Origin of the sequence: Bradyrhizobium sp. NP1, from assembly GCF_030378205.1 — a bacterium.
Classification (GTDB): Bacteria; Pseudomonadota; Alphaproteobacteria; order Rhizobiales; family Xanthobacteraceae; genus Bradyrhizobium.
Genome location: NZ_CP127385.1, coordinates 1 through 57,671 on the forward strand (window position 1 = coordinate 1; position 57,671 = coordinate 57,671).

The following is a 57,671-nucleotide window of genomic DNA, read 5'->3' on the forward strand; positions in this document are numbered from 1 at the left end:
ATGACGAATATCGAACAGGAACGCTGGTCACGCGTCAAAGGCCGGCTGCGATCGAGTGTCGGCGAAGACGTCTACACCAGCTGGTTTGCGCGCATGGACCTGGAATGCGTGCAGGACGAGAGCGTACGCCTCTCGGTGCCGACGCGCTTCCTCAAGAGCTGGATTCAGGCTCATTATGCCGAGCGCGTGCTGACGTGCTGGCAGGCCGAGATGCCGGAAGTACATCGGGTCGATCTCACCGTGCGCTCGGCGATCCGCGCGACCGCGCCGATCAAGGAAGCGCCGCCTGCGACCGATACGCGCCGCCTTGAGCGCGCCGACGGCCGTGCGATGCCGGAGCTGCGCTCGACCGCGACTGCGCCGGTATCGGCCAATCATGACGCGCTCGGCGGCTCGCCGCTCGACCCGCGCCTGACCTTTGCGAGCTTCGTGGTCGGCCGCTCCAACACGCTGGCGCAGGCGGCCGCGCGCCAGGTCGCGGAGGGACGGCGCGGCGATCCGGTGATGTTCAATCCGCTCTACATCCATGCCGGCGTTGGCCTCGGCAAGACGCATCTGTTGCAGGCCGTCACCTGGGCGGGCAATTCCGGCAGCGAGCGCAAGGTGCTCTACCTCACCGCGGAAAAATTCATGTACGGCTTCGTCGCTGCGCTGAAGACGCAGACCGCGCTCGCCTTCAAGGAAGCGCTGCGCGGCATCGACGTGCTGGTGATCGACGATCTGCAGTTCCTGCAGGGCAAATCGACGCAGGCCGAGTTCTGCCACACGCTGAACGCGCTGATCGATGCCGGCCGCCAGGTGGTGATCGCCGCCGACCGACCGCCGTCGGACCTCGAAAGCCTCGATGATCGCGTCCGTTCGCGACTCGCCGGCGGCCTCGTGGTCGAGATGGGCTCGCTTGGCGAGGAATTGAGACTTGGAATTCTCAGGCACCGCGTCGCAGCGGCGCGCGCCCATCATGCGAGCTTCGACGTGCCGGACGAGGTGCTCGACTATCTCGCACGCACCATCACCCATAACGGCCGCGACCTCGAAGGCGCGATCAACCGGCTTCTGGCGCATTCGAAGCTCAACAACCAGCCGGTGACGCTCGAGATGGCCGAGCGCGAGGTCCGCGACCTGATCCGGCCGCAGGAGCCCAAGCGCATCAAGATCGAGGACATCCAGCGCGTGGTGGCGCGGCAGTACAATGTCAGCCGCTCCGACCTCTTGTCGTCGCGCCGCACCGCCAATGTGGTGCGCCCGCGCCAGGTCGCGATGTATCTGGCGAAGACGCTGACCTTGCGCTCGCTGCCCGAGATCGGCCGGCGCTTCGGCGGGCGCGACCACACCACGGTGCTGCACGCCGTGCGCAAGATCGAGGCGCTGGTCGCCAAGGACACCGCGCTCTCCGAAGAGGTGGAATCGCTGAAGCGACAGCTCCAGGAGTGATCCGCCCGTGATCAGCCAGTGATCCGGCATCCTCCCCGGACCAACGCCGGGGAGAGCCTCTCCTGAAGCAGGCGCCAGCGCCGCGGGCCCGCCTTTCCGCAAGGGGAGGCGGGCCCGTGCCGTCCCGGCCCGGCGTTTTCGGGCCTCAAAACCCGGGAAACCGACCCTGCCTCACTTGAAAGTGGGGCCCAACCGCGCCACCTTGCGGTCCCCCCGCGGGTTTGATCAAATCCACCGATTGATCCGGCTTTCGGGTTCTGGTGTCCCGGTTCTGACATTCGCATCATTTTGTGGAGCCACGCTTGCGAATGTCAGAACCGGGACACTGGCAAATAGAAGATTCTAGTGTGGCTTTGGCTCTGACGTTCCTTTGAAGAGGTTCCGGCAAAACTGAAAGGAACGTCAGAGCCGCCACACTAGTGGCCGCGGCGCCCGTTCGGGCTGCCCGGCTTTTCCATCTCAGGGCATGGTCCCGACAAGGGGACACCGGGTTTCGGAAACCATGCTCCACCAACAATTCGGAGGGCGGGGACGGCTCCTGAAGGGACGTCCTCACGCTCCAGGGATCGGGCGGGTATGCAATGAAGGTTACCGTCGAGCGCGCGCAGCTCCTGAAGTCGCTGGGCCACGTCCACCGCGTGGTGGAGCGGCGCAACACCATTCCGATCCTCGGCAACGTGCTGGTCCGCGCCGAAAGCGCCAAACTATCGCTGAAGGCGACCGACCTCGACCTCGAGGTCACGGAAACGCTGGCCGCGGAGGCCGCGACCGGCGGCTCCACCACCGTGCCGGCGCACATGTTCTACGACATCGTCCGCAAGCTGCCCGACGGCGCGCAGATCATGCTGGAGGGCGACGGCGACCGCTCGGTGCTCGCGATCCGCGCCGGCCGCTCGCGCTTCACGCTGCAGACGCTGCCGGAGAACGATTTTCCGGATCTCGCCGCCGGCGAGATGACGCATTCCTTCACGCTTGCCGCCTCCGACATGAAGCGGCTGCTCGACCGCACCCAGTTTGCGATCTCGACGGAGGAGACCCGCTACTACCTCAACGGCATCTATCTGCATTCCGCCGGCAGCGCCAAGGCGCAGACCCTGCGCGCGGTCGCAACCGACGGCCACAGGCTTGCGCAGGTTGAGCTGCCGCTGCCCAAGGGCGCCGCCGGCATGCCCGGCGTGATCGTGCCGCGCAAGACCGTCGGCGAGGTGCAGCGGCTGATCGAGGACAACGAGGCCGAGATCGGGATCGAGCTGTCGGCCGGCAAGATCCGCTTCACCATCGGCAATGTGGTCCTGACCTCGAAGCTGATCGACGGCACCTTCCCCGACTATGGCCGCGTGATCCCGCAGAACAACGACAAGGAGCTGATCGTCGACAAGAAGGATTTCGAGGCCGCCGTCGACCGCGTCTCGACGATTTCGAGCGAGCGTGGCCGCGCCGTAAAACTTTCGCTGTCCGCCGGCAAGCTGGTGCTGTCGGTGACCAACCCGGATTCCGGCAGCGCGACCGAGGAGCTCGAGGTCGAATACGCCGCCGACCCGCTCGATATCGGCTTCAACTCGCGCTATCTGCTCGACATCGCGGCCCAGATCGAAGGCGAGGTCGCCGTGCTGCGCCTCGCCGATCCCGGCTCGCCGACCCTGGTCGAGGACCGCGACAACAAGAACGCGCTCTACGTCCTGATGCCGATGCGGGTGTGACCGATGCGGGGCTTGACCCTGTAGTTGACCTTCCCCTCTCCCCTCGTCATTGCCGGGCTTGACCCGGCAATCCATCAAACCAGATGACCTACTGGGTGTACATTCTCGCGAGCAAGCCCGGTGGAACGCTCTATGTCGGCGTCACAAACGATCTGGTGCGGCGAGTTCACGAGCACCGGGAAGGCTTGGCCGAGGGTTTCACCTGGCGATATGGCGTCAAAAAGCTCGTTTACTTTGAGCCGCATGATGCCATAGCGACCGCGCTCCAGCGCGAGAAGAACATCAAACATTGGCCACGCGAGTGGAAGATCGACCTGATCATCGCGAACAACCCTGACTGGCAAGATCTGTATCATGAAATTGTCCGCTGACGCGGACGATGGATTGCCGGGTCAAGCCCGGCAATGACAGTGAGACATGACCCCATCCCGCATCCACCGCCTGGCGCTGACGCATTTCCGCAATTACCGCGCGGCCAGCCTCGAGACGCGCAGCGACATGGTGGCGCTGGTCGGGCCCAATGGCGCCGGCAAGACCAATTGCCTGGAGGCGATCTCGTTCCTGTCGCCGGGGCGTGGCCTGCGCCGCGCCACGCTGGAGGACGTCGCCGACAACCAGGGCGATGGTTCCTGGGCGGTCTCCGCCGAGGTCGAGGGCGCGCTCGGGCTTGCCACGCTGGGCACCGGCATCGACCCGCCGCGCGCCGACACCTCGACCGCGCGGCGCTGCCGGATCGACCGCGAACCGGTCGGCTCGGCATCCGCCTTCGGCGATCACCTGCGCATGGTGTGGCTGACGCCTTCGATGGACGGGCTGTTCATGGGCGCAGCGTCCGAGCGGCGGCGCTTCTTCGATCGCCTGGTGCTCGCCATCGACAGCGAGCATTCAAGCCGCATCTCGGCGCTGGAGCGCTCCCTGCGCTCGCGCAACCGTCTGCTCGAGGCGCGCAATTACGACGACCATTGGTGCGACGCGATCGAGCGCGAGACCGCCGAGCTCGCGGTCGCGGTCGCGGCCACCCGCGGCCAGACCGCGGTCAGGCTGGCTGCGATGCTGCGCGCGCGCGGCGCGGCTTCGGCGTTTCCGTCGGCCGAGATCAGCCTCGACGGCTGGATGGAGAACGCGCTGCTCGGCGAGCCCGCAACCGCGGTGGAGGACCGCTACCGGCAGATCCTGCGCGACGGCCGGCCGCGTGACGCGCTGGCCGGCCGCACCCTCGATGGTCCGCATCTGACCGATCTCCAGGTGATCTACGCGCCGAAAAACATGCCGGCGCGCGATGCCTCGACCGGCGAGCAGAAGGCGCTCCTGATCGGGCTCGTGCTGGCGCATGCGACGCTGGTGGCGGAGATGACCGGCATCACGCCGTTGCTGCTGCTCGACGAGGTGGTCGCCCATCTCGATCCCGCAAGGCGCACGGCGCTGTTCGATGAACTGGCCAGGCTCGGCGCGCAGGTTTGGCTGAGCGGCGCGGACCCGGTCGCCTTTGCCGAGCTCGGCGGCGACATCTTCGACGTCGAGGCGGGGCGGATCACCCGGCGCGGCTAAAGCGCGATGGGATTAGGTTGAATCACCATCGCGCTTTAGGTTTTTGATTGCGCATGATCTCCGCGCAAACGCGTTCCGCGTTTTGTCGCGAGGGAAAACCGCTGCACACTTTTCCGGATCATGCTCTAGCGCAAGCCGAAGACCTATTGCGAGGCGCGGATCGCGGGCGCGGCCGCTCCGCCGAGAATCCGGTCGATCACCGCTTGCACCAGGAATTCCGATCCCTTCTCGGTCAGGTGTACCTGATCGCTGGCGGAGAGATCGCTGGCTCTGTCGCCAAGCCGCGTCAGGCAGCCCTGCGCGTTGCAGAACACGTCCCAGGCCGAAATGAACGTCGCGCCCAGCGGCGCCGCGGCCGCGCGCAATTGCGCCACCGGCAGATCACGCTCGGCGAGATCGGAGCGCGCCGGCATCAGCTGATGATGCAGCATGAAATGGCGCAGCACCTCGTTCGGCAGGCCGCGCTTCCACCACGGCACCGCGCCCAGCACCACGACGCGCGCGCCGCTCCCCTGCAGCGCGGCAAGCGTGTCCGCGACATGGTCGACGTGCTGGCTCCAGGCGCTGTGCAGGAGCACGATATCGGGCTTCATCTGCCCAACCAGCGCCAGCACCTTGTCGTTCATGGCGCGGCAATTCGGATTGCCCTGGATATCGACGTTGAGCAGCGGCGGACAGGCGCTGAGCGTGAACTGCGCGATCCCGAAGGTCCGCGTCGCCTGCGCCTTGCGCAGGCCCGGCATCAGCGCGCCCGCCGTCGAATCGCCCCACACGAAGACCAGCGGGCGGCGGTCGCGGTCGACGCAGTCATCCGCGAACGCGGTCTGGCCGCCGCTGAGCAGGCACTGGCCGACCCGCCATTGCGCCGACTGCTCCTTGACCTCGGCGACGCCGCGGATTTCCGCCGGCAGGCGAAAGTCGAATCCGTCGTTCTGCCTGACGATGAAGCCCACGAGCGCGACCAGCGCCATCACGCGGGCGAGCGCCACAGCCTTGACCCGGCCGGATGAACCGAAGCGGAGCGGGATTTCGACAAAGCGGTAGGTGCCCCAGGCCAGCGCGACACTGAGCGCGACGGCCAGCGCGCGCTCGGCGAGCGTCAGCGGCGCGAACTTGATGATGGCGCCGAACACCAGCAGCGGCCAGTGCCAGAGATAGAGCGGGTAGCTGATCAGGCCGATCCAGATCATCGCGGGATGGGCGAGCAGGCGGCGCGCGCCGGAGGCTTGCGGCGCCGACAGGACCAGCGCGCTGCCGGCGACCGGCAGCACCGCCCACCAGCCCGGGAACGCACTTGTCGTATCGAGCACGGCGGCTGCAACCGCGATCAGCAGGATGCCGATGCCGGCGCGGAGATTGCTCGCAGCCACGGTGTGGCTGAACTGCGCAAAGCCGCAGGCGAGCGCCGCGCCTGCCAGCAGTTCCCAGGCGCGGGTGAAGGGCAGATAGAAGGTCGCGACCGGATTGCTGCCGATCAGCGCCACATTGAGCGCAAAGGACAGAAGCCCGATCACGCAGGCAACCGTCATCAGCCGGACGCGCAGGCGGTGCGCCAGCATCAGAAGCAGCGGCCAGAACAGGTAGAACTGCTCCTCGATGCCGAGCGACCACAGGTGCAGCAGCGGCTTTTTGGCTGATTCGACGTCGAAATAGCCCGATTGCAGCAACAGCGCGATATTGGCCGCGAACGCGGCGCTGGCGAACACGTCGGTGCTCAGCGCCGCATAGGCCGCCGGCAGCATCCAGAACCAGCCGAGCACGAGAACCACGAGCAGGATCACGATCAGCGCCGGAAAGATCCGCCTGATCCGCCTGCCGTAGAAGCCGCCGAGGCTGAACCGCCCGCCCTCGAGCTCGCGGGCGATAATCCCCGTGATCAGGAAGCCCGAGATCACGAAGAAGATGTCGACGCCGATGAAGCCGCCGCGCAAGGCATCCGGGAACGCGTGGAACAGCACCACCAGCGTCACGGCGACGGCGCGCAAACCGTCAATATCGGGCCGATATCGATCTGAGGAAGGAGCCAACACCGACCGGTCCGAAAGGGGCGACAAACTGCTTGCGCCTGTCTAGTGGTCCGATTCTAACATTCGCATCCCGTTTCGGCAGGCTCTTTTGCGAATGTTAGAATCCTAAGGACCACTAGCAACATTATTTGTTCTAGGGGAGCTTTGGCTTTGACGTTCGCATCAAGCAATCGCTGCGGGGGGGTAGCGAACGTCAAATCCGCTCCACTAGTGGTCCGATTCTAACATTCGCATCCCGTTTCGGCAGGCTCTTTTGCGAATGTTAGAATCCAAGGACCACTAGCAACATTATTTGTTCTAGGGGAGCTTTGGATTTGACGTTCGCATCAAGGAATCGCGGCGGAATGGGTAGCGAACGTCAAATCCGCTCCACTAGCAGGTCTCGCGCAATCCGCGACGACCGCGCGGCAGAGAGCGGTGTTCCCGAGGCCGGATTCGCGCTCGAATCAGGCTTTTTCGACAGCCAGGAATCGGCCTCGAACGGCCTTGCAAAACAGTCGAAAATCCCCATTTATTCAATAGCTTGCTGCGAGCGACTTTGCGCTAGGCGCAATACGCCTTTCGTGGCACAAATGGCGCGATCAGCGCCCCACCCCGCGCCGCTGATTCGGGACATCCTGAAGGCCTCACATGACAGAACCTGCCCGGCAAACCATCGCCGAGACCGAGCATTCCATTCCGGCTGAGTACGGCGCGGAATCCATCCGCGTGCTGAAGGGCCTCGATGCCGTGCGCAAGCGGCCGGGCATGTATATCGGCGACACCGACGACGGCTCCGGCCTGCATCACATGGTCTACGAGGTCGTCGACAACGCCATCGACGAGGCGCTGGCCGGCCATGCCACCCGTGTCGAGGTCGTCCTCAACCCCGACAATTCCGTCACCGTGCGCGACGACGGCCGCGGCATCCCGGTCGACATCCACAAGGGCGAGGGCATCTCGGCGGCCGAGGTCATCATGACCCAGCTCCACGCCGGCGGAAAGTTCGACCAGAACTCCTACAAGGTGTCGGGCGGCCTGCACGGCGTCGGCGTCTCCGTGGTCAACGCGCTGTCCAGCAAGCTGCAACTGAGGGTCTGGCGCGACGGCAAGGAGCATTTCGTCGAGTTCGCCCATGGCGATGCGGTGGCGCCGCTGAAGGTGGTCGGGGAAGCCAAGGGCAAGCGCGGCACCGAGGTGAGCTTCCTCGCCTCCAGCGAGACCTTCAAGAACATCGAATATGATTTCGCCACGCTCGAGCATCGCCTGCGCGAGCTCGCCTTCCTCAACTCCGGCGTCAACATCTTGCTCTCGGACATGCGCCACGCGGTCGAGAAGCGCGAGGAGATGCATTACTCCGGCGGCGTCGAGGAGTTCGTCAAATATCTCGACCGCAACAAGAAGGCGATCGTGCCCGCGCCGATCATGGTGCGCTCGGAGGCGAACGGCATCGGCGTCGAGGCGGCGCTGTGGTGGAACGACAGCTACCACGAGAACGTGCTCTGCTTCACCAACAACATCCCGCAGCGCGACGGCGGCACGCATCTGGCCGGCTTCCGCGGCGCGCTGACGCGACAGGTCAACGGCTACGCCGACGCCAATGCGAAAAAGGAAAAGATCGCGCTCACCGGCGACGATTGCCGCGAGGGGCTGACCGCGGTGCTGTCGGTCAAGGTGCCCGACCCGAAGTTTTCGTCGCAGACCAAGGACAAGCTGGTCTCCTCCGAAGTGCGGCCCGTGGTCGAGAACGTGATCAACGAGGCGCTCGCCGCCTGGTTCGAGGAGCATCCGAGCGAGGCCAAGGTGATCGTCGGCAAGGTGATCCAGGCCGCCGCCGCGCGCGAAGCCGCGCGCAAGGCGCGCGAATTGACCCGCAAGAATCCGCTCAGCGTCTCTTCCCTCCCCGGCAAGCTCGCCGACTGCCAGGAGAAGGACCCGGCGAAGTCCGAGCTCTTCATCGTCGAGGGCGATTCCGCAGGCGGCAGCGCCAAGCAGGGCCGCAACCGCGAGTTCCAGGCGGTGCTCCCGCTGCGCGGCAAGATCCTCAATGTCGAGCGCGTGCGCACCGACAAGATGCTGTCAAGCGAGCAGATCGGCACGCTGATCACCGCGCTCGGCACCGGGATCAGCGACGATTTCTCGATCGACAAGCTGCGCTATCACAAGATCATCCTGATGACCGACGCCGACGTCGACGGCGCCCATATCCGCACGCTGCTGCTCACCTTCTTCTACCGGCAGATGCGCGAGATCATCGACTCTGGCTACCTCTATATCGCCCAGCCGCCGCTCTACAAGGTGACGCGCGGCAAGTCCGAGCAGTACCTGAAGGACGAGCGTGCGCTGGAAGACTATCTGATCGCGACCGGGCTCGACGATTGCGTGTTCAAGCCGGCGAGCGGCGGCGACCGCTCCGGGCGCGACCTGCTCTCGCTGGTCGAGGATGCGCGGGTGATCCGCAGCGTGCTGCGCAATCTGCACAGCCGCTACAATCGCAAGGTGGTCGAGCAGGCCGCGATCGCGGGCGTGCTGCGCCACGAGATCGTCGGCGACCCGGAAAAGGCCACCGCCGCCGCAGGCTACATCGCCAAGCGCCTCGATGCGCTGGCCGACGAGGTCGAGCGCGGCTGGACCGGCCGCTTCGTCGAGGGCGAAGGCTTCTTCTTCGAGCGCACGGTGCGCGGCGTCAAGGACGTCGCGATCCTCGATGAGGCGCTGCTGGGCTCGGCCGACGCGCGCAAGCTCGACGATTACGCACCGCGGCTGCAGGAGGCGTATGCCAGGACCGGCCTGCTCCGCCGCAAGGATGTCGAGACGCCGATCCACGGTCCGGTCGACCTGTTCGAGGCGGTGACCGATGCGGGGCGCAAGGGCGTCAGCCTGCAGCGCTACAAAGGTCTCGGCGAGATGAACCCGGAGCAGCTCTGGGAGACCACGCTCAACATCGATGTGCGGTCGCTGCTGCAGGTGAAGGTCAAGGAGGTCGACGAGGCCGACGACATCTTCACCAAGCTGATGGGCGATGTGGTCGAGCCGCGCCGCGAGTTCATCCAGGACAACTCGCTGTCCGCCAACGTCGACGTGTAACGAAAAGCCTGCGCGACGCTGCGCCGCAGCCTGCGGCGCACCCCGGAAAAGCCGGGCTCGTCGCGCATCGGGCATTTGTGCAGCGTTTCAGCTCGGGGGCATGATGCCGGCCGCAACGGAGGCGGGACAGCGGGACGAACGAGGCGGTTCGCCGCTCGAGGTCCTGCTCGTCTTTCTGAAGCTCGGGCTCAGCTCGTTCGGCGGCCCGATCGCGCATCTCGGCTATTTCCGCAATGAGTTCGTGGTTCGTCGCAAATGGCTCGACGAGCAGGCCTATGCCGACCTCGTCGCGCTGTGCCAGTTCCTGCCGGGGCCTGCCAGCAGCCAGGTCGGATTTTCGCTCGGCCTGATGCGCGCCGGCTATCCCGGCGGGCTTGCGGCATGGACCGGCTTCACGCTGCCTTCCGCCATTGCGCTGGTGCTGTTTGCCTATGGCGCCAGCGCGCTGACGGGGCCTGCGGGCGCGGGACTGCTGCACGGGCTGAAGCTCGTGGCCGTCGCGATCGTCGCGCAGGCGGTCTGGGGCATGGCGCGCAGCCTGTGCCCGGACCGCGAGCGCGCCTCGATCGCCGCGGTGGCGGCACTCATCATCCTGTTCAGCGGCTCGTCCATCGCACAACTCGGCGCCATCGCGCTCGGCGCGGCCGCCGGCTTCTTGCTGTGCCGCCAGGCGCCGGCCGCCTCATCGAGCCATGTCGCGATGCCGGTGTCGCGCACGGCGGGATTCGTTGCGCTGGCCGCGTTCTTCGTGCTGCTCCTGGGCCTGCCTTTGCTCCAGGGTGTGACGGCCTCCCCTCCGCTGACCGTGTTCGACGCCTTCTACCGCTCCGGCGCGCTCGTCTTCGGCGGCGGCCACGTGGTCCTGCCGCTGCTGCGCGAGGCCTTCGTGACGCCGGGCTGGGTGAGCGACGATGCGTTCCTCGCCGGCTACGGCGCGGCGCAGGCGGTGCCGGGCCCGCTCTTCACCTTCGCCGCCTATCTCGGCACCGTCGCAAGCGCGGCGCCGCATGGGATCGCCGGCGCCGCACTCGGTCTTGTCGGCATTTTCCTGCCCGGCATCCTCATCCTGCTCGGAACGCTGCCGTTCTGGGACAGCTTTCGCCAGCGGGCCAGCGCGCAGGCGACGATGCGCGGCGTCAATGCCGCCGTGGTCGGGCTGCTGGGTGCGGCGCTCTACAATCCGGTCTGGACCAGCTCTGTGCAGTCGCCGCAGGATTTCGCCATCGCGCTGGTCGGCTTCGTCCTGCTGACGGCGTGGCGCGCCCCGCCACTTGTCGTCGTCATCGTCAGCGCCCTCGGCGGGATGGCGCTCGCGATGGTGAAATGAGCGTCGTCATGCGTGCATGTGCGTTATGTGATACGGTGCCGCGATCAGGCATGGATCGCGTTGCGGGACTTCGAGAAAATGACTGAACAAAAGGCTTCCCGCGCGCTGCGCGCCCCCATTCAGTACATCGTCGAGGGCGGTCACCGGCTCGGCGGCGCGATCGAGCCCTCCGGCAACAAGAATTCGGCGCTGCCGATCATCGCCGCGGCGCTTCTGACCGACCAGCCGGTGACGCTCGAGAACGTGCCGCGGATCCGCGACACCGAGACGCTGGTCGAGCTGGCGCGCTCGGTGGGTGCCGCGGCCGAATGGCGCGGCCGCAACACGCTCCATATCCACGCGAAGGAAATCCGCGCCGCCGACCTCGATCCCGATCTGTGCGCGCGCATCCGCGCCTCGATCCTGCTCGCCGGTCCCCTGCTCGCCCGCTGCGGCGAGGTGGCGCTGCCGCCGCCCGGCGGCGACGTGATCGGCCGGCGCCGGCTCGACACCCATTTCCTCGCCTTCGAGCAATTGGGCGCCACCGTCACCGCGACCGACCGGCTTGAATTCCGCTGCACGAAGCTGACGGGCGTCGACGTCTTCCTCGACGAGCCGAGCGTGACTGCAACCGAGAATGCGCTGATCGCGGCGGTCGCGGCCAGCGGCACGACCTATTTGCGCAATGCCGCTTCCGAGCCGCATGTGCAGGACCTGGCGCATTTCCTCTGCAAGCTCGGCGCCACCATCGAGGGCATCGGCACCAACACCATGATCGTGCAGGGCGGCGCGTCGCTTGGCGGCACGACCTACGCGATCCAGCCCGACCATATCGAGGTGGGCTCGCTGATCGGACTTGCCGCGGTGACGCGCTCGCCGTTGCGCATCATGCGCGCCGGCGTCGAGCATCTGCGCTCGATCCGCATGGGCTTCGAGCGGCTCGGCATCGTCTGCGAGGTCAAGGGCGACGATCTGATCGTGCCGTCCGACCAGACCATGAAGATCAAGGACGATTTCGGCGGCCATGTGCCGAAGCTGGAGGACCAGCCCTGGCCGGCTTTCCCGGCCGACCTGATGTCGATCGCGATCGTCACCGCCACGCAATGCGATGGCGTGATCCTGATGTTCGAGAAGATGTTCGAATCGCGGATGTTCTTCGTCGACAAGCTGATCGCGATGGGCGGCCGCATCGTGCTGTGCGACCCGCATCGCGCGATTGTCGCAGGCCCCAGCCGCCTGCGCGGCGCGCCGATGACCTCGCCCGACATCCGCGCCGGCATGGCGATGCTGCTCGCAGCCGTGTGCGCCGAGGGCACCTCGACCATCAACAATGCCGACCAGATCGAACGCGGCTATGAGCGCATCGAGGAACGGCTCAACGCGCTCGGCGCCAGGATCACGCGCGTGCCGGAGCGGGGACGGTAGTCACTGGGCACACTCAAGCACGCATGCCGATCGCAGGCCGGATCGGCTTGGTTCGACCTGAGGCAGCGGAACCCGTTGACCTCTCCCACGCGCCAAACTTGGACAGCCTGTATGGTGCGAAATATTCAAGACGATGACGGATATCGACATGCAGCACGTGCCTCATCGCGGTTCCATGCCCGCTCCGATCCCGGGCTCCCTGAAGTTTGCTGGCGAGTGCTATCGATTGAGCAATGTTCCGCTGCAATATCATTAGTCCCGAACGACTGATGTGTTAGTTTCTGACAAATAAGTCAGTTTTGGTGCTGGCGCATCGTGGTAGCTTTCGCCGAGCGTGGCGTACCTAAGATCGCTGGACGAGGCCGGCAAAGAAAGCGGACAGCCCAGGAATATTCCATACCTTCCGGTGTTTCGTTGGCAGCGATCGGGCCCCACCGCCTGGACGGCGATGGGCAATGCGCGCGTTAGAGCGTTGGCCAATACGCTCTACGGAGTATCTCCAAACAACTATGTCCAATGCAACATAGCCTTGAAGGGGAGTGCAGCGATGAAGCACATGTTAGCCTCTCTCTCAATCGGCGCCTGCCTGCTGCTTTCGTCAGCGGGCATAGTGTTGGGCGCCGGTCCGCCTTCCAAACCTGCCCAAAATCCCACAACAGGACAGCACGGCTCCAATCACGGCTTTAGCTGCACCAATACGGGTGCAGGTATCAACACGCCGGGGGCTGCTGTTACAGCGGCCGGGTCGCCGTTCAATCCAAGTGGGCAGGCAGGCAACGTCTACGCCGGAAATCCGGGCACAGCATCGGCAGCGAACGCAAATTCGACGGCCGCGGTTTCCCAGTACGACGTCGCTTGCTCGCACATGCCGTAGCCTTGGAGAGCGCGGGGCTTGATTACGCCCACCGAGAGTGACGCCACGCTACAAAGCGTAGTCAATGCTCCGTGCAGGGGTACGAGAGGGGGTGACACCCCATGCGATTCGCTGCGACGGCCATTCTGCTGAGCACGCTGGCCGCGGTTCTTGGCTACACATACAGCCAGGGAAGTTCTCCCGGGGCCTTCCTCACCGCCCCGGTCGAACGCGGCAGCATCTCGACTTCGGTGAAGGCCAGCGGCACCGTCGAGGCGGTCGTAAGCGTCGATGTCAGTTCACAACTGTCAGGGCGAATCGCGGAAGTGTTCGTTAATTTCAACGAAACCGTAGCGGCTGGGCAGCCGATTGCGCAAATCGACCAGGAGATCTTTGCTGCCCGCGTCAAGGAAGCGAGAGCGGCCCTGAGAGTGGCGAGAGCGACTGCCCAGGTGCAAAAGGCAGCGCTGGAGCGGGCGAAGGTCGCGGTCGCGAATGCGCAGACGGCCAAAAAACTGGCGGAGGAGCAATCGGCTGCGAACAAGGCCCGGCAGGATGAGGTCGAGAGGGATTTCCTGCGAAAGGTGGCATTGGCGCGTACCGGAGCCGGAACCGAGCGCGACGTAACCCAGATGCGAGCCCTGCGCGATGCGGGAGCTGCCGACCTGCGCGCCTCTCTGGACCAGATCCAGATGAAGACCGAGGCCATTGCGATCGCGGAAGCAGAACGGCTAATGGCCGAGGCCAATCTCGAGAATGCACAAGCTGTTGTCGAGCAGAGGCAGGCGGCTCTCGATCAGGCGGAGGTTGACCTCGATCGTACTGTGCTCCGCGCGCCAATCGACGGGATCATCATCAAACGGGATGTCAATCCAGGGCAAACGGTTGCCGTGAGCCTCGAAGCCAAGACATTGTTCAAGATCGCGAATGATCTGCGTGAAATGGAGGTCCATGGCAAGATTGACGAGGCCGATGTCGGGCAGTTGAAAGTGGGCCAGATGGCCAGGTTCACAGTGGACGCTTATCCTGACCGAATCTTCAGTGGACGGGTTCTACAGATCCGCAAGTCTCCCGAGGTCGTGCAGAACGTCGTCACCTATACGACAATCGTTTCCGCACCAAATCCGGACCTCCTGCTGCTGCCGGGAATGACTGCCCAGCTTCGGATTCTGGTGAGTGATACTGGCGGAATCCTCAAAATTCCGACCCAGGCGCTGCGCTTCCGGCCAGGCGATTCCGGTCCTGCGGCTGGTAACCAGAGTGCGAGCCAAGCGGACTCCTCCAAGCCATCCACGACAGTATGGCTCGTCGGCGACGGCGGGCGCCCGAGATCGGTTGCAGTGAGACTCGGTGTCAGCGACGACAACAGCACAGAGCTGCTGGAGGGCGCGCTTGCGGAGGGCGAGCCACTGATCGTCGGGATTGCCAACTCCCAAGAGCAAAGGGGTTATTTTGGCGTTCGCCTTGGATTTTGAGATTGGATTCCAAGATGCAGCCGCTGCTCTGTACTGCCGGAATTTCCAAACACTATCCCTCCGGGGGAACGATCGTTCGTGCGGTATCAAACGTTTCACTCTCGATCGAGCGCGGCGAGTTTGTTGCAATTCGTGGCCGCTCGGGTTCGGGAAAGTCAACCTTGATGAACCTTTTGGGCCTCTTGGATCGGCCGGATTCCGGCGAGTATGCGCTAGAGGGTCGAGAAGTTGCAAAGCTGAGCGAGGACAGGCGCGCGGCCATCAGGAGCCACGACATCGGCTTTATATTCCAACTGCCGGCCCTGCTGCCGCGGGCGACCGCGCTGGAAAACGTCGAGCTTCCGCTTGTTTACGCTGGCGTTCCTCCCTCCAAACGACGTCGTGCAGCCAAGGACGCGCTTGACCGCGTGGGCCTGACCGACCGCGGTCATCATTGGCCAAATCAACTCTCGGGAGGAGAGCAGCAGCGGGTTGTGATCGCGCGCGCGACGGTGAACGATCCTGCTCTGATTCTCGCCGACGAACCGACCGGGTCACTGGATAGTACCACCGGCGACGAGATTCTGTCGCTGTTTACGACTCTTCATCGCGATGGTCACACGGTCATCGTGGTCACGCATGCCACCGAGGTCGCGGATCGTGCGCGGCGACAGATCACCCTGCACGACGGACGAATCGTCAGTGACTCGGTGGCATCGCGCAACAACCTGCTTCTGAACCCCCTCGCCCCGGATTCCTCCTCATGAGTCCTCTGGAGAGCTTGCGAATCGCCACGCGGGCGCTCCGCGTCAACAAATTGCGAAGCGCCTTGACCGTGCTTGGGATCGTCGTTGGCGTAGGGGCTGTAGTCTGCATGGTATCGGTGGGAGCCGGCGCACAAGCGGAAGTTTCCGAGAAGATCCGCACGCTTGGAGCCAACCTCCTGCTCGTCATGCCCGGCGCCAGAAATTCCGGCGGAGCAAGACTTGAATCAGGAACACAGCCCACGCTGACGGAAGAGGACGCCGCTTCAATTCGCCGCGAACTGGTGGACGTGCAGGTCGCAGCTCCGCTGTTGTCGCGTTCCATTCCGCTCGTGGCCGCCAACAAGAACTGGGTGACGGTAGTGGCCGGAATCAATGCCGATTATCTGGTGGCTCGCGAATGGCAGGTTGCCAGTGGCCGATCCTTTACGAGCGACGAGATCGCATCCGGAGCCAAAGTTGCCATCGTCGGATCGGTGATCGTCGAGGAGCTTTTCAATGGGCACGCGGGACCGGGAGAGACGTTTCGGATTGGCAACGTCCCCTTCACCGTGATTGGCGTGCTGGACAAAAAGGGGTTGGGCGCAGTTGGCCGCAGCCAGGACGACGTCGTGTTCATCCCGCTGTCAGCTGCGAAAAGCCGGGTGCTGGGCGCTGTGCGCGGCACAACGCGCGAAGCATTGGATTTCATATCGATCAAAGTATCGGACGCAACTGCGATGCCGGAGATCGAACGGCTGATTGAGGCGCTGCTTCGGCAGCGGCACCGCATTCGCGCCGAGGCCCCCAGTGATTTCAGGATCGAGAATCCAGCGGATATACTGTTTGCACGAGGCGCCGCCGTGCGGCTCCTCGGCAGTCTGTTGATCGCGGTGGCAGCGGTTTCGCTGGTCGTTGGCGGCATTAGCATCATGAACATCATGCTGGTTTCGGTGACCGAGCGTACCCGCGAAATCGGTTTGCGTATGGCGGTCGGGGCCAGCCGCCGCGATATCCGATGGCAATTCCTGATCGAAGCCTTGATCTTGGCGCTGATGGGAGGGCTTGTAGGTGCGGTGTCGGGAGCCGCCGCTGCAGTCGCAATCGCGTGGAAAGCTGGTTGGCCTATCCTGATCAGTCCCTGGGCAATCGTCCTGGCTTGCGGATTTGCGGGGTTCATCGGAATTTCGTTTGGCCTCTATCCTGCCCATCGCGCCGCGCGGCTTGATCCAATTGTGGCGCTGCGCTTCGAATAGGCGATGAGCTGAAATTGGATTTTAGCTTCCCTGCGCAATGGAATTTCGCGGCGATGAAATGCCTGTGGCCGTGAGCCTGTATGCTAAACCTCCATTATTCCAGCGCTGGACTGACGCGGTCTACCTGAACCGAAGGCAAAGGCACGCGGACTATTGCGTCTTGTATTGCCGGTTTTGACCCGAAGCGGACATGACATGCCGGCCGCCTGACCTCTGGCTCGGCGCGATTGCCTGTGCTGTGATGCTGGCGTTGAACAGGCGGCGAGGCGGCAGGGCTGATGACGCGACGGACATTCTTGCAGGCAAGCCGGCGGCACGGGCGCCGCGCTTCTGCAAGGCTACATCAATGGTTCCATGCTGCCGAGGGGGTGAGCATGCCACCTCCCGGCGCGGACGGACTCGAATAATAGCGATACCCACCGTGGAAGTAGAAGTGGCCGTGTCTGTGGTGCCGCGCAGATGCGGGTGTGCTCGCAAGCATAGCCGCGGACGCGAGTACTAGAAGAGTAAGTTTCCATGTCATGACTGAGGTTCCTCTGCGCTGACATCGGAGGACATAATCGATCAGAGCGCTGCGTGTTCCAAACGACGCAGCCGCAGAATGCTGGATGCGCCAGGCGTGGCTTGGTCCCTATCCGGCCCGCGTGCCCGGCGGTCCGGCCAACCCGCTGGGCGTGCGGGAGCCGATGCCGAAAAAAATGTCCAGGGCGCAAAGCCCGGCGATCTGCCGCGCTGGCGCGCGGCAGATTCGCCGAAGCGATGGTGTGCGCTGCGCTCAAATTGGCTCAGAATCACCTGCGCGGAAAATCGAAATTCGTGAGGCGATTCAGGCTGATTTGGGTCGTCCAGTCGTGCCGCGAAAAATATTCCGCTTGTTGCGTCGGGCAAATCAGTGGCTCCAATCGGCGCGTCCCGCCTCCATCAAGAGGGGCGTATCGCGATCGTCACGGACGTAGGAAGCGGGATGCGATGGACGCGAGCGGCGCAACAGACGAATGACGCTGCGCGCGGACGGCGAAGTCGTGTGGTCCTGGCATCCCGACGCTGATGCCAAGCCTCGCGGAGGATGATCCGCAAGGCGACGGAGGCAAGAAAGCCCGGTCTCCGGGGAGAGCACGAAGGAAACCGTTAAAACCATCGCGCAGGGAATGCCGGTGATTGCGGCGATACCTGTGGTGACTAACTCGTGTGCTTTTTTCTTTTGCACGCGAGGCTGCGGGTGCGCCAAAGCATCCGGCATTCCCTGCGCCCTCTCTATCTGGAGGACGTGACGCAGCAAGACTCGGGCGCGGTGGGCGCCGCGGGCAGGTGGAAACGTGTCTGTGACGATCAGTCGCTAGGCCGATGCATACCTGGCTTGATCTCCTTGCGACCGCGGCATTGCTGCCACCATCTTTTGGGCTCGCGCCCGTGATATTGCTGACAAATGACGTCACTCGACAAGGCAGAGCGCGGACAGGCCGCGCGCGAAATCAGCGGCCGCCTCGCATCCGAGCTCACCGAGACCGCAAGGCTCGCGGCACCGATCGCGCTGACTCAACTCGGGCAGATCGCGATGATGACGACCGATCTCGCCTTCATCGGCCGCTTCGGCGACGAGGCGGTGGCCGCCGCCGCGCTGGCCGGCACGGTCTACTTCGTCAGCTTCACCGTCGGCATGGGCCTGATGTCCGCCGTCGCGCCGCTCGCAGCCCAAGCGTTCGGCGCGCGCGACCCGCGGCAGGTCAGGCGGGCGCTGCGCACCGGCTTCTGGGCCGCGCTGCTGGTCACGCTGCCGATCATGATGTTCCCGCTGCGCGGCGAAGCAATCCTGCTGGCGCTGGGACAGGCGCCGGGCCCTGCGCATCTGGCGCAAACCTATCTGTTCGGGCTTGCCTGGGGCATCCTGCCGGCACTCTGGTTCATCGCCATCCGCGGCTTCATGAGCGCGATCAACCGGCCCGAGCCGGTTCTCTGGATCACGCTCGCCGCGATCCCCGCCAACGCAGGCCTCGTCTATCTCCTGATGTATGGCAAGCTCGGCCTGCCGCGGCTCGAAATGTTCGGCGTCGGGCTTGCCACCACGCTTGTCAATTTCGGCACGTTCGTCGCCGGCCTGTGCTTCGTCACGCTGCGCCGGCCGTTCCGCAAATACCAGGTGCTCGGGCGCGTCTGGCGCGTCGACTGGGCCCTGCTCGGCAAGCTCGTCGTGATCGGCGCGCCGATCGCGATGTCGTTCCTGATGGAGTACGGGCTGTTTTCGGCCGCGGCGCTCCTGATGGGCCGGATCAGCACGGCGGCGCTCGCGGCCCATCAGGTGGCCCTTCAGGTCACGGCGATCCTGTTCATGGTGCCGTTCGGCATCAGCCTTGCCGCCACGGTGCGGGTCGGACAGGCGGTCGGCCGCCACGATGCCGACGGCGTGTGGCACGCCGGCATGGCGGCGCTGTGGCTCGGCATCGCGCTTGCCGTGGCGCTGACGCTGGCCGTGATGCTCGGCCGTTTCGCGATCGCGACGCTGTTCTTCGGCGAGGCCGCGGACGGCGCCGTCGCGCTCACCGCGACGCTGTTGCTGGTCGGCGCCACCTTCTTCGTCACCGACGGCATCCAGACCATCGTGGTCGGCGCGCTCCGCGGCATGAACGACACCCGCGTGCCGCTGCTGTTTGCCGCGGTCGGCTATTGGGTGATCGGCTTTTCGCTTGCCTATTATCTCGGTCTTTGGACCTCGCTCGGCGCGATCGGGGTCTGGATCGGGCTGTCCTGCGGCACCGCGGTCTACGCCGTGCTGCTGATCCTGCGCTTCCGGCGCCTCTCCGGGCGGCTGCCATGACGGTGCGCGAGGCGACGCCCCCGGCCGACACCGCCGCGCTGCTGGCAGGCGCGCAGTTCGCCGATGCGTTCAGCCTCGACATCGGCGGGCCGGCGCTGTCCGCTCGCCAGGCCGCCGAGCGGATATTGGCGCGCCCGCCGCGCTGGACCCGGACGCTGCTGGCGTTGCGCAACCTCCTGGTCACGCCGTTCGGCCTGAAGACCTCGGGCGCGCGGCAAGGCGCGCAACATGACATGATCGGCGTATTTCCTGTCGTCGCCGAAAGCGCCGATCGGCTGGTCGCCGGCTTCAACGACCGGCATCTTGATTTCCGCGTGGTCGTCGACGTTGCGCGGTCGCCCGATGCCCAGAAGGTGACCGCGACGACGCTGGTGCTGACCCATAACCGGCTCGGTCGATCCTATCTTGCGGTCGTCCGGCCGTTCCATCGCAGAATCGTGCCGGCCATGCTCCGGCAGGTCACGGCCCCTCAATGAAGCCGGACAATCCGTGGACGCTGCGCTCCGTCCGTGATTTGCTGGCCATGCCTTGCTTGCGTCCAGCTGTTTTCGCCGCGCGGGATTAGTCCGATGACGCTGTCGGTCGACCTCTACTTCTCCTTCCGCAGCCCCTATTCCTATCTGGCGCTGCCGAAAACCATGAACATGGTCGCGACATATGATGTCGCCGTGAACCTCAAGCCGGTCTATCCGCTGGCGGTGCGCGTGCCCGATTTCTTCAAGAAGACCAATCCGCAATTCGCCCGCTATGTCGTGCTCGATTCCAGCCGCGTCGCCAGGTTCGAGGACATCCCGTTCCGCTTTCCGCGCCCCGACCCGATCGTGCAGGACATGACGACGCTCGAGGTCGCGAAGCATCAGCCCTACATCCACCGCCTGACCCGCCTCGGCGCGCTGGCGCAGACCCAAGGCCGATCGCTCGCCTTCGTCGGCGCAATCGCACCCGTCTTGTGGGACGGCAGCGTGTCAGGCTGGAACGAGGGCGATCATCTGGCGCGCGCTGCGGAAAAAGCCGGCTTCGATCTCGCCACGATGGATGCCGCGATCAGCGCCGAGCCCGACCGTTACGAGGCTGTGATCGCCGAGAACGAAAAGGCCCACGCAGCGTCAGGCCATTGGGGCGTGCCGACCTTCGTGTTCGAGAAGGAGCCCTTCTTCGGCCAGGACCGCATCGAGCTTCTGATCTGGCGCATGAAAAGCAAGGGGCTGGCCAGCCGCTAGTGCGCGATGTCGAGAGAAGACCAATATCCTCCCCGCCATCCAGGCGCGCGGCAGGCTTTTTCCGGATCAGGCGCGGGCGTCGTCTTTTGCCGGAAGCGGCACTGCGCACCATTCGGTGAGGCAACGCTTCAGGTCGTTCAGATTTTGTCGCATCTGCTCCAGCGCGAAACCCAGCGCGAAAAATCGCTCGGCCGCATCGCCGGGCAGGTCACGGGTCAGGCCCTCGCTGCGCAGCGCAGCGACTTCGGCAGCATAGGCCTGCAGCGCGAGGTCTACCGGCTCGGTCGCCGGAGAGCCGACACCGGCCCGCAACACCGCGGCGACCGCGCGCAGATGGGTGACGATCGCCTCGCTGATCTCGGCCAGCGGCGCCGCCAGCCGCGCCTGCAAATGGGGCGGCAACGGGAGCGCGCTGGCGCGCCCGATCATGACGACATCGTGGCGCAGCCGCAAAATCGTCCGCAGCAGCGGACCGGTATCCGGGCCGGACGACAGATGCGCCGCGCGCTCGCGCTCCGCTTCCGCGCCGGTCGCGTTGAGGTCGACCAGCGCCGAACCGATGCCGTCCTGCAGCCGATGCAGGGCGTCATTGTCGCGCCCGCGCGTCAGGCCCGCCAGCAATTCGGCGAAAGCCGCGGCGATCAGCCCGAGCGCGCGCGCCGCATTGATCCGGAGCTGGCCGTGCGCGCGCGACGGCAGCACGAAGAAGGACACCAGGAGCCCGGTAAGCGCGCCGACCATGACCTCGAAGACGCGATCGATCGCGGAAGCGAGCGGATCGACGTGGCTCATCGTCGGAACCAGCAGCACGATCACGGCGGTCACGGTGGCTGCGCTCAGGCTGGGATTTTTGGCAGCGATGAACGCCAGCGGCGCAACCGCCAGCACCAGCAATCCAAGCAGCGCGGCCTCGCTGGAATGCGGAATCAGCACCGCGATGGCGCCGCCATAGATCGCCCCGCCCACCGTCCCGAACATGTAGTCGCGGGTTGCCTTCAGCGAGCGGCCGACGCTCATCTGGGTCACGATGAGCGATGTCAGCACCGCCCACAGCGGCAACCGCAGATGCAATGCGGTGGCGACCGCGAACGCGATCGCGGCGGCCACGGTGACCCGGGCCGCCAGGGCCAGCTGCGCCTTGTGAGGCCTCAGGTAGCGGAACAGGCGTTTCACGAAGACGATCATGCGCAGCGCTTCTTGGGATTGATGCCGACGGCCCTTTATAGACGACATTGGACATGGCTGCTGCCCGGTGTCGGCAGCCGGCTTGAAAGCCTAAATCAGGCCCCATACCCTGTGCCGTAACGCGAGGAAATCCCGATGGCCCGTGAAACCGAAACGCTCGCCGGCTACGTCGCCGATCTCCGCTGTGACGACATCCCGCCGGAGGTGCTGGAACGCGCGAAAGCCCTGACGCTCGATTTCCTCGGCAGCGCGATCCGGGCCCGGCGCGATGCGGAATCGACGCCGTCGCTGCTCAAGATGCTGGAGCAGCTCGCGCTCGACACCAAAGGCCAATCCACCGTGTTCGGCGACGACAGGACCTGGACGCCCGCGGTCGCGGCGCTACTCAATGGCGCATTCGGCCATTCGCTCGATTTCGACGACACCCATGCCGATTCCTCGCTGCATCCGAGCGCGCCGGTGGTGCCGGCCGCCTTTGCGGTCGGCGAGATGGTCGGCGCTTCCGGGCGCGACGTGCTGACCGCGATTGTTGCGGGCTACGAGGTGTGCTGCCGGCTCGGCAACGCGCTCGATCCGACCTCGCACTACGCCCGCGGTTTCCACCCGACCGCGACCGCCGGCACCTATGGCGCGGCAGCCGCGGCCGGCAAGCTGCTCGGCCTCTCGGAAGCGCAGCTCGTGTCTGCGTTCGGCGTCTCCGGCAGCCAGGCGGCGGGTTCGCTGCAATTCCTGGTCAACGGCGCCTGGAACAAGCGCTACCAGGTCGGCGCCGCCGCCATGAACGGCGTAATCGCGGCCACGCTCGCGCGCAACGATTTCGTCGGCTCGACCGAGGCGGTCGAAGGCAAGCATGGGCTGCTGGTCGGCTATACCGACAACGCCCATCCGGACAAGGCGGTCTCGGGCCTCGGCTCGACCTATGAGACCATGAAGATCGGGATAAAACCCTATCCGAGCTGCCGCTACACCCATGCGGCGCTCGATGCGATCATCGCGATGCGCCGGGAGCACAACCTCACGCCGGACCAGATCACGCGCGTCGAGATCGGCCTGCACCGCAACGGCATCACCCTGACCGGCGATGCCGCCACCAAGCGGCATCCGACGTCGGTTGTCGGCGGCCAGTTCTCGATGTTCTTCACCGGCGCGGTGGCGCTCGACCAGGGCCGCTTCGGCTGGGACGATTATGGCCGGCTCGGCGACGCCGCGATCGACAAGCTCGCCGACAGGTTCGACGTGGTGCAGGACGACCGGCTCGAGGTCGGCCGCAGTCACCCGTTCGGCGCACGCGTGTCGATCACGACTGCCGACGGCGTGCATGAACGGATCTATGCCGACCCTTCCGGCGAGCCGAATTCGTTCCCGGATGCGCAGGCGATGCAGCAGAAATTTTTGACGCTGGCCCGCCCGGTGCTGAATGGCCGGGCCGAGCAGCTTGCGGACGCGATCCTCTCGCTGGAGCGGTTCGACCGCGTCGAGCAGGCGACCCGGCTCGGGCGGCAATAGCAGGAGGATCCGCTTAATTTCCGGCTGCCAGTTCTGCCTTGTCATGGGTGGCCGCGACGACATCCCGGACGAGATCGGAGACGCCGTCGGCGTCGAGCGGCCAGTTCACCGTCCTGCCGAACCGGACGATCACCAGCCGTTCCGACGGGATGACGATGACGTACTGCCCGATCGATCCCTTGGCGAAGAACGCATCGCGCGGCCAGCCGTGTTCTATCCTGTAATGGGCGCCCCGACTGTCGCCGCGATTGATCCAGAAGCCCGCGCCGTAACCAACGAAGGCGTCCGGCGTGGGCGACGCGGCGTAGTTCGCCCAGCCTGCCGGGAGAATGCGCTTGTCGCCGGCGACGCCGTCGTTGAGATAGAGCAGGCCGAGGCGCGCCCAGTCGCGCGCGGAGGCCAGCATCTCGCCCGATCCCTCCGGCGTGCCGGCGCCGTCGAACTGGACCGTGACATGGCGCATGCCGAGCGGACCAAACAATTCCGCCTGCGCGAAGCGGAGGAAGTCGGCCGGCCTGCCGCCGACGGCGTTCTCGATCAGGCGCGAGAGGATCAGATAGTTGCCGTCGTGATAGTTCCATGCACTGCCGGGCGCAGTTTCAAGCTCCGCGGCTTCGGCGAAAGCCGCCATGTCGGTTTCCAGGAATTTCATCCGGTTGACCGGCTCGAAGGCCGCGCCAAGCGAAGCCTGCAGCGAGCTGCCGAGCGCAAGCCCCGCGGTGTGGCGCAGCAATTGATCGACCGTGATGGCGTGGCGCGGATCATCAGGGCTCTTCCAGGCGGCGACCGGCGCCGGCTGGTCCGGCGCAAGCTTGCCCTCACGCACCATAATGCCTGCGAGCGTCGCGATCACCGATTTCGTGACGGAGAAGCCGAGCAGCGGCGTGTCGATGCCAAGACCCTCCGCATAGCGCTCCGCGACAACGCGGCCGTCCTTCACCACGACAATCGCGCGGGTGCGCTTGAACGGCGGATGCGCGGGCTCGGCAAAGGCGCGATCGAGCGCCGCCGCAAGTCCTGGGTTCTGCGGCGCGACGACCGAGGGTCCTGCGATCTCCGGCAACAGCGCTTGCGCGGCGTCGCTCACCGACGGCGCCGCCACGTCGGCCATTCCCCTGCCGTGATCGAGAGCGCAGCCGAGCTCGCCGCGATAGACGGCATGGCTGCGACCAAAGCCCGCGAGCGTCACCGTGACGTCCTTGCGCGAGCGATCGAGCTTGTAATCGAGTGCCCAGCCGACGAGGCCCGCGCCTGGCACCGCGGCCGTAGTCTCGGCGAAGGTCTTGTCGGGATCGATGCCGGAAACGAAGGTCTCCGAGCAGAGCACGTCGGCGACAAAGCCGGTCACGACTTTCGGCGCATCGCCGCCACGGGCGGCCGACAAGGCGAGCACAGCAAGCACAGCGGTCGCAGCAAGGATCAGAATCGGCCGTCGTTGGATCATGGTTTGCTCCGGCAGTGCGCGTCAGTGCGCACCGGCCAGCAAGCACAGCCCTGCCGCAATCGCTCGCCGAAACCGAAAAAGGCGCGCGCCGATTCCCGATCGCGCCTCGCCGATTCCGAAAATGCCAAGCGATTACAATATGCTGGGCGTCAGGCCGCGGGGACCTTGAGCCTGCGATATTCGCTCGGCGTCACCCCTGTGGTCGCCTTGAAGGCGCGATTGAAGGGACCGAGCGACTGGAAGCCGGCGTCCATCGCGATGGTGATCACGGGCACCTCGGCCTGGGCGGGATCGGCGAGCGCGGCCTTGACCTCCTCGATCCGGTGGTTGTTGAGGAAGACATTGAAGTTGCGATATCCGAGCCGCTGGTTGATCAGCCGCCGCAGTTTGTATTCGGGAATTTTCAGCTTCGCCGCCAGGACGCCGATGGTGAGGTTGTCGTGACGATAGATGCGCTCATCCGCCATCAGGCGCATCAAGGCCTCGATCAGCTTGTGGTCCGCGGCCGAATCCTGCGCGGCCGGGCCTTGAGCGACTGGCCCGGCTGGCGAGGGCGTGAACAGCTCCGCGCCGTCGACATGGATCATCGCGCAGGCAATCGCCGCGACGACGGCGGCGAGCACCGCCGCATTCGCGACATCGGCGATCGCGGCAGCGCCGCTGCCGGACACCCAGATCTGCAGCATCGCATTCATGCCGCCATAGAGCGCGGCCGCCGTCACGATGAAAAGACGCAGGCGACGGCGGCCTTCCACGAGATCCACCGACCAGGACGCAACGGTCTGCCCGACGGCGAGCACGAGAAAACCGAGCGCGAGCAGGTTGATCGCGATGACGGCGATCCGCGCATTGCCCGCCGCCGCCAGCCAGAGGCAATTGACGAAGCTGAATGCGACGACCCCAAGCCAGACCAGCCCATGCCAGGGGCGCAGGACGAACCCATCGTCGAACAGCGCGCGGCAAAACAGCCAGAACACCACGGCATTGCCGGTCGAGGCCGCGATCAGCGGCGCATGCCAGATCGATACGGGCGATGGCGCGCCGATATGCGACGTGAGCGCATGCGCCACGGAGCCGAGCGCAAAAGCGACCGCGAGCCGGCCGCTCAGCGTGCCGCGGAAATCGCGCAGCAGCGACACCGCAAGCGCCAGCAGCAGGGCCACGGTGGCGCTCCGCAGGGCGATATCGAGGGCAACAAGCGACATCGATCAGCTCGGTCCGACGGAAGGAGACCTACGCGAACATCGTCCGCCGCTTCGCATTTTTCAAGCGCCAACCTGCCAGCGCTCGCGCCGCGTCACCCGGAGATCGACGGCATCTCCGGTCAGCTCGATCTCACCGTCGATCGCGACGCCGGGCGTCGCCCGACGCCCCGCCGGGAAACTCCTCAGGCAGGACCCTCGATAATGATGAAATCGGCGTCGGAATATTTTTGGCGGATCCGCTTCGCCGCCTGGTATTCCGGGCTGTCGTAGCAGGCGTTTGCCGTCGCGAGGTCGGCGAACTCGATCACCACGTTGCGGTCGCGCGCCTCGCCTTCCTTCGACTCAAAAGGGCCGCCGCGGACGATGAAACGGGCGCCGAACTTTTCGAAGGACGGCCGCGCCGCGGCGAGATATTCCGGATAGCGCGCCTCGTCGCGCACCGAGACGCGGACGATCCAATAGCCCTTGGGCATGTCGTTCTCCTGTCATTGAGTCATCGGCCGCGGCCGATCCGCCGCCTGCGGTTCGCGATTGCCCGCGCACCCGGCAGGCGTTTTCATCACAGGGAACGCGCCGTGCCAAATAACGGATTGCTGAAGTCAGCCGATCCATTTGTCGCGATCGGTCACCCAGAGGTCGGCGACATGACCGAACAGATCGATCTCGCGGTCGATGCGGGCGCCGAGCCGACGCGCCACGCCCTGCGAGGCGACGTTTTCGCGATCGATGCAGTGGGCGATACGATCGATGTCGAAGGTAGAGAACGACCAGTCGATCGCCGCCCGGGCCGCCTCGACGGCGTAGCCCTTGCCGCGAAAATCCGGCGCAATCCCCCAACCGACTTCAAAGTCCGGCCAGCCCGGCGGCCGCCATGGGCCCACGCGCCCGACAAACGCGCCGGTGCGCTTTTCCTCCACGACGAACATGCCGATCCCGTACAGTGCCCAGTGTCCGGCCATGATCGCCGCGTTGCGCCAGCCGGCAAACGCGTCGGTAATCGGCTTGTTGTCGGCGGTGATGAAGCGGCCGGCCACCGGATCACCGAGCATTGCCGTATTGGCCGCGATGTCGTCGCTGCGCCAGGGCCGCAGGATCAGCCGCTCCGTCTCGGCGACGGGACCGGTGATTTGCGCCAGCGTGGCGCCTGGCTTGAGCGGTGCGATCATGGCGGTTCCTCGGCAACGGGCTTGTTGCGGCAGGAGGTATTGTGGAGCGATGATCCTAACGTGAATGACAACGCTCGCCACAGGCAATTTCCGGCTGCTATCATCCCCGCCCAACCAAGGAGGACATCATGAGCTGGCTTCCCTCCAATGATCCCGTGCTGGGCGATCCCAGGACCTGCGACGCGCTCGACCTCATCATCGTGCCGCGCACCCGCGACCTCGGCGATGGCTTTGCCGTCCGCCGCGCGCTGCCGCATGGCAAGCGCCAGATGGTCGGCCCCTTCATCTTCTTCGACCATTTCGGCCCGGTGCAGTTCGTCGCCGGCAAGGGCATGGACGTGCGCCCGCATCCGCATATCGGGCTTGCCACCGTCACCTATCTGTTCGAGGGCGCGATCATGCACCGCGACAGCGAGGGCAACATCCAGGAAATTGCGCCTGGCGCCATGAATCTGATGACCGCAGGAAAAGGCATCGCCCATTCCGAGCGCACGCCGGACCTGCAGCGAAAGGCCGGCCAGAAGATGCTGGGGCTGCAGAGCTGGATCGCGCTGCCGGCGGGATCGGAGGAGGTCGCGCCCTCGTTCCAGCATTATGCGGCCGGCGAACTGCCGATGATCTCGGAGGCCAACTTCACCGCCCGCGTGATCGCAGGGTCCTCGTTCGGCATCACCTCGCCGGTCTCGATGGTTTCGCCCTGGTTCTACACCGAAGTGACCGCAGCCGCGGGCGCCAGCGTTCCGCTCGACCCCGACCACGAGGAGCGCGCGATCTATCTGGTCGACGGCGAGGTCGAGATTGCGAACGAGCGCTATGAGGGCCCGAAGCTCCTGATCTTCCGTCCCGGCGATCGCATCACCGTGAAGGCGGTGAAACCGACGCGGATGATGTTTCTCGGCGGCGATGCGCTGGAGGGCCCGCGCCATATCTGGTGGAACTTCGTCTCCTCCAGCAAGGAGCGGATCGAGCAGGCGAAACAAGACTGGAAAACCGGCCGTTTCACCCCCGTGCCGCAGGAGCACGAGTTCATTCCGCTGCCGGAATGAGCTAGGCCATTTGAACCCGGTGCGCATGCGGCCACCGGCTTGATGAAAGAGGTGAGTGCGGCGATGGGTCATGAAATCACGACGATGGGCGCGAGCAATCTGCCGCTGCCGAGGCTCGGCCGCGGCAAGGTGCGCGACATCTATGAAGCGGGCGAGGATCGCGTGCTGCTGCTCACCACCGACCGCATCTCGGCGTTCGACGTCGTGATGGGCGAGACGATCCCGATGAAGGGCGCCGTGCTGACGCAGATCTCCGCCTTCTGGTTCAGGAAGCTCGAAGGCGCGGTGCCGCACCACATGATCTCGGCCGATGCCGACGAGATCATCCGTCAGGTGCCGGAGCTGAAGGCCCACCGCGCCGACATTCTCGGTCGCGCAATGCTGTGCCGGCGCACCACCGTATTCCCGATCGAATGCGTGATTCGCGGCTACATTTCCGGCTCGGCCTGGAAGGAATATGCCGCGAGCGGCACACTGGCGGGCGAGAAACTGGCTGCGGGCCTCACCGAAAGCGCCAGGCTCGAGCCCGCGATCTTCAGCCCCGCGACCAAGGCCGAGACCGGGCACGACGAGAACATCACGACCAAGCGGATGCGCGAGATCGTCGGCGGCGATGTGACGGATACGCTGGAGCGGATGACGCGCACGGTCTATGCGCTCGGCGAGGCGGAAAGCCGCGCGCGCGGCATCATCATTGCCGACACCAAGTTCGAATTCGGCCGCGACAGGAACGGCCGCATCATCCTGATCGACGAGGTGATGACCCCGGACAGTTCGCGGTTCTGGGCCGCCGACGTCTATAGGCCCGGACAGCCGCAGCCGAGCTTCGACAAGCAGCCGCTGCGCGACTATCTCGACGCCGAGCGGAAAGCCGGCCGCTGGAACGGCGAGGCACCTCCGCCGCCCTTGCCGGCGAGCGTGGTGGACGCGACCAGCAGGCGCTACCTCGAGGCCTACAGACGCGTGACGGGTTCGGAGCTCAAGATTTGAACGCATGCGAGGAGCGCAGGCTCCGAAGCGATCCAGTCGTCAGACCACCCTTCCTCGCGTTCGCAACGAAAGAAAATTCAGGGAGCGAAAACCATGGCCGAGGCGGACAGCATCCTGGTCGAGCGCGACGGTCCCGTCACCATCGTCTCCATCAACCGGCCGCAGCGCCGCAACGCGGTCAATGGCGCGACCGCACGAAGACTGTTCGATGCGTTCCGCGCCTTCGACGCCGACACTGACGCCTCAGTCGCGGTCTTCACCGGAACCGGCGGGCATTTCTGCGCCGGCGCCGACTTGAAGGCGGTCGCCGAGGGCGACATCGAAAAGAGGCGCGAGGTCGGCGGCCACGACACGATCGCGCCGATGGGACCGAGCCGGCTGCGACTGTCGAAGCCCGTCATCGCCGCAGTCGAAGGCTACGCGGTGGCGGGCGGCATGGAGCTCGCGCTATGGGCCGACATGCGCGTCGTTGCCGACAACGCGACCTTCGGCATCTTCTGCCGCCGCTTCGGCGTGCCCTTGATCGATCTCGGCACCATCCGTCTGCCGCGGCTGATCGGTCACTCGCAAGCCATGGACCTGATCCTGACCGGGCGCCCGGTCGGCGCCGATGAAGCGCTGCGCATGGGCCTTGCCAACCGGCTCGTGCCGTCAGGCGCGGCGCGCGCGGAGGCGATCACGATCGCGAAGCAGATCGCACAGTTCCCGCAGGCCTGCCTGCGCGCCGACCGGCTGTCGGCGCTGCGGCAATGGGATCTCGAGGAAGAGGACGCGATCGCCAACGAGATGCGCGGCGGGCTCGCCGTGATCGCCTCGGGCGAGACGCTGGCCGGCGCGACGCGCTTTGCCTCCGGCGCCGGGCGCCATGGCAGCTTCGGCAAGGGCTGAGTTCCAGGAAAATTGGCCCATCTGCATGCGGCTTCCACCGTGTCACAAGAATATTGTTGTCCGCCCGCAGCGCCGTCACTACGACTGAAGGGGGCATCTGGGGGCAGCTTCGCGTGGTCGATCTCACCATAAGTTCCGCTCCGCGGCTGAAAACCGCGGTCAATGATATTCTCGGCGGCACCGCCGCCAGCGTTCTCACCGTGACTTTTGGACTGTCCTACGCGCTCCTGATCTTCTCAGGTCCGCTGGCCGCCAATCTCTCCTACGGCATCGCCGCCACCTTCATCGCGTCGGCCGCCCTCGGCGCGGTCATCGCGCTTGGCAGTTCGCTGCCGTTTGCGATCGCCGCACCCGAGAGCTCCACCGCGGCGATGACCGCCATCCTGGCGTCGTCCCTGATCGAGCGCATGGCGGCGACCGATCCGGCGGCGCCGGTGCTCGGACCTGTCATCGTCACCTTCGCGCTCGCCAGCATCGTGACCGGCATCGTGCTGTGCGCCTTCGGCGTGACGCGGATGGGCCGCACCATCCGCTATGTGCCTTATCCCGTGGTCGGCGGGTTTCTCGGCGCGACCGGCTGCCTGATCCTGCTCGGCGCCGTCAGGGTCATCACCGGCCACCGGCTTCAGCTCGGCGGCCTCGACCAGTTCGCCAATGCGATGACCTTGTACGAGCTTGCGGCAGCCTGTGCGATGGCGCTTGTGCTCTATCTGACCTGGCATCGCTCGCGCACGCCATTCGGCCTGCCGCTCATCCTGATTGCCGGCACGATCGCGGCGCATATCGTGTTCTGGCTGATCGGCATCTCGTCCACGGAGGCGCAGGCCGCGGGCTGGACCTTTCAACCGCCGCCGCCGGCTTCCTTCCTGTTTCCCTGGAATCCAAAGGAGCTCGGTCACTATCCCTGGTATGCGCTGCCGGACCTCGCCGGCAACCTGATTGCCGTCATCTTCGTGACGGCATCGAGCACGCTGTTCAACGCCACCGGCCTCGAAGTCGCTGCGCATCGCGAAGCCGACCTCGAGCGCGAGCTGAACGTCACCGGGATCGCCAACATATTGAGCGGCGCCGTGGGCGGCTACACCGGCTGCATCTCGGTCAGCCGCTCGATGCTCAACCTGAACGGCGGCGCAACCGGCCGCCTGTCGGGCCTGACTGCCGCCGCGATCTCCGTCCTGATGCTGGAGCTTGCCCCAAAACTGCTCGGCTATATGCCGAAATTCGTGCTCGGCGGCCTTCTGATCTATCTCGGCGCCGACACGGTGCACAAATGGATCGCGCAATCGCGGCGCCGGCTGTCGCGGCTTGAATACCTGTCGCTGCTTGCGATCATCGCGATCATCCTGCAATGGGGTTTTGTCGCCGGCATCCTGATCGGCGTGGTGATCGGCTGCGCAACCTTTGCGCTGAGCGCCTCGCGCATCGATTCCATCAAGTTCGCCTTCGACGGCTCGGAATATCGCAGCTCGCTCGACCGCTCGCGCGACGATCAGGCGGTGCTGTCAGCACATGGCGGCAAGATCCGCGGCCTCAACCTGCAGAGCTATCTGTTCTTCGGCTCGGCCAACCGGCTCTATCAGCACGTCAAGGCGCTGCTCGCGCGCCATCCGGAGTGCCGCTACCTCGTGTTCGATTTCAAGCTGGTCACCGGCATCGACTCCTCGGCCGCCTACAGCTTCGCCCAGATCAAGCGGGCGGCGCAGGAGCGCGGCATCAGGCTCGTGCTGGTGCATCTGCCCGCGGCAGCGGAAAAAGCGCTGCGCTCCAGCGAATTCGTTTCCAGGGATGTCAGCGTGATCAGCGAGCTCGATCATGCGCTCGAATGGTGCGAGAACGAGATCATCGCGCAGCATCAGGGCCGCGCCGAGGAAGAAGCCAATCTGCGCGACTGGTTCACGAAAATCCTCGGCTCCGAGGGGGATGCGATCGAGCTGATCGACCGCTGCGCGCGGCTTGAGGTCGACGCCGGCGAAACCATCGTGCGCGCGGGCGACGCCGCCGATTCCATGCACTTCATCCTCGACGGGCGAGTCGGCATCATGGTCCCGGCCGACAATGGTGCCACCACGCGGGTGCGCAGCCTCGGCCGCTACACCACGATCGGCGAGATGGGGCTGGTGTCGCAGGCGCCGCGCAGCGCCACTATCCAGGCCGAGATCGCGAGCGTGCTGTACGTGCTCGGCACGCATCAGTTCGAGGCGATCAAGGCCGAGAATCCGGCGCTCGGCCAGAAGCTCCTGACCTATTTCGTCACCGTGATGGCCGAGCGGCTCACCTTCGCCAACCGCACCATCGCGGTGCTGCGGCGCTGAGATGACCGGAAGCGAAAATGAAAAAGGGCAACCCGGCGGCACTGGCGCCGGATTGCCCGTTGTTGAACCGATGATGCGTCAGATGCCGGCCATCATCACATATTTGATCTCGACATATTCTTCCATGCCGTAACGGGAGCCTTCGCGCCCGAGACCACTTTCCTTCACGCCCCCGAACGGCGCGACTTCCGTAGTGATCAGGCCGGTGTTGACGCCGACCATGCCGGACTCCAGCGCTTCCGCCACGCGCCAGACCCGGCCGAGGTCGCGCGAATAGAAATAGGAGGCAAGGCCGAACGGCGAGTTGTTGCACATCGCCACCACCTCGGCCTCGTCCTTGAAACGGAACACCGGCGCGAGCGGGCCGAACGTCTCCTCATGCGCCACCAGCGCATTGGGGCTGACATTGGCGAGCACGGTCGGCTCGAAGAAGCTGCCGCCGAGCGGGCTGCGCTTGCCGCCGGTGACGATCTTGGCGCCGCCCTTGACCGCGTCGGCAATGTGCTTCTCGACCTTCTCGACCGCTTCCATGTTGATCAGCGGTCCCTGCGTGACGCCCGCCTCGGTGCCGTCGCCGATCTTCATCGCCGCGACCTTCTTGGAGAGCTTCTCGACGAACTGATCGTAGATCTTGTCCTGCGCGTAGAGGCGGTTGGCGCAAACGCAGGTCTGGCCCATGTTACGGTATTTCGAGACCATCGCGCCTTCGACCGCGGCATCGATGTCGGCATCGTCGAACACCACGAAAGGCGCATTGCCGCCGAGCTCGAGGCCGAGCTTCTTCACGCCGACGGAGGCCTGTTCGTAGAGGATCTTGCCGACCTCGGTCGAGCCGGTGAAGCCGACGAAGCGCACCGCCGGATGCTCGCACAGGACCTTGCCGATCGCCGAGGAGTTGCCGGTCAGCACGTTGAGCACGCCCTTCGGCACGCCGGCCTTCTCCGCGAGCGCCACCAGCGCGAGCGCCGTGAGCGGCGTTTCGTTGGCGGGCTTCAGCACCACGGTGCAGCCGGCCGCGAGCGCCGGCGATACCTTGCGGGTGATCATCGAGCACGGAAAATTCCAGGGCGTGATCGCGCCGCAGACGCCGATCGGCTGCTTGATCGCGAGCAGCCGCGCATCAGGCCGCTGCGTCGGGATGGTCTCGCCATAGACGCGGCGCGCTTCCTCGGCGAAGAATTCGACATAGGCGCCGCCGATATCGATCTCACCGAGCGCTTCCGCGAGCGGCTTGCCCTGCTCGGAGGTGAGGATCAGCGCAAGATCCTCGCGGTTGGCGATGATCAGCTCGAACCATTTGCGCAGGATGTTGGAGCGCTGCTTGGCGGTGAGCTTCGCCCACGCCGGAAACGCGCGCTCGGCGGCTTCCACCGCCTTCGTCGCCTCCGCCGTGCTCATGACGGGGATCTTCGCAAGCTCGGCGCCGTTGGCCGGGTTGTTGACCGGGCGGGACGGCGTGCCGACCCACGCGCCGTCGATAAAGCAGCGGTCGCGCAGCAGCGAAGCGTCCTTAAGCCGGCCTTGCAGCGAGGTTGCGGGTTGTGAAGCGCGTGCGGCAGCGGTCGGGGTCATGGCGTTACTCCTCGGATATTTTTGGGCTGTCGTCCAAGTATAGGGACTTATCAGACGCAATGCACCCGCCCTTCCGGAAGGCGGGTTGCTTCAATGCATCCTGGGCAGGCTGGGCGCGATCAGGCCGCGCCGCTCATATAGGTGTCGCGGCGTCCGATCATGCGTTCCGCGGCCGCCTTGGCATCCGCCTTGGTGGAGGTTGCGCAGGTGCGGTATTCGAGTTCCGGAACGGCTGTGCTCCCGCGGCGACTGAACCAGGACTTCGAACTGACCTGCAGCAGCGCCAGGGCCTGTGCGACATTATCGACCGCGCCGAACGAATGCAGCGCGCCGGAGCCGGCGAAACGAACCTCATAGATGCCGGGTGAAATCGGCGCTTCGATGTTTTCGCCGCGCCCAGGCCGCGGATATCGCTTCCATTCGCTCCAGGTGGAGATCATGACTGCCCCCTCGCGGTGCCGCCGCACCGCTAATCTTTGAATCAAAATGTCGCAGCGGCGGCGCCGATTCGACTGCGTTATGAACGCCTTACTGAAAAAAATAGGTACTGAACGCGCCGTCGCAAGGAGCTTATCGCCACGAATTTTAGGGGTCACCCGCCCGGGCCGGCTATGCACCGCAGATTGTGGCGAAGTGTTGCAGTTCTGTACCGGCTCTGCGCCGCCGTGGCGCCCCGATCACGAAGCCGCGACCCTGCGCCGCAACGAAGTGCCGGTGCTTGCAGGCCGAAACAACCGGGACAAAAATCGCAACACAATAAACAAGCGGGAGACGCCCATGCCGAGCAGTACAGAGATCGATCAGGTTTTGCGTCAGAAGGCCGAGGCGAAGGAGATCCCCGGCGTGGTGGCGATGGCCGCCACGGGGAACGAGGTGATCTACCAGGGCGCATTCGGCAAGCGCGACCTTTCCAAGCCCGATGCGATGACGCCGGACAGCGTGTTCTGGATCGCCTCGATGACGAAAGCGATCACCACCGCCGGCGCCATGCAGCTTGTCGAGCAGGGCAAGCTCGCGCTCGACACGCCGATCGGCAAGGTGCTGCCCGATCTCGCCTCGCCGCAAGTGCTCGAGGGCTTTGATGCCAAGGGCGAGCCAAAACTCCGGCCGGCGAAGAAACCAATCACGCTGCGTCTGCTCATGACCCACACCGCCGGCTTCTGCTACGACATGTGGAGCGGCGACATGGTGCAATACCTGGCGAAAACAGGGCTTCCCAGCATCACCACCTGCAAGAACGATGCGCTGAAGACGCCGATCATGTCGGATCCCGGCACGCGCTGGGAGTATGGCACCAATATCGACTTCGTCGGCAAGGCGGTGGAAGCCGTGAGCGGCAAGCGCCTCGACGCCTATTTGCGCGACAATCTCTTTGTCCCGCTCGGCATGAACGATACGAGCTTCAGGCTTTCGGCAGACCAGCGCAAGCGGCTGGTCGGCATGCATGCGCGCGGACCGGATGGATCGCTCGCACCGATCCCGTTCGAGATGGAGCAGGAGCCGGAATTCTTCATGGGCGGCGGCGGGCTTTACAGCACCGCCGGCGACTACATCCGCTTCACCCAGATGATCCTGAACAAGGGAAAGGGCAACGGCAGCCAGCTATTGAAAGCGGAAACGGTCGCGACGATGGCCCAGAACCATATCGGCGAGCTCAGCGTGACCAAGATGGTCTCGGCCGTGCCCGGCGCCACCAACGATGTCGATCTCTATCCCGACATGGTGAAGAAGTGGGGACTGAGCTTCCTCATCAACACCGCCAAGACGCCGGAGGGCCGCAGCGCAGGCAGCCTCGCCTGGGCCGGGCTCGCCAACACCTACTACTGGATCGATCCGTCGCGCGACGTCGCGGGCGTGATCCTGATGCAGGTGCTGCCGTTCGCCGACAGGCTGTGCCTGGAGGCCTTCGCGGGCTTCGAGCGCGGCGTCTATGCCGGACTCGGCGCCGCCGGCGGCAAGAAGGCAGCGTGAGCAAGCAGCGCTCTCTCCTTCCCTCCCCCCCTCACGGGGGAGGGTCAGGCAGGGGCGTGAAATGCGATGCCCCCACCCAGCGCGCTCTGCGCGCCACTCTCCCCACAAGGGGGAGGGATAAGAAGCTACACGGGCAGGCCGTTCTGCTTCGCCAATTCCTTGAGCGAAATCTGCGGCCGTGCGCCGATGTGCTGGATCACCTCGGCGGCGGCAAGCGCGCCAAGCCGCGCGGCATTCTCGAAACCGGCGTTGCGCACGAGGCCGAACAGAAAGCCCGAGGCGAACAGGTCGCCGGCGCCCGTGGTATCGACCAGCCGCTCGATCGAGAAGGCCGGCACGGCAACCACGCCGTCATTTGATGCCACCATGCAGCCCTTTTCGCTGCGGGTGACGACGGCAAGCTTCACGTCCTTGCGGAGCTGCGCCAGCGCCGCGTCAAAATCCGAGGTCTGATAGAGCGAATGCAGCTCGGCCTCGTTGGCGAACACGAGATCGACGGTGCGCTCGCGCATCAGCTCGAGGAATTCGCCGCGATAGCGATCGACGCAGAAGGAATCCGACAGCGTCAGCGCGACCTCGCGGCCCGCACCGTGGGCGATCGTCGCCGCCTTGACGAAGGCATCCTTGGCGTTCTTCGGATCCCACAGATAGCCTTCGAGATAGACGATCCTCGACGCCGCGATCGCCGCAGGCTCGATATCATCGGGCGTCAGATCCTGCGCCGCACCGAGATAGGTGTTCATGGTGCGCTCGCCATCGCCGGTGATCAGGATGTAGGAGCAGCCGGTGGCCGGGCCGCCTGTCGCAGGCCTGGTGTCGAACGCGACGCCGGCGGCGCGGATATCATGGGTGTAGAGCCCGCCGATCTGATCCTGCTTGACCTTGCCGACATAGGCGGCGCGGCCGCCGAAGCTCGCCACGCCGACGATGGTGTTGGCCGCCGAGCCGCCGGACATCTGCGTCGCCGGGCCCATGTCGCGGTAGATGGCCGCCGCGCGCACTTCGTCGATCAGCGTCATGCTGCCCTTGGTCATGCCGTGATCGACGAGAAACTTCTCGTCGGCCCGGACCAGCACGTCGAAAATCGCATTGCCGATCGCGAGAACGTCGTATTTGGCTTCAGCCATGCCAGGAGAGTCCCGTTGGGATAACCGCGAAAGGCTGCGGCCTATCACAGCCGGGGCTGTTATAGAAGCCTAATGATACGCTCGCTCCTCACGGTATCCCTCGGCACGCTTTCCTCGCGGCTGCTCGGATTTGCGCGCGATTCCCTGATCGCGGCGCTATTGGGCGCGGGTCCCGCGGCGGACGCCTTTCTCGCCGCGTTCCAGCTCGTCAACGTGGTCAGGCGCCTGTTGAGCGAGGGCGCACTGAACGCGGCGCTGGTGCCGGCCTGGCTGCGCGCTCGCGAAGCCGCAGGCCCCGCGGCAGCGGCAGCCTTCGCCGGGCGCGTGCTCGGCACCATCAGCGCGGCCCTGGTCGTGATCTCGGCCGTGGCGGCCATCCTGATGCCGCTCGTGATCGTCGCCTTCGCCCCCGGCTTTGTCGGACACGAGACGCTGCAGCTTGCCACCGGCAACGCGAGGCTGATGCTGCCCTATCTCGCTTTCGCCGGCCCCGTCACCGTGATGCTCGCGCTGTCGAGCGCACAGGGCCGCTTCGCGCTCGCGGCGTTTTCGCCTGTCCTGTTCAACATCACCCTGATCGCGGTGACGGTGGCGCTGTTCGCGCTCCACCTGGACGCTGGCCGCGCGGCGCTGGTGATTGCCGCCGCGGTCGGCATCGCCGGCCTGCTGCAACTGCTGGTGCTTGGCCTGCGCCAGGGGGATCGCGTCGCAACGCCGCTGCGGATCGCGTTCGACAAGGAGATGCGCGTCTTCCTCACCCGGGCGATGCCCGGCATGGCAGCAAGCGCCGGGCCGCAGCTTTTCGTCGTCGCCGGCGCCATCGTCGCCTCGTCATCGCCTTCCGCGGTGTCATGGCTCTACTTCGCCAATCGCCTGATCGAGCTGCCGCTCGGCATTGTCGGCGTCGCCATGGGCATGGTGCTGGTGCCGCAGATGACGCGGGCGTTGCAGCGCCAGGACGACGGCGCCATTGCGGAAGCGGAATCGCGGGCGCTCGAGCTTGCGGTCGGGCTTGCGCTTCCGGCAACGCTCGGCCTGATCGCGCTGAGCGAACCGATCGTGCGGCTGCTGTTCGAGCACGGCGCCTTCACCGCGACCGACACGGCGGCGACCGCACAGGCGCTGATCTGGCTGTCATTCGGACTCCCGGCGCAGGTCGCGGTCAAGTCGCTCTCGCCGGCATTCTTTGCCCGAGAGGACACGCTGACGCCGCTGTTTGCGATGCTGCAAGGTATCGCGGTCGCGATCGCGGCGGCGCTGGCGCTCAATCATTTCCTCGGGCTTTCCGGCATCGCCGCCGCGCTCGCGCTGGGAGCATGGGCCAACGCGCTGGTCCTGATGCGCCGCGGCGCCGCCACATTCGGATTTTCGATCGACGCGGCGGCGCGGCGCCGGCTGCCGCGCATGACGGCGGCGGCGCTGGCGATGGGCGCGCTGCTCTGGCTCGGCAGGGCCGCGATGCCGGCGGCCGACCATGGGCTGGCGCAGGCCGCCATCCTGGCGGCGCTGATCGCGGGCGCGATCCTGGTCTACGGTCTTTGCCTGACCCTGTTCGGCGTCACCGGCTGGCGCCAAACCGTTAACGCCATCAGGCAGGCGCCGCCGCACGACTTGCGCGCGTAAGGCGAGCGTGGCAAACGACGGCGCGACATCAGGCAGACTGGAACAAGGACCATGGCCAGGGTTGAGCGGGTTTTTTCGGGCGTGCAGCCGACGGGCAATCTGCATCTCGGCAACTATCTCGGCGCGATCGTCAATTTCGTGAAGCTGCAGGAAAACCATAACTGCATCTATTGCGTCGTCGATCTGCACGCGATCACCCAGCCCGTGTCCGTCTGGGGCGGCCCGACCGAGCTTGCCCGCAACATCCGCGAGGTGACGGCGGCATTCATCGCGAGCGGCATCGATCCGAAGAAGCACATCGTCTTCAACCAGAGCCAGGTGTCGGGCCATGCCGAGCTCGCCTGGCTGCTCAACTGCGTGGCGCGGATCGGCTGGCTCAACCGCATGACGCAGTTCAAGGAGAAGGCTGGCAAGGACCGCGAGAACGCTTCCGTCGGACTGTACGACTATCCGGTGCTGATGGCGGCCGACATCCTGCTGTACCGCGCAACGCATGTGCCCGTGGGCGAAGACCAGAAGCAGCACCTCGAGCTCGCGCGCGACATCGCGCAGAAGTTCAACAATGATTTCGGCGATTCGGTGCGGACCCACGGCTTTGCCGACGGCGAGTTCTTCCCGCAGCCGGAGCCCCTGATCACGGGGCCGGCGACGCGGGTCATGTCCTTGCGCGACGGCACCAAGAAGATGTCGAAATCCGATTCGTCGGACAATTCGCGCATCAACCTGACCGACGACGCCGACACCATCGCGCAGAAGATCCGCAAGGCGAAGACCGATCCGGAGCCGTTGCCGTCGGAGGAGAAGGGACTGGAGACGCGCCCCGAAGCCGACAACCTCGTCGGCATCTACGCCGCGCTCGCCGGCCGCACCAAGCAGGACGTGCTGCGCGAATTCGGCGGCGGGCAATTCTCCAGCTTCAAGAACGCGCTGGCCGAGCTCTGCATCGCCAAGCTCGCGCCGATCGCCACCGAGATGAAGCGGCTGACCGCGGACCCCGGCCATGTCGATTCCATCCTGATCGAAGGCGCAAGCCGCGCGGGCGCGCTCGCCGAGGAGACGATGAAGGCTGCCAAGGACATCATCGGCTTCGTCCGCAAGCCCTAAATTGTTGCGCTACGACCCTCTCCCAAAGCGAGAGGGAGTGTGGCACGATGCGATCTCGATGGCTTGGCGCAGCACCGGGACATGCATGACCACCCAGCGACGAAGCTACGAGACCGGTCACAAGCCGAAATGCCTTGTCATCGTCGACGACACCGCGGAATGGGACCGCGCCGTCTACTACGCCAGCCGCTGGGCGATGCGGGCCGGCGGCGGCGTGGTGATGCTGCGAATCGTCGAGCTGGAGGACCAGAACCAGCAGTGGCTGGGGGTTGCCGACATCATGCGCGCCGAGGCGCATGAGACGGCCAACGAGGCGCTCGACCGCGCCGCCGGCCGCGTCAACGGCATCGCCGCCATCACGCCGGAGCGGGTGATCCGCGAGGGCGACGCGATCGAGCAGATCCTCGACGTCATCGAGCAGGACCCCGACATAGCCGTCCTGGTGCTGGCGGCAAGTCCCGGCGCCGAGGGGCCGGGACCGATCATCACCGCCATGGTGCAGGCTGTCGGCTCGTTCCCGATCCCGATCACGCTGATCTCCGGCGACCTCTCCGACGCCGCCATCGAGGCGCTGTCCTGACGCCCTCGTCCGGCGCCCACGCATTTCGCGCAACCCAGGCTTTCGCCTGAAAATACAATGTTTTGCACCCTTGACCGTGCTTTTGCCGTCGCCATTTGGTAGACAGGACGCACGCGCCGGCCTTGAACCGGCGACGCCGGAGAAAACCATGTTCATCCAGACCGAAGCCACGCCCAACCCCGCGACCCTGAAGTTCATTCCGGGGCGCCTCGTGCTCGATGCCGGCACGATGGAATTTTCGACCCCCGAGGCGGCCGCCCGCTCCCCGCTCGCCGAACGGCTGTTTGCCGTGCCTGGCGTCACGGGCGTGTTCTACGGTTCCGACTTCATCACCGTGACCAAGGCCGACGGCGACTGGCAGCATTTGAAGCCCGCGATCCTCGGCGCGATCATGGAACATTACATGTCCGGCGCGCCGCTGCTCGCCGACGGCAGCACGGCCAGCGACGACGCAGCCGACGAGGCTGACGAGTTCTACAACGAGGCCGATACCGAGACGGTCGAGATGATCAAGGACCTGATCGAAACCCGGGTGCGGCCGGCGGTCGCCAATGACGGCGGCGACATCACTTTCCGCGGCTTCAAGGATGGTGTGGTCTATCTCAACATGAAGGGCGCCTGCTCGGGCTGCCCGTCGTCGACCGCGACCTTGCAGCACGGCATCCAGAACCTGCTGCGGCATTTCGTGCCCGAGGTGGTCGAAGTCCGCCCGATGTGACCAGGAGAGGCGAATGGCGAACAGCGGGCGGCGAATAGCGCTCCGCGCTGATCACCCACTCGCCATTCCCTATTCGCCATACGCGTTGCCATGCTGATTCTCGCCATCGATACGGCGCTCGACGCCTGCGCGGCGGCGGTGCTCGACACCGATGAAAACCGCGTCATCGCGCAGGAGTCGCAACCGATGAAGCGCGGCCATGCCGAAGCGCTGATGCCGCTGATCGGCCGCGTCATGCGTGAGGCCCGCCTGCCGTTTGCCGCGCTCGATCGCGTGGCGGCGACCACGGGGCCCGGCAGTTTCACGGGCTTGCGCGTCGGCCTTTCCGCGGCGCGCGGCATCGCGCTTGCGGCAGAGAAGCCCGTGGTCGGCGTGACCACGCTCTCCGCTTTTGCCGCGCCCGTCGTCAGCGAAAGCAACGAGCATCCGGTGATCGCCGCAATCGATGCGCGGCACGATCAGGTCTATTTCCAGGTCGTCAGCGGCAACGGCACCGCGCTGGTGGCGCCGCAGGTTGCACCGATCAGCGAGGCACTGCTCGCCTGGCGGTTCGGCCCGCCGCATCTGGTCGGCAACGCGGCCAGGCTGCTCGCCGACCGCTGGCCCGAGCATGCAGCGGCGCCTTTCAAGGTCGACCCGCAGCCGGCGCCCGATATCGCCTGGGTGGCGTGGCTCGGCGCCGCGGTCAATCCGGAAACGGCGCCGGCGCGGCCCTATTATCTGCGCGCGCCCGACGCCAAGCCTTCGCAGGACGGCCATCCCGTGCAAACTGCCGCGTCATGATGGCCTGGCTTTCGGCGTGGTGGAGCGGCGGCAAGCCGGCGGTCGAAACGGCGACCGCACGCGACGCGCCGAAGCTTGCGCAGCTTCACGCGGCCTCCTTCCATCGCGGCTGGGGCGAGGCTGAATTCGAAGGCATGATGCGCGAGCGCAACACGCTCGTTCATCGCCTGCGCGCCGGGCGAAAGCTGATCGGCTTTGCGGTGTCGCGGATGGGCGCGGACGAAGCCGAAATCCTGTCGGTCGGGATCGATCCCGCCCATCGCGGCCGCGGCCTGTCGCGCGAGCTGTTGCTGACCCATCTGGGGCATCTGGCGGGTCGGGGGGTGCGCGCGGTATTTCTGGAAGTGGAGGAAAACAACCTCCCGGCGCGCAGGCTCTATGAACGGGCCGGATTTAGCGTGGTCGGCCGCCGCGAACGCTATTACCGGCAAGCCGGCGGGGAACAATTGAACGCGCTTCTGATGCGCCGGGACTTGTCGTAAACTGGGGGAAATGACAAAACGCGCCGCAGCCAAAGGAACCCATGACCGTCCTCAAATCGCCGTCGGCTACGAAAGCTACCGCAATCGAGGCGCGCTGCGCCGCGACCGGCATGCGCATGACCGAGCAGCGTCGCGTGATCGCCCGCGTGCTGGCGGAGGCCATTGACCACCCCGACGTCGAGGAGCTGTACCGGCGCTGCGTCGCGGTCGACGACAAGATCTCGATCTCCACCGTCTATCGCACCGTCAAGCTGTTCGAAGACGCAGGCATCATCGAGCGGCATGATTTCCGCGAGGGCCGCGCGCGCTATGAGCAGATGCGCGACAGCCACCATGATCACCTGATCGACCTGCGCGACGGCAAGGTGATCGAGTTCACGTCCGAAGAGATCGAGAAGCTGCAGGCGGAGATCGCGCGCAAGCTCGGCTACAAGCTGGTCGATCACCGGCTCGAGCTCTATTGCGTCCCGCTGGACGACAAGTCCCAAAGCTAATGGTCCGATTCCAATACTCGCATCCCGTTGCGGCAGGCGCTTTTTGCGAATGTTGGGATCAAAGCACCACGAGCAAAATATTGTTTCTAGTGGAGCTTGGGATTTGACGTTCGCATCAACCACTCGCGGCGAGGGGAAGGCGAACGTCAAATCCGCTCCACTAGTGGTCCGATTCCAATACTCGCATCCCGTTGCGGCAGGCGCTTTTTGCGAATGTTGGGATCAAAGCACCACGAGCAAAATATTGTTTCTAGTGGAGCTTGGGATTTGACGTTCGCATCAACGACTCGCGGCGAGGGGAAGGCGAACGTCAAATCCGCTCCACTAGTGGTCCGATTCCAACATTCGCATCCCGTTGCGGCAGGCGCTTTTTGCGAATGTTGGGATCAAAGCACCACGAGCAAAATATTGTTTCTAGTGGAGCTTGGGATTTGACGTTCGCATCAACGACTCGCGACGAGGGGAAGGCGAACGTCAAATCCGCTCCACTAGTCGATCTCGTCATCTTCGATTGCGACGGCGTGCTCGTCGACAGCGAGGTCATCTCCTGCCGCGCGCATGCGCAGGTGCTGAGCCGCAACGGTTACCCGATCACGCCGGAGCAGGTGTTTGCCCGTTTCCTCGGCCGTTCCGCGCGGCAGGCGACGCTCGAAATCGAGGCCGAGATCGGCCGCAGGCTGCCCGAGGATTTCCATCAGCAATTGCGCGGCGAGCTATACGGATTGTTCGAGGCCGACCTCAAGGCCATCCCGCACATCCATGATGCGCTCGACGCCATCGTGCTGCCGGTCTGCGTGGCCTCGAGCGGCTCGCACCGACGCATGCGCATCAGCCTCGGCGCGACCAGGCTGTTCGACCGCTTCGCACCCAACATCTTCTCGGCCTCGGAGGTTGAGAATGGCAAGCCGGCACCGGATCTGTTCCTGTTTGCGGCGAGCCGGATGCAGGCGCGGGCCGACCGTTGCCTCGTGATCGAGGACAGTGTCGCCGGGATTGCCGCGGCGCGCGCGGCCGGCATGAGGGTGCTGGGATTTTGCGGCGGCAGCCACTGCGAGCCGGGCTATGATGAGGCGCTGCGGGCGGCCGGCGCTTTCCTGACCTTTGATGACATGCGGCAATTGCCCGCGCTGATTGCGCAGGCCCGCGCCCAGATGGCAGCCGAATGACAGCCCGCCGCGCTGGATTTTCGCCTCACTAACCTATATTTGAGCAGCGTTTCACTCACCAAACCGAGTTCCATGACGGCGCCGCGCAAGCTGCACATCAAGTCCTATGGCTGCCAGATGAATGTCTACGATGCGCAGCGCATGGTGGATACGCTGGCGGCCGAGGGCTTTGTCGAAACGGCCAGCGCCGATGATGCCGATCTCGTCATCCTCAACACCTGCCACATTCGCGAAAAGGCGTCCGAAAAAGTCTATTCCGAATTGGGGCGGCTGCGCCAAGCCAAGGATGACGCCGCGCGAGATGGCCGCGCGATGACCATCGCGGTCGCCGGCTGCGTCGCACAGGCCGAGGGCGAGGAGATCGTGCGGCGCGCGCCGGTCGTCGATGTCGTGGTCGGCCCGCAGAGCTACCATCATCTGCCGCAGCTGCTCGCGCGCGCCAGGACCGACGGCGTTGCGATCGAGACGGAATTCCCGGCCGAGGACAAGTTCGGCGTGCTGCCGCAGCCGAAGCCCGAAGCGATCCGCGCGCGCGGCATTTCCGCGTTCGTCACGGTGCAGGAAGGCTGCGACAAGTTCTGCACCTTCTGCGTCGTGCCGTATACACGCGGCGCCGAAAGCTCGCGGCCGGTCGGCAAGGTCATCGACGACGTGACGCGGCTCGCCGATCACGGCGTGCGCGAGATCACGCTGATCGGCCAGAACGTCAACGCCTATCACGGCGAAGGGCCGGACGGGCGAAGCTGGCCGCTCGGCCGGCTGCTCGAGCGCCTGGCCAGCATTCCCGGCATCATGCGCCTGCGCTATTCGACCAGCCATCCGCGCGACGTCGATGACAGCCTGATCGAGGCGCATCGCGATATTCCCGCCGTCATGCCCTTCGTGCACCTGCCGGTGCAATCCGGCTCCGACCGGATACTTGCCGCGATGAACCGCAGGCATACCGCGGCCGATTATTGCGCCGTCGTCGACCGATTCCGCGCCGTGCGCCAAGATATTGCATTTTCATCGGATTTTATCGTCGGCTTCCCCGGCGAGACGGGGGAAGATTTTTGCGCCACTCTCGCGCTTGTCACGCAAATCGGATACGCTGGCGCCTATTCGTTCAAGTATTCGCCGCGGCCGGGAACCCCCGCGGCGGAGATGCGGGAGATGGTGTCAGCAGCCGAGATGGACGAACGATTGGCGCGGCTTCAGGAATTGATCGACAGCCAGCAATCGGCCTTCAACACGGCTGCGATCGGCAAGACTGTCGACGTGCTGTTCGAGCGTGGTGGCCGCTATGACGGCCAGATTGTCGGACGCACCGCCTACCTTCAGCCTGCGCATGTCATGGCGCCGAACGACATCATCGGGCAGGTCATACCGGTGAAAATCGACAGCCTCGAACGCTACAGCCTGCTCGGCGAGCTTGCGGCGCCTGTGTCCCGGCCAGCCCAGTCCCCTGTGACCATTGGAGCCTGAAACCCTTGCCAAAAAGCGCATCGGATTCACCCTCACTCGCTCCCAACCGCAAATTCGACCGCGACATGCAACTTCCGCCCGAGACGCAGGTCGTCATCGACTTCGACGACAACCGCGCCGCCTCCGCCCTCGTCGGCCCTTACGGGCAGAACTTGGCGCTGATCGAGCGCCGACTCGGCGTGGTCGTGGATTCCCGCGGCAATCACATCACCATCGCCGGCTCACGCGACGGCTGCGACGCTGCGCGGCGTGTGCTGGAGGCGCTCTACGCGCAGGCCGTGCAGGGACATGACCTCGACCAGGGCGAGGTCGAAGGCGCGATCCGCGCCGTGATCGCGCAGGGCTCGCTGTTCGAGTTCGACGCCAAGGCGGCGAAATCGGCGTTCGAGATCATCAACCTGCGCAAGCGTCCGGTGCGGGCGCGTACCGCCGCGCAGGACTCCTACGTCCGCGCGCTCAAGCGGCATGAGCTGGTGTTCGGCGTCGGGCCGGCCGGCACCGGCAAGACCTGGCTCGCGGTCGCCCATGCCGCGCAACTGTTCGAGCGCAAGGAAGTCGACCGCATCATCCTGTCGCGGCCGGCGGTGGAAGCCGGCGAGCGGCTCGGCTTTCTGCCGGGTGACCTGCGCGAGAAGGTCGATCCCTATTTGCGGCCGATCTACGACGCGCTCTACGATCTGATGGACGCCCGCATCGTCGAGCGCGCGCTGCAGACCGGCGAGATCGAAATCGCGCCGCTCGCCTTCATGCGCGGGCGCACCCTGACCAACGCCGTGATCATCCTGGACGAGGCGCAGAACACGACGTCGATGCAGATGAAGATGTTCCTGACTCGCCTGGGCGAGAACAGCCGGATGATCGTCACCGGCGATCCCTCGCAGGTCGACCTGCCGCACGGCCAGACCTCGGGACTTGCCGAAGCGACCCGGCTGCTCGACGGTGTCGACGGCATCGCTCAGGTCAGGTTCACGGCCGAGGACGTGATCCGTCACGAGTTGGTGGCGCGAATCGTCGCCGCCTACGAGCGATCGCCTTCCCCAAGCAGGCCGCAAGGCTAGGTAACGGGCCGGAGCCGTTCCGGCCGAAGAAAATTCCGCACGATGCCCCATGCTGTTCTTCCCATGACTGAGGTGATGGTCGCCGCCGATTGCTGGCGGGCGGAGCCTGAGGCCGAAGCGGTGATCCAGCGTGCGATCGCGGCGGCGGCCGAAACCATCGAGGAAGAGGTCGCGGACGCCGAGCTTGCGGTCATGCTGACCGACGATGCCGGCATTCGCACGCTCAACGCCAACTGGCGCGGCATCGACAAGCCGACCAACGTGCTGTCGTTTCCGGCGCTGCAGCCGGAACACGCCGGCGGTCCCGACGACGCGCCGCGCATGCTCGGCGACATCGCGATCGCCTACGAGACCCTGCGGCGGGAAGCCGATACGGAAGGCAAGCCGTTCGATCATCATTTGAGCCACCTTGCCGTCCACGGCTTCCTGCACCTGATCGGCTACGATCACGAGACCGATAACGAGGCGGAAGTGATGGAGGCGCTGGAGCAGGAGATCCTGGCGCAGCTCGGCATTCCCGATCCCTATGCGGAGCGGATGAACTGAAATGCCTGACTCCGACCCGATCCACGACAATCCCCGCAACACGCGCAACCTGCCCGCGGTGGTCGAGCCCGGCGCGGTCGCGCGCCCGGGCGCGGAAGGCTGGCTGAGCCGCGCGATCCGCTCCCTGTTCGGATGGAAGCCGGGATCGGTGCGCGACGATTTGCAGGTCGTGCTCGACGCCTCGACGCCCGACGACGCGGGCTTTACCGCGGTCGAGCGCACCATGCTGCGCAACATCCTCAGCCTGCATGAGCGGCGCATCGCCGATGTCATGGTGCATCGCGCCGACATCGTCGCGGTCAAGCGCGACATTCCCCTCGGCGAGTTGATGGACCGCTTCGAAAGCGCCGGTCATTCGCGCCTCGTCGTGTTCAACGAAACGCTCGACGACCCCGAGGGCATCGTTCACATCCGCGACCTGCTCGCCTTCATGACCGCGAAGGCGCGCGTGCCGGAGACGACCAAGGCGCGGCGCAAGAAGCCGTTCCCCGCCGGCCTCGACCTGCGCGCCGTCGACCTTTCGATGCCGCTGTCCGAAGCCAACATCATCCGCAAGCTGCTCTACGTGCCGCCATCGATGCGCGCGATCGATCTGCTTGCGCAGATGCAGGCCACGCGCATTCACCTGGCGCTGGTGGTGGACGAATATGGCGGCAGCGACGGGCTGGTCTCGCTCGAGGATATCGTCGAGCAGATCGTCGGCGAGATCGACGACGAGCATGACAACGACGAGCCGCCCGCGATCGTGCGGCAGCCCGACAATTCATTCATCGCCGACGCCCGCGCCAGCCTCGACGACGTCCGCGCCGTGATCGGCCAGGACTTCGTCACCGGAGAGGCCGGCGAGGAGGTCGAAACGCTCGGCGGCTATCTCGTCAGCCATGTCGGGCGCGTGCCGGTGCGCGGCGAGGTGATTTCCGGCCCCGCCAATTACGAGGTCGAAGTGCTCGACGCCGACCCGCGGCGGGTGAAACGCCTGCGCATCGCCACGCGCAAGGAGCGACAGCCGCCGCGCACGCAGCGCGAGAGCCGCCGCCGCGAGGCGCCGCAGGACCCGGGCCAGACGCAGACCGGCGACCATTCCGGCCCGCCGCCCAACGACGGGACCGGCACACCGTGAAGATGATGGACAAGCTGCGCGCCGCCGCGCTGTGGATCGTGCTCATTTGGGGCTGGAAGCGCGCCGCGGTGGCGTTCCTTGCCGGCGCGCTGTCGGTGCTTGCGATGGCGCCGTTCAATGCCTGGCCGGTGCTGCTCGTGACCTTCCCCGTGATGGTCTGGCTGATCGACGGCGCCGGCGCCGGGAAATGGCGCGGCGTGCCGGCGGCGGCGATGTCCGGCTACTGGTTCGGGCTCGGCTACTTCGTGTTCGGGCTGTACTGGATCGGCTACGCCTTCCTGGTGGATGCTGCGACCTTCGCCTGGCTGATGCCGTTCGCGATCTTCGGCCTGCCCGCCTATCTCGCGCTGTTCACCGCCTTCAGCTTCGCATTGGCGCGCCTGATCTGGCCGCGCGACGTCGCGCGCGTGATCGCGCTTGCGGCATGCCTCACCATCGGCGAATGGCTGCGTGGCCAGCTCTTGACCGGCTTTCCATGGAATGCATTCGGCTATGCTCTGGCGGCCCCGCTGCCGTTCGCGCAGACCGCGTCGCTCGTCGGGCTATGGGGACTGACCTTCCTCGCGGTCGCGATCTTCGCAAGCCCCGCCGTGCTGATCGAAGGCGCTTCGCGCGGCCGCAGGCCATGGATCGCGCCGCTCGCGGCGCTGATCGTGCTGGTCGCGATGGGGGCGTTCGGCGCGATCCGGCTGTCGCAGCATCCGACCGCAGTCGTTGCCAACGTCAAGCTGAGGCTGATGCAGCCCGACCTGCAGCAGGACGAGAAGTTCAACTACTCCGCCAAGGCGGCGGTGATGCGGCGATACCTGACGTTGTCGGATCGCGCCTCGGGCCCGCAATCGACCGGGGTGCGCGACGTCAACATCCTGATCTGGCCGGAATCGGCATTTCCCTTCTTCCTCACGCGCGAGCCGGATGCGATGGCGCAGATCGCAGCGCTGCTGCCCAAGGGCACGGTGCTGATCACCGGTTCGGTGCGGGCGCCCGACCTGCCGCCCGGCACACGCATCACGCGCGCCTACAACTCGATCTACGTCATCGATCATGATGGCAATGTGCTGTCGATCTACGACAAGCTGCATCTGGTGCCGTTCGGCGAATTCCTGCCGTTCCAGAACCTGATGGAGAAGGTCGGCTTCGAGCAGCTCACCAAGGTGCAGGGCGGGTTCATCCCCGGCACGATCCGCCGCCCGCTGCCGCTGCCGAACGCGCCGAGCGCGCTGCCCTTGATCTGCTACGAGGCGGTCTTTCCGGCCGACATCGCGACGCAAGGCGAGCGTCCGGGCTGGATCGTCAACCTGACCAATGACGGCTGGTTCGGAATCTCGACCGGACCGTATCAACATCTGGCGCAGGCGCGGCTCCGCGCGATCGAGCAGGGCTTGCCCGTGGTCCGTGCCGCCAACACCGGCATATCCGCGGTACTCGATCCGGTGGGACGTATCGTCGCGCGGCTCGGTCTCGGCGTCGAGGGCGTGCTCGATTCGACGCTGCCGACGACGATCGCCCCGACGCTCTACGCGCGCTTCGGCGACATCCCCGCCGCGATCATGGTCGGCGCCGCGCTGGTCTTCGTGCTGCTGCGACGGCGCGCGAAACGCCGCTGAGGCGCGATTGGCCGAGATCGCAGCGGCGCCGGCCGCTTTCGCGCACAACCTCGCTTTTCGGAAAAATCGTGGCCCGCGCTTTCGGATCACACTAGCGACTGCGTGATATTCTGGCTTTTTTCCGGTTGTCAGCAGAAATTCCTGCGGTTGACAGGACGACACGGTCGTTCGCATTCTTCGGCTCTGAAAGAATCCTGTCAGTTCATTGCTCAAATTTCCCTCAATTCCTCCCAACCTCCGAGCAAGATTTGACGGTGTTGGTGCCTGCGGCATGCACCCTCTCGCGTGCCTCGTTCACGGGACCGTCGAGGAGTATTTTGTGATGTCGACCAAAGCGCCGAACCCTGTTGACAAATATGTCGGCAGTCGCGTGCGCATGCGCCGGATCATGCTCGGCATGAGCCAGGAGAAGCTCGGCGAGGCTTTGGGCCTGACTTTTCAGCAGGTCCAGAAATATGAGAAGGGCACGAACCGGGTCGGCGCCAGCCGCATCCAGCAGATTTCCGAGATCCTCCAGGTCCCGGTCTCCTTCCTGTTCGAGGGCGTGCCAAGTGGTGCGCCTTCCGCCGAGGGCTTCAGCGACGGCAGCGCGCCGACCTATGTCTCCGATTTCCTCGCTACCTCCGAGGGCCTGGCATTGACCCGTGCCTTCACCCGCATCGGCGACGCCAAACTGCGACGCAGCATCGTCGACCTGGTCGAGCAGATCGCCGCGCGCGAGGCGCCCAAAACCGTCGAACCCTGATCGTTTCGGTTTGAGGGCCTGTCAAATCTGGACTATGTCGTGACGGGCGGAAGCGACCGCTTCCGTCCACGACGTCACAGAGCAGCCCGCCGATGACCGCCGCAGACTTCGACTCCAGACAGATCCTCGATGGCATCCGCCGATGGGTCGAGATCGAGACGCCGACCGATGTGCCGGCGCAGGTGAACCGGCTGGCCGATCTCGTCACTGAGGGCTATCGCGACCTGCCGGTCAGCATCGACCGCGTTGCCGGCAGCGGCGGCTGTGGCGACCACCTCGTGGTGCGCTCCGCATGGGGACAGGACGCGCCCGGCATCCTGGTGCTGAGCCACCTCGACACCGTGCATCCGATCGGCTTCATCGAGCGCCTGCCGTTCAGGATCGAGGGCAACAGCGCCTTCGGCCCCGGCATCTACGACATGAAGGGCGGCGCCTATCTTGCCTATCACGCGTTCCGGCAGATCTGTGCCAGCGCGGCGCGCTCGCCGCTCGGCATCACCCAGCTCTATGTCTCCGACGAGGAGATCGGCAGCCCGACCTCGCGTGCGCTGATCGAGGCGGAAGGCCGCAAGGCCAAATATGTGCTGGTGACGGAGCCCGCGCGCGACGGCGGCAAGGTGGTGACCGGACGCAAGGGCGTGGCGCGTTTCGAGGTCTTCATCAAGGGCATGCCGGCACATGCGGGCACGCGGCCACGCGATGGCCGCAGCGCGATCCGCGAGCTCGGCCATGTGATCCAGACGCTGGAGGCGATGAACGATCTCAAGCGCGGCGTCAGCGTCAATGTCGGCGTCGTCCGCGGCGGCACCAAGCCGAACGTGATCCCGGAAGAGGCCTATGCCGAGGTCGACATGCGCGTGCCGACCATCGCCGATGCCGACGAGCTCGTGCCGAAAATCCTCAACCTGAAGCCACGCACCGAGGGCGTCAGTGTGAGGGTGACCGGCGAGCTGAACCGGCCGCCCTACGAGAAGAGCAATGCGGGCGCAGCGCTGTACGAGCACGCGAAGGCGCTGGCCGGCGAGCTCGGCTTCGATCTTGCCGACATGTCGACCGGCGGCGGCTCCGACGGCAACTTCACCGCGCCGCACACGGCGACGCTGGACGGCCTCGGCGTCGACGGCCAGGGCGCGCATACCCATTACGAGCAGCTCTACATCTCCTCGATCGAGCCGAGGACGCGACTGCTCCACCGCCTGTACCAGACCTTGCGATGAGCGCGGCATCAGGCGATCGCGACGGCCGCGATGCGGCCGCACCCCATGCGCACGGCTCCTTCTTCGGCCGCCGCAAGGGGCACAGGCTGCGCGCGCACCAGGCGGACCTGATCGAGAACTTCCTGCCGCGGCTCGCGCTCGACATCACCCAGCCGGCGCCGAACGCGCTCACCGACCTGTTCGATCCGAGATCGAACGCGGTTCGCCTCGAGATCGGCTTTGGCGGCGGCGAGCATCTGGTCGCGGAAGCACTGGCCTTTCCCGACACCGGCTTCATCGGCTGCGAGCCCTATGTCAACGGCATGGCCAAGATCCTGGCCCAGATCGAGGCACGCAATCTGACCAACATCCGCCTGTTCGCCGGCGACGCCGCCGAATTGCTGGCCTGGGTGCCACCGCGCTCGCTCGCGCGCATCGACCTGATCCATCCCGATCCCTGGCCGAAACGGCGGCACTGGAAGCGCCGCTTCGTGCAGGACGAAACCATCGCCGCGATGGCGCGCGCGATCTGCACGGGAGGTGAATTCCGCTTCGTCTGCGATATCGAGGACTACGTCGCCTGGACCTTGTCGCATCTTGCCCGCTCGCCCGATTTTGCCTGGCTCGCCGAGCGGGCTTCCGACTGGAAGCAGCCCTGGGACGGCTACACCATGACGCGCTACGGCCGCAAAGCCGAGCGCGAAGGCCGCCGCGCTGCCTATTTGCGGTTTCGCAGGCGCTGACGGCCGCCCGCGTCAGATCGTCGGCCGCGACTTCCAGAACTGCACGACGCGCTCGGCGGTCGACGGCACGAGCCGCGCGAAATTGACCCGCGCCGTCTCGATATCGGCCGGCGCCGGCACCCGGTTCGGCCCAAGCCGCAGCAGGATCAGCGCGCGCACGGTGGCCCATTCGAACCCGACGGTCTTGCCGAGGATCAGCAGCGGATCATGCCGGTCGCCACAGATCAGCCGGTCGAGCGTCGCGATCTTCACGCCCGACATCGCCGCCAGCGCCGCGACCCCCTCCTCGTATTGATAGCTTTTGGCGAAGTTGAGCACCGCGCTCTCGTTGAGCTGTCCCTGGCGGTGCAGCGCGAGGACGGTGCGCTGCGCGGGCAGGAAGTCGCGGCGGCTCTCGACCAGCTCGGGCACGCCAGAGAGCTCGCTCATCGCCTGCTTGATCGCGGCCTGCCGCGCCGGCTTCACCACGTCGAACAGGCGGCGGCGGATGACATCGATCGATCCCGCGAGCAGCGCCTTCAGGCGCTCGTCGGAGAGATCCTCGCGCTGGCCGACCGCGAGCGTCAGCACGCCGTCCTGGCTTGCGCGCTTGATCAGCGTCGAATAGCCGGCATGCGAGAATTGCGCGCCCTTGTTGCCGGCGGCGCGCCGCACCACGTCGCGGTCACCGCGGCGGATCAGCACGTCGGTGAGATCGGGCGACAGCGTCGCGCGCTCCGACATCGCCAGCAGGTGGCCCTGGCCCTTGGGGCGCGCGATCTCGAGCAGCACGGTCTCGTCGACGACAGGCGAACGGCGCAGCAGCGGACCCGCGACGGCGAGCTCGTTCTCGCGGGCGAGCTGGCCGACCAGAATGCGCGGTGCATTGGCAAGCAGCGACAGCCGCTCGGCGAGGTTGACGCGGGCGGCGAGCTCGGCATGCGGGACGAGGTCGATCAGAAGCCCGTCGAACAGTTCGACATGGTCGGGCCGCAGCCGCGCGGCATCCTGCAGGAACAGCTCGGAAATCCGCAGCGCGGCTTCGGCACGGCGCTGCGGATCGCCATGCCTGACGATCTCATCGAGCCCGGGAATCAGTGACGTGGCGGCTGTCATCCAACACACTTAAAGACCGGCGCGTCGCCTGGTGCCTCCGCGGGCGCGAAAAGCCGCGGCTCGCGTAAATTTAGGGTAAGCTTGGTGAAGGAAAGGTTAGGCCGTAACGCCCCAGGAACGGCCGCAAAATCGCGTTCCTGGGCCCCGCCGGGCCTTGCCGGGTCGGGGCAAAAGCGCTATATCCGGCGCAACTTAGGTTCTCATATACGATCGCGTAGTGAGAGTGGGCCCCCCGGGACCCGCTCTTTTTTATTACCCGAACGGACCCGGCCTGCCGGAAAACCGTTTGGTCCGGGCCTGATGCGGAACTGTGGACACCGCGCTTTCCGACACCATCCGGCCCAATCAAACAGCTGAAGTGCGCCGGCGATAAAAGTTAACGCCATCGCACTCTGGCGCAAGCGGCCCCTACCGGCCACATCGATGCAACACGACGCGTTTTTGACGCTGGACATGACCGATCCGATCCAAGATCCGATCCAAGGCTCCATGGACGCCGAACTGCTCGCCGAGCCGCGCCTGGTCGTGGAGCCGGGCGTGGCGGCGCGGGTGTCGGCGATCGCGGGTCCCGTGCTGCAGGGCATGGGCTACCGGCTGGTCCGCGCCCGCGTCTCCGGCGAAGCCGGCTGCACGGTGCAGATCATGGCGGAACGGCCGGACGGCTCGATGCAGATCGAGGATTGCGAGGCGGTCTCGCGGGCGCTGTCGCCGGTGCTCGACATCGCCGATCCGATCGACCGCGCCTACCGGCTGGAGATTTCCTCGCCCGGCATCGACCGGCCGCTGGTGCGCCGCTCCGATTTCGAGCGCCATGCCGGCCACCTCGCCAAGGTCGAGATGGCGGTTCCCTACCAGGGCCGCAAGCGCTTCCGCGGCACGCTGGCCGGCGTCGAGGGCGGTGCGGTGCGGATTCACCGCGACGATGCGCCCGCGGGCGAAGAGGCCGACGTGCTGCTGACGATGGAAGACATCGCGGACGCGCGGCTGGTCCTGACCGACGAGCTGATCGCCGAGTCGATGCGGCGCGGCAAGGCCGCCGAACGCAAGCTGAAGCGCGATCTCGGCCTCGAGCCCGAGCAGCCGCCGCACGCGAAGAACCAGCCGTCGAAGCCGCGCCGAAAGCCGGCTCCGAAGAATACCAAGCAACATCGCCTCGCCGCCGGACGGGCGCGGCGGGACGAAACCGATCCCACGAGAGGAGATTAGCCATGGCAGTCAGTGCCAACAGACTTGAGCTGCTGCAGATTGCGGATGCGGTCGCGCGCGAGAAGTCGATCGACCGCGGCATCGTCATCGCGGCGATGGAGGATGCCATCGCGAAAGCGGCGCGGGCGCGCTACGGCAGCGAAACCGACGTGCATGCCGAAATCGATCCCAAGAAGGGCGAGCTCAGGCTCTCGCGCCACATGCTCGTGGTCGACAAGGTGGAGAATTCGGCCAACCAGATCTCGCTGGAGGACGCGCGCCGCGCCAACCCGGGTGCGCAGATCGGCGACACCATCGCCGATACGCTGCCGCCGCTGGAATATGGCCGCATCGCTGCCCAATCGGCCAAGCAGGTGATCGTGCAGAAGGTGCGCGAGGCCGAGCGCGACCGGCAATATCAGGAATTCAAGGACCGCATCGGCGATATCGTCAACGGCATCGTCAAGCGCGTCGAATATGGCAGCGTGATCGTCGATCTCGGCCGGGGCGAGGCCATCATCCGCCGCGACGAGATGCTGCCGCGCGAGGTGTTCCGCAACGGCGACCGCGTGCGCGCCTATATCTTCGACGTGCGGCGCGAGACCCGCGGGCCCCAGATCTTCCTGTCCCGCACCCATCCGCAGTTCATGGCGAAGCTGTTCGCGCAGGAAGTGCCGGAAATCTATGACGGCATCGTCGAGATCAAGGCGGTCGCCCGCGATCCCGGCTCGCGCGCCAAGATCGGCGTGGTTTCCCGCGATTCCTCGGTCGATCCGGTCGGCGCCTGCGTCGGCATGCGCGGCTCGCGCGTGCAGGCCGTGGTCAACGAGCTGCAGGGCGAGAAGATCGACATCATCCCGTGGTCGCCCGACATCGCGACCTTCGTCGTCAACGCGCTGGCGCCCGCCGAGGTCGCCAAGGTCGTGATCGACGAGGACCGCGAGCGCATCGAGGTGGTGGTGCCCGACACCAACAACCAGCTTTCGCTGGCGATCGGCCGCCGCGGCCAGAACGTGCGGCTCGCCTCCCAGCTCACCGGCTGGGACATCGACATCCTGACCGAGCAGGAGGAATCCGAGCGCCGCCAGGCCGATTTCGAGAACTCCACGCGCGTGTTCATGGAATCGCTCAATGTCGACGAGGTGGTCGGCCAGCTTCTGGCGTCGGAAGGCTTCACCTCGGTCGAGGAACTGGCCCTGGTGGACGCCAAGGAACTCGCCGGCATCGAAGGCTTCGACGAGGAGACCGCCAACGAGCTGCAGAACCGCGCCCGCGAATATCTGGAGCAGCAGGAAGCGGAACTGGAGAGCCGGCGCAAGGAACTCGGCGTCGAGGATGCGGTGAAGGCCGTACCCGGCGTCACCTCCAAGATGCTGGTCAAGCTCGGCGAGAACGAGATCAAGACGGTTGAGGATCTCGCCGGCTGCGCCACCGACGATCTGATCGGCTGGACCGAACGCAAGGAGGGCTCCGAGCCGGTCAAGCACACAGGCGCGCTCGACGGCATCGAGATCACGCGCGACGACGCCGAGCGGCTGATCATGCAGGCTCGCGTCGCTGCCGGCTGGATCAGCGAGGCCGACCTCGCCAAGCCGGCCGACGAGGCGGCGGAAGCCGCCGAAGGCCAGCCGGCCTGACGGGTCGTTCGGAGATGCCCCGCAGATGCTCGCCAGCGCTGACCCCGACCTCGACAACGGACCGCGGACCAACAAGTCCGCGACGGCGCGGATGTGCGCGGTCAGCCGTGCGGTGCGACCGGTCGACGAGCTGATCCGCTTCGTGGTCTCGCCCGCGGGCGAGGTGGTTCCCGACCTCAAGCGCAAGCTGCCCGGCCGGGGACTATGGGTTTCGGCCTCGCGCGCTGCGGTTGCGGAAGCGGTCCGGCGTAACCATTTCAAGCGGAGTTTTCGGCGCGAGGTTCGTGTCAGCCCCGCCCTTGCCCAGGATACGGAAGCCCTTCTGGCCCGCAGCGTCGCCGAGGCGCTGGCCGTGGCGGCCAAGGCGGGACAGGTGGTTTCTGGCTTCGGCAAGGTCGAGGGCGCGCTCGAGGGGCGGCCGGCAGAGCTTGCCGCGCTGATCCATGCCTCCGACGGGGCCGCCGACGGAATCCGCAAATTGGATGCGCTGGCGCGGCAAAATGCCGGGAAACGTGGTAAATCCGGCGTTTTTCCGATTGTCTGCGTCCTGACATCGGCAGAATTGGATTTGGCACTGGGCCGGACAAATGTGATACATGCTGCGCTGCTCGCGGGCCCGGCGAGCAGGACGTTCCTGTCGCGCAGCCAGACCCTGGTCCGATACCGGATGGCTGAAGGTGACGGGGCTGCCGACGCAGCGGCCAGGAATTCTAACTGACGACAACTCGCAAACGACAGTGCGGCAACGCACGACGCAAACAGACTAGGACTGCTGAATGGTGGATACCAAAACCCCTGGCGACAAGACACTGAGTGTCCCGACCAAGACCTTGACGCTCAAGCCGCGCGTCGAGACGGGCACCGTGCGCCAGAGCTTCAGCCACGGCCGCAGCAAGCAGGTGGTGGTCGAGAAGCGCGGCAAGCGCCGCCTCCCCGGCGAAGCGCCGACGGCCGAGCCGGCAGCTCCCGAGCCCGCCGCCAAGACCGCGCCCAGCAAGGCCACGCCCGGCAGGGCGCCGCTGGGACGGTCCTCTGCTGCGCCGCCGGCCGCCGCACGCAACGCCTCCGGCGT

At 65.8% G+C, this 57,671-nt stretch carries 49 protein-coding genes (1 of these 49 running past the window's edge); 39 read left to right on the plus strand and 10 right to left on the minus strand.

Annotated features, from left to right (window positions below):
- The 4 genes from dnaA to recF all read left to right on the plus strand — a co-directional run bounded on the left by dnaA (position 1) and on the right by recF (position 4,679).
- The gene (gene dnaA, locus QOU61_RS00005) at positions 1-1,431 is read left to right on the plus strand and encodes a chromosomal replication initiator protein DnaA (protein ID WP_289656119.1); all 1,431 of its coding nucleotides are present in this window, start codon (positions 1-3) and stop codon (positions 1,429-1,431) included.
- 581 nt (positions 1,432-2,012) lie between these two features.
- Positions 2,013-3,131, plus strand: coding sequence for a DNA polymerase III subunit beta (gene dnaN, locus QOU61_RS00010; protein ID WP_289656120.1), 1,119 nt, complete (start codon positions 2,013-2,015; stop codon positions 3,129-3,131).
- A gap of 83 nt (positions 3,132-3,214) precedes the next feature.
- Positions 3,215-3,502, plus strand: a complete 288-nt coding sequence (locus QOU61_RS00015) for a GIY-YIG nuclease family protein (protein ID WP_289656121.1) — start codon at positions 3,215-3,217, stop codon at positions 3,500-3,502.
- Positions 3,503-3,548: 46 nt separating this feature from the next.
- Positions 3,549-4,679, plus strand: a complete 1,131-nt coding sequence (gene recF, locus QOU61_RS00020; protein ID WP_289656122.1) for a DNA replication/repair protein RecF — start codon at positions 3,549-3,551, stop codon at positions 4,677-4,679.
- A 143-nt stretch (positions 4,680-4,822) separates the two neighbouring features.
- Here the strand turns inward: recF and QOU61_RS00025 are convergent, their stop codons facing one another.
- Positions 4,823-6,664 (minus strand): acyltransferase family protein, encoded by a 1,842-nt coding sequence (locus QOU61_RS00025; protein WP_289656123.1) that lies wholly within the window; start codon positions 6,662-6,664, stop codon positions 4,823-4,825.
- A gap of 672 nt (positions 6,665-7,336) precedes the next feature.
- On the opposite strand from QOU61_RS00025, the gene gyrB reads away from it, so the two are divergent.
- From gyrB to QOU61_RS00070, 9 genes are all read left to right on the plus strand, one after another.
- Entirely contained in the window at positions 7,337-9,772 is a 2,436-nt protein-coding gene (gene gyrB / locus QOU61_RS00030; RefSeq protein ID WP_289656124.1) for a DNA topoisomerase (ATP-hydrolyzing) subunit B, read from the plus strand.
- Between the two features lie 100 nt (positions 9,773-9,872).
- Complete coding sequence (gene chrA / locus QOU61_RS00035; protein WP_502876865.1) at positions 9,873-11,099, plus strand: chromate efflux transporter; 1,227 nt, start codon at positions 9,873-9,875, stop codon at positions 11,097-11,099.
- Positions 11,100-11,177: 78 nt separating this feature from the next.
- Positions 11,178-12,503: a UDP-N-acetylglucosamine 1-carboxyvinyltransferase gene (gene murA, locus QOU61_RS00040; RefSeq protein WP_289656126.1), complete on the plus strand. Its 1,326-nt coding sequence runs from the start codon at positions 11,178-11,180 to the stop codon at positions 12,501-12,503.
- A 975-nt stretch (positions 12,504-13,478) separates the two neighbouring features.
- On the plus strand, positions 13,479-14,831 hold the full coding sequence (locus QOU61_RS00045) for an efflux RND transporter periplasmic adaptor subunit (RefSeq protein ID WP_289656127.1): 1,353 nt from the start codon (positions 13,479-13,481) through the stop codon (positions 14,829-14,831).
- A gap of 2 nt (positions 14,832-14,833) precedes the next feature.
- Entirely contained in the window at positions 14,834-15,577 is a 744-nt protein-coding gene (locus tag QOU61_RS00050; RefSeq protein WP_354142499.1) for an ABC transporter ATP-binding protein, read from the plus strand.
- Positions 15,574-16,809: an ABC transporter permease gene (locus tag QOU61_RS00055; RefSeq protein WP_289656128.1), complete on the plus strand. Its 1,236-nt coding sequence runs from the start codon at positions 15,574-15,576 to the stop codon at positions 16,807-16,809. The genes QOU61_RS00050 and QOU61_RS00055 overlap by 4 nt, the downstream gene beginning before the upstream one ends.
- A gap of 1,426 nt (positions 16,810-18,235) precedes the next feature.
- A complete protein-coding gene (locus tag QOU61_RS00060; protein ID WP_289656129.1) occupies positions 18,236-19,621 on the plus strand; it encodes an MATE family efflux transporter in 1,386 nt (461 codons plus the stop codon).
- Positions 19,618-20,097, plus strand: coding sequence for a DUF2867 domain-containing protein (locus QOU61_RS00065; protein WP_289656130.1), 480 nt, complete (start codon positions 19,618-19,620; stop codon positions 20,095-20,097). Before QOU61_RS00060 ends, QOU61_RS00065 begins: the two co-directional genes overlap by 4 nt.
- Positions 20,098-20,190: 93 nt before the next feature.
- On the plus strand, positions 20,191-20,841 hold the full coding sequence (locus tag QOU61_RS00070) for a 2-hydroxychromene-2-carboxylate isomerase (protein ID WP_289656131.1): 651 nt from the start codon (positions 20,191-20,193) through the stop codon (positions 20,839-20,841).
- Between the two features lie 66 nt (positions 20,842-20,907).
- On the opposite strand, the gene QOU61_RS00075 is transcribed toward QOU61_RS00070, so the two are convergent.
- On the minus strand, positions 20,908-22,026 hold the full coding sequence (locus tag QOU61_RS00075) for an FUSC family protein (RefSeq protein WP_502876866.1): 1,119 nt from the start codon (positions 22,024-22,026) through the stop codon (positions 20,908-20,910).
- A 135-nt stretch (positions 22,027-22,161) separates the two neighbouring features.
- On the opposite strand from QOU61_RS00075, the gene QOU61_RS00080 reads away from it, so the two are divergent.
- Complete coding sequence (locus QOU61_RS00080; RefSeq protein WP_289656132.1) at positions 22,162-23,532, plus strand: MmgE/PrpD family protein; 1,371 nt, start codon at positions 22,162-22,164, stop codon at positions 23,530-23,532.
- A 13-nt stretch (positions 23,533-23,545) separates the two neighbouring features.
- Here the strand turns inward: QOU61_RS00080 and QOU61_RS00085 are convergent, their stop codons facing one another.
- From QOU61_RS00085 to QOU61_RS00100, 4 genes are all read right to left on the minus strand, one after another.
- A complete protein-coding gene (locus QOU61_RS00085; protein WP_289656133.1) occupies positions 23,546-24,976 on the minus strand; it encodes a serine hydrolase domain-containing protein in 1,431 nt (476 codons plus the stop codon).
- 149 nt (positions 24,977-25,125) lie between these two features.
- Complete coding sequence (locus tag QOU61_RS00090) at positions 25,126-26,181, minus strand: AraC family transcriptional regulator (RefSeq protein WP_289656134.1); 1,056 nt, start codon at positions 26,179-26,181, stop codon at positions 25,126-25,128.
- Between the two features lie 182 nt (positions 26,182-26,363).
- Entirely contained in the window at positions 26,364-26,654 is a 291-nt protein-coding gene (locus QOU61_RS00095; RefSeq protein ID WP_289656135.1) for a DUF1330 domain-containing protein, read from the minus strand.
- Positions 26,655-26,780: 126 nt separating this feature from the next.
- Complete coding sequence (locus QOU61_RS00100) at positions 26,781-27,347, minus strand: GNAT family N-acetyltransferase (RefSeq protein ID WP_289656136.1); 567 nt, start codon at positions 27,345-27,347, stop codon at positions 26,781-26,783.
- A 128-nt stretch (positions 27,348-27,475) separates the two neighbouring features.
- Here QOU61_RS00100 and QOU61_RS00105 point away from each other — a divergent pair, with 128 nt between their 5' ends.
- The 4 genes from QOU61_RS00105 to QOU61_RS00120 all read left to right on the plus strand — a co-directional run bounded on the left by QOU61_RS00105 (position 27,476) and on the right by QOU61_RS00120 (position 32,583).
- A complete protein-coding gene (locus QOU61_RS00105) occupies positions 27,476-28,393 on the plus strand; it encodes a pirin family protein (RefSeq protein WP_289656137.1) in 918 nt (305 codons plus the stop codon).
- A 75-nt stretch (positions 28,394-28,468) separates the two neighbouring features.
- Positions 28,469-29,383 (plus strand): phosphoribosylaminoimidazolesuccinocarboxamide synthase, encoded by a 915-nt coding sequence (locus QOU61_RS00110; RefSeq protein WP_289662115.1) that lies wholly within the window; start codon positions 28,469-28,471, stop codon positions 29,381-29,383.
- 93 nt (positions 29,384-29,476) lie between these two features.
- Positions 29,477-30,271 carry a crotonase/enoyl-CoA hydratase family protein gene (locus QOU61_RS00115; RefSeq protein ID WP_289656138.1) on the plus strand — a complete coding sequence of 265 codons (795 nt, stop codon included), beginning with the start codon at positions 29,477-29,479 and terminating at the stop codon, positions 30,269-30,271.
- A gap of 113 nt (positions 30,272-30,384) precedes the next feature.
- Positions 30,385-32,583 (plus strand): SLC26A/SulP transporter family protein, encoded by a 2,199-nt coding sequence (locus QOU61_RS00120; protein ID WP_289662117.1) that lies wholly within the window; start codon positions 30,385-30,387, stop codon positions 32,581-32,583.
- Between the two features lie 78 nt (positions 32,584-32,661).
- On the opposite strand, the gene QOU61_RS00125 is transcribed toward QOU61_RS00120, so the two are convergent.
- A complete protein-coding gene (locus tag QOU61_RS00125; RefSeq protein WP_289656139.1) occupies positions 32,662-34,155 on the minus strand; it encodes an NAD-dependent succinate-semialdehyde dehydrogenase in 1,494 nt (497 codons plus the stop codon).
- Between the two features lie 119 nt (positions 34,156-34,274).
- Complete coding sequence (locus QOU61_RS00130; RefSeq protein ID WP_289662118.1) at positions 34,275-34,595, minus strand: hypothetical protein; 321 nt, start codon at positions 34,593-34,595, stop codon at positions 34,275-34,277.
- Between the two features lie 337 nt (positions 34,596-34,932).
- Between QOU61_RS00130 and QOU61_RS00135 the strand changes: the two genes are divergently transcribed.
- Positions 34,933-36,126, plus strand: coding sequence for a serine hydrolase domain-containing protein (locus tag QOU61_RS00135; protein WP_289656140.1), 1,194 nt, complete (start codon positions 34,933-34,935; stop codon positions 36,124-36,126).
- A 125-nt stretch (positions 36,127-36,251) separates the two neighbouring features.
- Here the strand turns inward: QOU61_RS00135 and QOU61_RS00140 are convergent, their stop codons facing one another.
- Positions 36,252-37,253: an adenosine kinase gene (locus tag QOU61_RS00140; protein ID WP_289656141.1), complete on the minus strand. Its 1,002-nt coding sequence runs from the start codon at positions 37,251-37,253 to the stop codon at positions 36,252-36,254.
- Between the two features lie 72 nt (positions 37,254-37,325).
- On the opposite strand from QOU61_RS00140, the gene murJ reads away from it, so the two are divergent.
- The 16 genes from murJ (at position 37,326) to trmB (ending at position 52,682) form a co-directional block, all read left to right on the plus strand.
- Positions 37,326-38,876: a murein biosynthesis integral membrane protein MurJ gene (gene murJ / locus QOU61_RS00145; RefSeq protein ID WP_289656142.1), complete on the plus strand. Its 1,551-nt coding sequence runs from the start codon at positions 37,326-37,328 to the stop codon at positions 38,874-38,876.
- 51 nt (positions 38,877-38,927) lie between these two features.
- Positions 38,928-39,980, plus strand: coding sequence for a tryptophan--tRNA ligase (gene trpS / locus QOU61_RS00150; protein WP_289656143.1), 1,053 nt, complete (start codon positions 38,928-38,930; stop codon positions 39,978-39,980).
- 85 nt (positions 39,981-40,065) lie between these two features.
- A complete protein-coding gene (locus QOU61_RS00155) occupies positions 40,066-40,560 on the plus strand; it encodes a universal stress protein (protein ID WP_289656144.1) in 495 nt (164 codons plus the stop codon).
- A gap of 148 nt (positions 40,561-40,708) precedes the next feature.
- Positions 40,709-41,278, plus strand: a complete 570-nt coding sequence (locus tag QOU61_RS00160; protein WP_289656145.1) for a NifU family protein — start codon at positions 40,709-40,711, stop codon at positions 41,276-41,278.
- A gap of 90 nt (positions 41,279-41,368) precedes the next feature.
- Positions 41,369-42,061, plus strand: coding sequence for a tRNA (adenosine(37)-N6)-threonylcarbamoyltransferase complex dimerization subunit type 1 TsaB (tsaB, locus tag QOU61_RS00165; protein ID WP_289656146.1), 693 nt, complete (start codon positions 41,369-41,371; stop codon positions 42,059-42,061).
- A complete protein-coding gene (rimI, locus tag QOU61_RS00170) occupies positions 42,058-42,543 on the plus strand; it encodes a ribosomal protein S18-alanine N-acetyltransferase (RefSeq protein WP_289656147.1) in 486 nt (161 codons plus the stop codon). The genes tsaB and rimI overlap by 4 nt, the downstream gene beginning before the upstream one ends.
- 41 nt (positions 42,544-42,584) lie before the next feature.
- Positions 42,585-43,037: a Fur family transcriptional regulator gene (locus QOU61_RS00175; RefSeq protein ID WP_289656148.1), complete on the plus strand. Its 453-nt coding sequence runs from the start codon at positions 42,585-42,587 to the stop codon at positions 43,035-43,037.
- 431 nt (positions 43,038-43,468) lie between these two features.
- The gene (locus QOU61_RS00180) at positions 43,469-44,203 is read left to right on the plus strand and encodes an HAD family hydrolase (protein ID WP_289656149.1); all 735 of its coding nucleotides are present in this window, start codon (positions 43,469-43,471) and stop codon (positions 44,201-44,203) included.
- A 72-nt stretch (positions 44,204-44,275) separates the two neighbouring features.
- On the plus strand, positions 44,276-45,667 hold the full coding sequence (miaB, locus tag QOU61_RS00185) for a tRNA (N6-isopentenyl adenosine(37)-C2)-methylthiotransferase MiaB (protein WP_289656150.1): 1,392 nt from the start codon (positions 44,276-44,278) through the stop codon (positions 45,665-45,667).
- A 65-nt stretch (positions 45,668-45,732) separates the two neighbouring features.
- Complete coding sequence (locus tag QOU61_RS00190) at positions 45,733-46,725, plus strand: PhoH family protein (protein WP_289656151.1); 993 nt, start codon at positions 45,733-45,735, stop codon at positions 46,723-46,725.
- 63 nt (positions 46,726-46,788) lie between these two features.
- A complete protein-coding gene (ybeY, locus tag QOU61_RS00195) occupies positions 46,789-47,271 on the plus strand; it encodes an rRNA maturation RNase YbeY (protein WP_502876867.1) in 483 nt (160 codons plus the stop codon).
- A 1-nt stretch (position 47,272) separates the two neighbouring features.
- On the plus strand, positions 47,273-48,391 hold the full coding sequence (locus QOU61_RS00200) for a hemolysin family protein (protein ID WP_289656153.1): 1,119 nt from the start codon (positions 47,273-47,275) through the stop codon (positions 48,389-48,391).
- A complete protein-coding gene (gene lnt / locus QOU61_RS00205; protein WP_502876868.1) occupies positions 48,388-49,998 on the plus strand; it encodes an apolipoprotein N-acyltransferase in 1,611 nt (536 codons plus the stop codon). Before QOU61_RS00200 ends, lnt begins: the two co-directional genes overlap by 4 nt.
- A 322-nt stretch (positions 49,999-50,320) precedes the next feature.
- On the plus strand, positions 50,321-50,743 hold the full coding sequence (locus QOU61_RS00210) for a helix-turn-helix domain-containing protein (RefSeq protein ID WP_289656154.1): 423 nt from the start codon (positions 50,321-50,323) through the stop codon (positions 50,741-50,743).
- A gap of 92 nt (positions 50,744-50,835) precedes the next feature.
- Positions 50,836-51,960 carry a M20 family metallopeptidase gene (locus tag QOU61_RS00215; protein WP_289656155.1) on the plus strand — a complete coding sequence of 375 codons (1,125 nt, stop codon included), beginning with the start codon at positions 50,836-50,838 and terminating at the stop codon, positions 51,958-51,960.
- Positions 51,957-52,682 carry a tRNA (guanosine(46)-N7)-methyltransferase TrmB gene (trmB, locus tag QOU61_RS00220; protein ID WP_289656156.1) on the plus strand — a complete coding sequence of 242 codons (726 nt, stop codon included), beginning with the start codon at positions 51,957-51,959 and terminating at the stop codon, positions 52,680-52,682. Before QOU61_RS00215 ends, trmB begins: the two co-directional genes overlap by 4 nt.
- 12 nt (positions 52,683-52,694) lie before the next feature.
- Here the strand turns inward: trmB and QOU61_RS00225 are convergent, their stop codons facing one another.
- The gene (locus QOU61_RS00225; protein ID WP_289656157.1) at positions 52,695-53,777 is read right to left on the minus strand and encodes a DUF2336 domain-containing protein; all 1,083 of its coding nucleotides are present in this window, start codon (positions 53,775-53,777) and stop codon (positions 52,695-52,697) included.
- Between the two features lie 465 nt (positions 53,778-54,242).
- On the opposite strand from QOU61_RS00225, the gene rimP reads away from it, so the two are divergent.
- The 4 genes in view from rimP to infB are tightly spaced (at most 58 nt apart) and all read left to right on the plus strand, a layout consistent with a single transcriptional unit that may run on beyond the window.
- The gene (gene rimP, locus QOU61_RS00230; protein ID WP_502877003.1) at positions 54,243-54,983 is read left to right on the plus strand and encodes a ribosome maturation factor RimP; all 741 of its coding nucleotides are present in this window, start codon (positions 54,243-54,245) and stop codon (positions 54,981-54,983) included.
- A gap of 2 nt (positions 54,984-54,985) precedes the next feature.
- Entirely contained in the window at positions 54,986-56,599 is a 1,614-nt protein-coding gene (nusA, locus tag QOU61_RS00235; RefSeq protein ID WP_289656159.1) for a transcription termination factor NusA, read from the plus strand.
- Between the two features lie 25 nt (positions 56,600-56,624).
- Positions 56,625-57,317: an RNA-binding protein gene (locus tag QOU61_RS00240; protein ID WP_289656160.1), complete on the plus strand. Its 693-nt coding sequence runs from the start codon at positions 56,625-56,627 to the stop codon at positions 57,315-57,317.
- Positions 57,318-57,375: 58 nt separating this feature from the next.
- Positions 57,376-57,671 carry the start of a translation initiation factor IF-2 gene (gene infB, locus QOU61_RS00245; protein WP_289656161.1) on the plus strand. 2,380 nt of this gene lie beyond the right edge of the window, so only the first 296 of its 2,676 coding nucleotides appear in the window; it begins with the start codon at positions 57,376-57,378; the stop codon falls past the right edge of the window.

Excerpts from the sequence above, each read along its gene's own strand:
- QOU61_RS00055 (WP_289656128.1), top strand. The coding sequence starts at position 15,574 with ATGAGTCCTCTGGAGAGCTTGCGAATCGCCACGCGGGCGCTCCGCGTC.
- ybeY (WP_502876867.1), top strand. The coding sequence starts at position 46,789 with ATGACTGAGGTGATGGTCGCCGCCGATTGCTGGCGGGCGGAGCCTGAG.
- recF (WP_289656122.1), top strand. The coding sequence starts at position 3,549 with ATGACCCCATCCCGCATCCACCGCCTGGCGCTGACGCATTTCCGCAAT.
- QOU61_RS00225 (WP_289656157.1), bottom strand. The coding sequence starts at position 53,777 with ATGACAGCCGCCACGTCACTGATTCCCGGGCTCGATGAGATCGTCAGG.
- QOU61_RS00080 (WP_289656132.1), top strand. The coding sequence starts at position 22,162 with ATGGCCCGTGAAACCGAAACGCTCGCCGGCTACGTCGCCGATCTCCGC.
- nusA (WP_289656159.1), top strand. The coding sequence starts at position 54,986 with ATGGCAGTCAGTGCCAACAGACTTGAGCTGCTGCAGATTGCGGATGCG.
- QOU61_RS00130 (WP_289662118.1), bottom strand. The coding sequence starts at position 34,595 with ATGATCTCCACCTGGAGCGAATGGAAGCGATATCCGCGGCCTGGGCGC.
- QOU61_RS00105 (WP_289656137.1), top strand. The coding sequence starts at position 27,476 with ATGAGCTGGCTTCCCTCCAATGATCCCGTGCTGGGCGATCCCAGGACC.
- QOU61_RS00090 (WP_289656134.1), bottom strand. The coding sequence starts at position 26,181 with ATGTCGCTTGTTGCCCTCGATATCGCCCTGCGGAGCGCCACCGTGGCC.
- QOU61_RS00115 (WP_289656138.1), top strand. The coding sequence starts at position 29,477 with ATGGCCGAGGCGGACAGCATCCTGGTCGAGCGCGACGGTCCCGTCACC.
- QOU61_RS00085 (WP_289656133.1), bottom strand. The coding sequence starts at position 24,976 with ATGATCCAACGACGGCCGATTCTGATCCTTGCTGCGACCGCTGTGCTT.
- QOU61_RS00100 (WP_289656136.1), bottom strand. The coding sequence starts at position 27,347 with ATGATCGCACCGCTCAAGCCAGGCGCCACGCTGGCGCAAATCACCGGT.
- QOU61_RS00240 (WP_289656160.1), top strand. The coding sequence starts at position 56,625 with ATGCTCGCCAGCGCTGACCCCGACCTCGACAACGGACCGCGGACCAAC.
- trpS (WP_289656143.1), top strand. The coding sequence starts at position 38,928 with ATGGCCAGGGTTGAGCGGGTTTTTTCGGGCGTGCAGCCGACGGGCAAT.
- tsaB (WP_289656146.1), top strand. The coding sequence starts at position 41,369 with ATGCTGATTCTCGCCATCGATACGGCGCTCGACGCCTGCGCGGCGGCG.
- QOU61_RS00210 (WP_289656154.1), top strand. The coding sequence starts at position 50,321 with ATGTCGACCAAAGCGCCGAACCCTGTTGACAAATATGTCGGCAGTCGC.
- QOU61_RS00175 (WP_289656148.1), top strand. The coding sequence starts at position 42,585 with ATGACCGTCCTCAAATCGCCGTCGGCTACGAAAGCTACCGCAATCGAG.
- QOU61_RS00140 (WP_289656141.1), bottom strand. The coding sequence starts at position 37,253 with ATGGCTGAAGCCAAATACGACGTTCTCGCGATCGGCAATGCGATTTTC.
- murA (WP_289656126.1), top strand. The coding sequence starts at position 11,178 with ATGACTGAACAAAAGGCTTCCCGCGCGCTGCGCGCCCCCATTCAGTAC.
- gyrB (WP_289656124.1), top strand. The coding sequence starts at position 7,337 with ATGACAGAACCTGCCCGGCAAACCATCGCCGAGACCGAGCATTCCATT.
- QOU61_RS00070 (WP_289656131.1), top strand. The coding sequence starts at position 20,191 with ATGACGCTGTCGGTCGACCTCTACTTCTCCTTCCGCAGCCCCTATTCC.
- QOU61_RS00060 (WP_289656129.1), top strand. The coding sequence starts at position 18,236 with ATGACGTCACTCGACAAGGCAGAGCGCGGACAGGCCGCGCGCGAAATC.
- trmB (WP_289656156.1), top strand. The coding sequence starts at position 51,957 with ATGAGCGCGGCATCAGGCGATCGCGACGGCCGCGATGCGGCCGCACCC.
- QOU61_RS00190 (WP_289656151.1), top strand. The coding sequence starts at position 45,733 with ATGCAACTTCCGCCCGAGACGCAGGTCGTCATCGACTTCGACGACAAC.
- QOU61_RS00200 (WP_289656153.1), top strand. The coding sequence starts at position 47,273 with ATGCCTGACTCCGACCCGATCCACGACAATCCCCGCAACACGCGCAAC.
- QOU61_RS00015 (WP_289656121.1), top strand. The coding sequence starts at position 3,215 with ATGACCTACTGGGTGTACATTCTCGCGAGCAAGCCCGGTGGAACGCTC.
- rimI (WP_289656147.1), top strand. The coding sequence starts at position 42,058 with ATGATGGCCTGGCTTTCGGCGTGGTGGAGCGGCGGCAAGCCGGCGGTC.
- murJ (WP_289656142.1), top strand. The coding sequence starts at position 37,326 with ATGATACGCTCGCTCCTCACGGTATCCCTCGGCACGCTTTCCTCGCGG.
- chrA (WP_502876865.1), top strand. The coding sequence starts at position 9,873 with ATGATGCCGGCCGCAACGGAGGCGGGACAGCGGGACGAACGAGGCGGT.
- miaB (WP_289656150.1), top strand. The coding sequence starts at position 44,276 with ATGACGGCGCCGCGCAAGCTGCACATCAAGTCCTATGGCTGCCAGATG.
- QOU61_RS00155 (WP_289656144.1), top strand. The coding sequence starts at position 40,066 with ATGACCACCCAGCGACGAAGCTACGAGACCGGTCACAAGCCGAAATGC.
- dnaA (WP_289656119.1), top strand. The coding sequence starts at position 1 with ATGACGAATATCGAACAGGAACGCTGGTCACGCGTCAAAGGCCGGCTG.
- QOU61_RS00125 (WP_289656139.1), bottom strand. The coding sequence starts at position 34,155 with ATGACCCCGACCGCTGCCGCACGCGCTTCACAACCCGCAACCTCGCTG.
- QOU61_RS00160 (WP_289656145.1), top strand. The coding sequence starts at position 40,709 with ATGTTCATCCAGACCGAAGCCACGCCCAACCCCGCGACCCTGAAGTTC.
- QOU61_RS00135 (WP_289656140.1), top strand. The coding sequence starts at position 34,933 with ATGCCGAGCAGTACAGAGATCGATCAGGTTTTGCGTCAGAAGGCCGAG.
- QOU61_RS00075 (WP_502876866.1), bottom strand. The coding sequence starts at position 22,026 with ATGATCGTCTTCGTGAAACGCCTGTTCCGCTACCTGAGGCCTCACAAG.
- QOU61_RS00045 (WP_289656127.1), top strand. The coding sequence starts at position 13,479 with ATGCGATTCGCTGCGACGGCCATTCTGCTGAGCACGCTGGCCGCGGTT.
- QOU61_RS00095 (WP_289656135.1), bottom strand. The coding sequence starts at position 26,654 with ATGCCCAAGGGCTATTGGATCGTCCGCGTCTCGGTGCGCGACGAGGCG.
- QOU61_RS00215 (WP_289656155.1), top strand. The coding sequence starts at position 50,836 with ATGACCGCCGCAGACTTCGACTCCAGACAGATCCTCGATGGCATCCGC.
- QOU61_RS00065 (WP_289656130.1), top strand. The coding sequence starts at position 19,618 with ATGACGGTGCGCGAGGCGACGCCCCCGGCCGACACCGCCGCGCTGCTG.
- dnaN (WP_289656120.1), top strand. The coding sequence starts at position 2,013 with ATGAAGGTTACCGTCGAGCGCGCGCAGCTCCTGAAGTCGCTGGGCCAC.